This is a genomic window from Paractinoplanes globisporus DSM 43857 (genome assembly GCF_000379645.1).
Lineage (GTDB): Bacteria > Actinomycetota > Actinomycetes > Mycobacteriales > Micromonosporaceae > Actinoplanes > Actinoplanes globisporus.
Window position 1 is genome coordinate 112,962 of record NZ_KB903311.1, and the last position, 46,451, is coordinate 159,412.

The 46,451-nt window shown below is 70.3% G+C and carries 46 protein-coding genes; 11 read left to right on the forward strand and 35 right to left on the reverse strand.

Going from position 1 to position 46,451, the window contains the following annotated elements; all coding sequences use genetic code 11:
• Positions 1-24 precede the first annotated feature (24 nt).
• Entirely contained in the window at positions 25-399 is a 375-nt protein-coding gene (locus A3CQ_RS54030) for a nuclear transport factor 2 family protein (RefSeq protein ID WP_020513948.1), read from the forward strand.
• Positions 400-455: 56 nt separating this feature from the next.
• Here A3CQ_RS54030 and A3CQ_RS0126355 read toward each other — a convergent pair whose 3' ends face one another.
• The 13 genes from A3CQ_RS0126355 to A3CQ_RS0126415 all read right to left on the reverse strand — a co-directional run bounded on the left by A3CQ_RS0126355 (position 456) and on the right by A3CQ_RS0126415 (position 13,928).
• Positions 456-1,136, reverse strand: a complete 681-nt coding sequence (locus A3CQ_RS0126355; protein WP_157296323.1) for a hypothetical protein — start codon at positions 1,134-1,136, stop codon at positions 456-458.
• 56 nt (positions 1,137-1,192) lie between these two features.
• Positions 1,193-1,339 carry a hypothetical protein gene (locus A3CQ_RS61035; RefSeq protein WP_020513950.1) on the reverse strand — a complete coding sequence of 49 codons (147 nt, stop codon included), beginning with the start codon at positions 1,337-1,339 and terminating at the stop codon, positions 1,193-1,195.
• 149 nt (positions 1,340-1,488) lie between these two features.
• Positions 1,489-4,671, reverse strand: coding sequence for an AfsR/SARP family transcriptional regulator (locus tag A3CQ_RS54035; protein ID WP_169516308.1), 3,183 nt, complete (start codon positions 4,669-4,671; stop codon positions 1,489-1,491).
• Positions 4,672-4,782: 111 nt separating this feature from the next.
• Positions 4,783-5,637, reverse strand: coding sequence for a transglutaminase-like domain-containing protein (locus A3CQ_RS54040; protein ID WP_040432899.1), 855 nt, complete (start codon positions 5,635-5,637; stop codon positions 4,783-4,785).
• 110 nt (positions 5,638-5,747) lie between these two features.
• Positions 5,748-6,488, reverse strand: a complete 741-nt coding sequence (locus A3CQ_RS0126375) for an SDR family NAD(P)-dependent oxidoreductase (protein ID WP_020513953.1) — start codon at positions 6,486-6,488, stop codon at positions 5,748-5,750.
• Positions 6,485-7,147, reverse strand: coding sequence for a type 1 glutamine amidotransferase domain-containing protein (locus A3CQ_RS0126380; protein WP_040432875.1), 663 nt, complete (start codon positions 7,145-7,147; stop codon positions 6,485-6,487). The genes A3CQ_RS0126375 and A3CQ_RS0126380 overlap by 4 nt, the downstream gene beginning before the upstream one ends.
• Before the next feature lie 8 nt (positions 7,148-7,155).
• The gene (locus tag A3CQ_RS0126385) at positions 7,156-8,202 is read right to left on the reverse strand and encodes a phosphotriesterase family protein (RefSeq protein WP_020513955.1); all 1,047 of its coding nucleotides are present in this window, start codon (positions 8,200-8,202) and stop codon (positions 7,156-7,158) included.
• Between the two features lie 131 nt (positions 8,203-8,333).
• Positions 8,334-8,762 (reverse strand): DJ-1/PfpI family protein, encoded by a 429-nt coding sequence (locus A3CQ_RS57700; protein ID WP_084699220.1) that lies wholly within the window; start codon positions 8,760-8,762, stop codon positions 8,334-8,336.
• 6 nt (positions 8,763-8,768) lie between these two features.
• The gene (locus A3CQ_RS57705; RefSeq protein ID WP_020513957.1) at positions 8,769-9,890 is read right to left on the reverse strand and encodes an ROK family protein; all 1,122 of its coding nucleotides are present in this window, start codon (positions 9,888-9,890) and stop codon (positions 8,769-8,771) included.
• Positions 9,891-9,894: 4 nt separating this feature from the next.
• Positions 9,895-10,743 carry a cupin domain-containing protein gene (locus A3CQ_RS0126400; protein WP_026206225.1) on the reverse strand — a complete coding sequence of 283 codons (849 nt, stop codon included), beginning with the start codon at positions 10,741-10,743 and terminating at the stop codon, positions 9,895-9,897.
• Between the two features lie 55 nt (positions 10,744-10,798).
• Positions 10,799-11,620: a carbohydrate ABC transporter permease gene (locus tag A3CQ_RS0126405; RefSeq protein WP_020513959.1), complete on the reverse strand. Its 822-nt coding sequence runs from the start codon at positions 11,618-11,620 to the stop codon at positions 10,799-10,801.
• On the reverse strand, positions 11,617-12,573 hold the full coding sequence (locus A3CQ_RS0126410) for a carbohydrate ABC transporter permease (RefSeq protein WP_211216687.1): 957 nt from the start codon (positions 12,571-12,573) through the stop codon (positions 11,617-11,619). The genes A3CQ_RS0126405 and A3CQ_RS0126410 overlap by 4 nt, the downstream gene beginning before the upstream one ends.
• Positions 12,574-12,575: 2 nt before the next feature.
• Positions 12,576-13,928 carry an extracellular solute-binding protein gene (locus A3CQ_RS0126415; protein ID WP_020513961.1) on the reverse strand — a complete coding sequence of 451 codons (1,353 nt, stop codon included), beginning with the start codon at positions 13,926-13,928 and terminating at the stop codon, positions 12,576-12,578.
• Between the two features lie 248 nt (positions 13,929-14,176).
• On the opposite strand from A3CQ_RS0126415, the gene A3CQ_RS0126420 reads away from it, so the two are divergent.
• A complete protein-coding gene (locus tag A3CQ_RS0126420; RefSeq protein WP_084699223.1) occupies positions 14,177-14,932 on the forward strand; it encodes a GntR family transcriptional regulator in 756 nt (251 codons plus the stop codon).
• On the opposite strand, the gene A3CQ_RS54055 is transcribed toward A3CQ_RS0126420, so the two are convergent.
• Positions 14,907-15,788, reverse strand: coding sequence for an alpha/beta hydrolase (locus A3CQ_RS54055; RefSeq protein ID WP_157296327.1), 882 nt, complete (start codon positions 15,786-15,788; stop codon positions 14,907-14,909). The genes A3CQ_RS0126420 and A3CQ_RS54055 overlap by 26 nt on opposite strands.
• Before the next feature lie 50 nt (positions 15,789-15,838).
• Between A3CQ_RS54055 and A3CQ_RS0126430 the strand changes: the two genes are divergently transcribed.
• Positions 15,839-16,699, forward strand: coding sequence for an oxidoreductase (locus A3CQ_RS0126430; RefSeq protein WP_020513964.1), 861 nt, complete (start codon positions 15,839-15,841; stop codon positions 16,697-16,699).
• Between the two features lie 13 nt (positions 16,700-16,712).
• Positions 16,713-17,462, forward strand: a complete 750-nt coding sequence (locus tag A3CQ_RS0126435; RefSeq protein WP_020513965.1) for a methyltransferase — start codon at positions 16,713-16,715, stop codon at positions 17,460-17,462.
• An 8-nt stretch (positions 17,463-17,470) separates the two neighbouring features.
• On the opposite strand, the gene A3CQ_RS54060 is transcribed toward A3CQ_RS0126435, so the two are convergent.
• A complete protein-coding gene (locus A3CQ_RS54060; protein WP_020513966.1) occupies positions 17,471-17,953 on the reverse strand; it encodes a hypothetical protein in 483 nt (160 codons plus the stop codon).
• A 178-nt stretch (positions 17,954-18,131) separates the two neighbouring features.
• On the opposite strand from A3CQ_RS54060, the gene A3CQ_RS0126445 reads away from it, so the two are divergent.
• The gene (locus tag A3CQ_RS0126445) at positions 18,132-18,623 is read left to right on the forward strand and encodes a hypothetical protein (protein WP_157296329.1); all 492 of its coding nucleotides are present in this window, start codon (positions 18,132-18,134) and stop codon (positions 18,621-18,623) included.
• A 59-nt stretch (positions 18,624-18,682) separates the two neighbouring features.
• Entirely contained in the window at positions 18,683-19,072 is a 390-nt protein-coding gene (locus A3CQ_RS0126450) for a DUF805 domain-containing protein (protein ID WP_020513968.1), read from the forward strand.
• 57 nt (positions 19,073-19,129) lie between these two features.
• Here A3CQ_RS0126450 and A3CQ_RS54065 read toward each other — a convergent pair whose 3' ends face one another.
• From A3CQ_RS54065 to A3CQ_RS0126500, 9 genes are all read right to left on the reverse strand, one after another.
• Complete coding sequence (locus A3CQ_RS54065) at positions 19,130-20,380, reverse strand: glycoside hydrolase family 6 protein (protein ID WP_342663696.1); 1,251 nt, start codon at positions 20,378-20,380, stop codon at positions 19,130-19,132.
• Between the two features lie 96 nt (positions 20,381-20,476).
• Complete coding sequence (locus tag A3CQ_RS0126460; protein WP_020513970.1) at positions 20,477-21,118, reverse strand: hypothetical protein; 642 nt, start codon at positions 21,116-21,118, stop codon at positions 20,477-20,479.
• A 59-nt stretch (positions 21,119-21,177) separates the two neighbouring features.
• A complete protein-coding gene (locus A3CQ_RS63925) occupies positions 21,178-21,297 on the reverse strand; it encodes an RICIN domain-containing protein (RefSeq protein WP_020513971.1) in 120 nt (39 codons plus the stop codon).
• 329 nt (positions 21,298-21,626) lie between these two features.
• Entirely contained in the window at positions 21,627-24,398 is a 2,772-nt protein-coding gene (locus A3CQ_RS0126475; protein ID WP_026206227.1) for a CHAT domain-containing protein, read from the reverse strand.
• Complete coding sequence (locus tag A3CQ_RS0126480) at positions 24,395-25,360, reverse strand: AAA family ATPase (RefSeq protein ID WP_020513973.1); 966 nt, start codon at positions 25,358-25,360, stop codon at positions 24,395-24,397. The genes A3CQ_RS0126475 and A3CQ_RS0126480 overlap by 4 nt, the downstream gene beginning before the upstream one ends.
• On the reverse strand, positions 25,353-27,344 hold the full coding sequence (locus A3CQ_RS0126485) for a vWA-MoxR associated conflict system protein (protein ID WP_020513974.1): 1,992 nt from the start codon (positions 27,342-27,344) through the stop codon (positions 25,353-25,355). The genes A3CQ_RS0126480 and A3CQ_RS0126485 overlap by 8 nt, the downstream gene beginning before the upstream one ends.
• A 5-nt stretch (positions 27,345-27,349) precedes the next feature.
• Complete coding sequence (locus A3CQ_RS57710; RefSeq protein WP_157296331.1) at positions 27,350-28,777, reverse strand: esterase/lipase family protein; 1,428 nt, start codon at positions 28,775-28,777, stop codon at positions 27,350-27,352.
• Positions 28,778-28,876: 99 nt separating this feature from the next.
• On the reverse strand, positions 28,877-29,731 hold the full coding sequence (locus A3CQ_RS0126495) for a hypothetical protein (protein ID WP_020513976.1): 855 nt from the start codon (positions 29,729-29,731) through the stop codon (positions 28,877-28,879).
• A gap of 2 nt (positions 29,732-29,733) precedes the next feature.
• On the reverse strand, positions 29,734-30,279 hold the full coding sequence (locus A3CQ_RS0126500; RefSeq protein ID WP_020513977.1) for a TetR/AcrR family transcriptional regulator: 546 nt from the start codon (positions 30,277-30,279) through the stop codon (positions 29,734-29,736).
• Between the two features lie 221 nt (positions 30,280-30,500).
• On the opposite strand from A3CQ_RS0126500, the gene A3CQ_RS0126510 reads away from it, so the two are divergent.
• A complete protein-coding gene (locus A3CQ_RS0126510; protein WP_026206228.1) occupies positions 30,501-31,070 on the forward strand; it encodes a hypothetical protein in 570 nt (189 codons plus the stop codon).
• A 116-nt stretch (positions 31,071-31,186) separates the two neighbouring features.
• Positions 31,187-31,888 (forward strand): endonuclease V, encoded by a 702-nt coding sequence (locus A3CQ_RS0126515; RefSeq protein ID WP_020513979.1) that lies wholly within the window; start codon positions 31,187-31,189, stop codon positions 31,886-31,888.
• Between the two features lie 2 nt (positions 31,889-31,890).
• On the opposite strand, the gene A3CQ_RS0126520 is transcribed toward A3CQ_RS0126515, so the two are convergent.
• The 10 genes from A3CQ_RS0126520 to A3CQ_RS0126560 all read right to left on the reverse strand — a co-directional run bounded on the left by A3CQ_RS0126520 (position 31,891) and on the right by A3CQ_RS0126560 (position 41,518).
• On the reverse strand, positions 31,891-33,156 hold the full coding sequence (locus A3CQ_RS0126520; RefSeq protein ID WP_020513980.1) for a vanadium-dependent haloperoxidase: 1,266 nt from the start codon (positions 33,154-33,156) through the stop codon (positions 31,891-31,893).
• Between the two features lie 99 nt (positions 33,157-33,255).
• A complete protein-coding gene (locus tag A3CQ_RS0126525) occupies positions 33,256-34,920 on the reverse strand; it encodes a sulfatase-like hydrolase/transferase (RefSeq protein WP_245577336.1) in 1,665 nt (554 codons plus the stop codon).
• Positions 34,921-34,948: 28 nt separating this feature from the next.
• Positions 34,949-35,080, reverse strand: a complete 132-nt coding sequence (locus A3CQ_RS63730) for a hypothetical protein (protein WP_157296333.1) — start codon at positions 35,078-35,080, stop codon at positions 34,949-34,951.
• Between the two features lie 43 nt (positions 35,081-35,123).
• Complete coding sequence (locus A3CQ_RS62215) at positions 35,124-35,258, reverse strand: MBL fold metallo-hydrolase (RefSeq protein WP_020513982.1); 135 nt, start codon at positions 35,256-35,258, stop codon at positions 35,124-35,126.
• 109 nt (positions 35,259-35,367) lie between these two features.
• Positions 35,368-36,825: an aldehyde dehydrogenase family protein gene (locus A3CQ_RS0126535; protein WP_020513983.1), complete on the reverse strand. Its 1,458-nt coding sequence runs from the start codon at positions 36,823-36,825 to the stop codon at positions 35,368-35,370.
• Positions 36,826-36,834: 9 nt separating this feature from the next.
• Positions 36,835-37,827 carry a branched-chain amino acid ABC transporter permease gene (locus tag A3CQ_RS0126540; protein WP_026206230.1) on the reverse strand — a complete coding sequence of 331 codons (993 nt, stop codon included), beginning with the start codon at positions 37,825-37,827 and terminating at the stop codon, positions 36,835-36,837.
• Between the two features lie 64 nt (positions 37,828-37,891).
• Positions 37,892-38,779 carry a branched-chain amino acid ABC transporter permease gene (locus A3CQ_RS0126545; protein WP_020513985.1) on the reverse strand — a complete coding sequence of 296 codons (888 nt, stop codon included), beginning with the start codon at positions 38,777-38,779 and terminating at the stop codon, positions 37,892-37,894.
• Positions 38,776-39,492, reverse strand: a complete 717-nt coding sequence (locus A3CQ_RS0126550) for an ABC transporter ATP-binding protein (protein WP_020513986.1) — start codon at positions 39,490-39,492, stop codon at positions 38,776-38,778. Before A3CQ_RS0126550 ends, A3CQ_RS0126545 begins: the two co-directional genes overlap by 4 nt.
• Complete coding sequence (locus A3CQ_RS0126555; RefSeq protein WP_020513987.1) at positions 39,489-40,214, reverse strand: ABC transporter ATP-binding protein; 726 nt, start codon at positions 40,212-40,214, stop codon at positions 39,489-39,491. Before A3CQ_RS0126555 ends, A3CQ_RS0126550 begins: the two co-directional genes overlap by 4 nt.
• Positions 40,211-41,518, reverse strand: a complete 1,308-nt coding sequence (locus A3CQ_RS0126560) for an ABC transporter substrate-binding protein (protein ID WP_020513988.1) — start codon at positions 41,516-41,518, stop codon at positions 40,211-40,213. The genes A3CQ_RS0126555 and A3CQ_RS0126560 overlap by 4 nt, the downstream gene beginning before the upstream one ends.
• A gap of 105 nt (positions 41,519-41,623) precedes the next feature.
• On the opposite strand from A3CQ_RS0126560, the gene A3CQ_RS0126565 reads away from it, so the two are divergent.
• The 3 genes from A3CQ_RS0126565 to A3CQ_RS54075 all read left to right on the forward strand — a co-directional run bounded on the left by A3CQ_RS0126565 (position 41,624) and on the right by A3CQ_RS54075 (position 44,863).
• Entirely contained in the window at positions 41,624-42,418 is a 795-nt protein-coding gene (locus A3CQ_RS0126565; protein WP_026206231.1) for an IclR family transcriptional regulator, read from the forward strand.
• Between the two features lie 68 nt (positions 42,419-42,486).
• On the forward strand, positions 42,487-43,950 hold the full coding sequence (locus tag A3CQ_RS0126570; RefSeq protein ID WP_020513990.1) for a benzaldehyde dehydrogenase: 1,464 nt from the start codon (positions 42,487-42,489) through the stop codon (positions 43,948-43,950).
• Positions 43,951-44,275: 325 nt separating this feature from the next.
• Complete coding sequence (locus A3CQ_RS54075; RefSeq protein WP_157296336.1) at positions 44,276-44,863, forward strand: phosphotransferase; 588 nt, start codon at positions 44,276-44,278, stop codon at positions 44,861-44,863.
• A gap of 570 nt (positions 44,864-45,433) precedes the next feature.
• Here the strand turns inward: A3CQ_RS54075 and A3CQ_RS0126580 are convergent.
• Positions 45,434-46,336 carry an IS3 family transposase gene (locus tag A3CQ_RS0126580; protein WP_020513992.1) on the reverse strand — a complete coding sequence of 301 codons (903 nt, stop codon included), beginning with the start codon at positions 46,334-46,336 and terminating at the stop codon, positions 45,434-45,436.
• Between the last annotated feature and the right edge of the window lie 115 nt (positions 46,337-46,451).

Below are 46,451 nucleotides of genomic sequence, written 5' to 3' on the forward strand. Positions count from 1 at the left end.
CTGCTGGATCAAGGGAGGAAAGCCATGACGGTCCAAGACGATGTTCGGGCGGTGTCGGCCGCCTGGGACGCGGCCCTGGTTCGCAACGACGCGCCTCTCATCGCCACCTTCATGACCGACGACTGGGTTTATGTCGGCCCGACCGGCGCCACGCCGAAGGCCGACGTCATCGACTGGATAGCGACCGGCCGGCTGGTGCATCACACGATGGTCGTGGCCGGCGGCGAACGGGTTTCGCTCGCATCGAACGCCGTCTTGCTTACTGCCCGCAAGACAAGCTCGGGCACCTGGGACGGCACACCGTACGAGTCCGACGAGTGGATCACTGAGGTGTACGTCCGGATGGGCGAGGCCTGGCAATGCGCATTCAGCCAGAAGACCACTGCTGCCGACTACTGAGGCAGCGACGCCGATCCTCCCGGCCGTACCGGCTGATCGAGTGCGGCCGGCCGGCGTCAGCAAAGGTGAACCTCATCCACCCTTACCCACTCGTGTGTCGCGCCCTTGGCGATGAGATACCGATTCTGACCGTTCGCGTCGGTGGCGAGCGCCACCGCGCGCCACCCCTTCTCGTCGTTTCCCGCCAGGCGGACGTGTCGAACCGCGAACAAGGGCAAGGCGACCACCAGAACACGACCGCGCTCGGCCTGAGCCGGGGCGCGTTCGATTGCCACTTTGTCGTGCGCGCAGTCTGCCGCCCTGACGAATGCCTCAGCGACGTCAGCGCGTGCGCGGACTGTCTCGGTCGCCACCGCCGCGCGCCCACGGACGTCGGATCCCAGGAGATAGGCGATGCCAGCTATGGCGGCGGCTGTCACGATCGCCGCAGCCCAAAGCGAGACTTGTTGGTTCGCTGCGGTCGCGGAGCCCCACCATTCACGCACTGCCACCCAGGCCGCGATCACGCCGCCACCGAGACCAGCAGCCCACCATTTGCTGGCCGCGGTGGCGCCGGCCTCGATCAGGGCGACGGTGTCCGGCGGCCCTTTGAAGGCCGATGAGAATTTCCCGGCTTTTTCGAGGTCGCCTTCGTCCGGCAGTAGATTGAGGCCGCGAAGAAGGGCGACAGTCGGCTTGAGAGTGTCGTCATTCTCGGCGTCATCCGAGGATGGCACTAGTTCTCTGTCTTCCGGCATTTCGAGTTTGCCTGCCTTTCAGGTGTGCGGCGGGAGACAGCCGCAAGCCGCTCCGGTCAGAGCCAGATGACCGGCCAGACCCCGGTGGCCCACAGGACGTTGATGCGTTCGGCGTCTCGCCGCGCGCGCGAGGTCTGGTCACGACGGGGGTGGGCGGAGGTCCGGTGACGCGGCACGATGCGGAATGTGCGTGAGATGGTCATTTCGATCCTCCCGGATCTGCTTGTCCGATCCCCGAAGGTTGGCCGCCCAGGTTTGGCCGATCGTTGACGGTTTCTTGAATTCGCAGGCTGGGGCGTGTGGGCAGGGCCTACCGCCACCGAGATCCAGGGGCCTCGGCGAGCTTGAGGAGTCAGGCCTTGGCGGTCAGCCTGGCCAGATGCTCCCGCACGGTCGCGACCTCCGGAGAGCGCAAGGCGATGTACAGGTCGAGCGCGACCGTCCAGTGATGGCGGGCCAGCGTGGGTTCGTCCGCGAGCCGGACGCTCGCAATACCGCGATGGGCTCGCGCTTGCTCGTGGCGGTCCTCGATCCGCGTGGCGACGGCGAGTGCGGCCTGGTGCTCGCCGAGGGACTGCCCGGCCTGGTCGGCGGCGTACAGGGCCTCGCCGAGGCCGTTGAGGGCGAGTGCCTCGCCGGCGGGATGGTCGAGCTGCTGAAAGATCGCGATGGCGTCGCGGTGCATGTCGGCTGCGAGCTCGGGCCGGCCGGCCTTGGTGTGCACGACGCCGAGCGCGTGCAGCGCGTCCGCGACGCCGGGCTGCTCACCCGTGCGGCGGTAGAGGACGAGCGCCCGCTCCAGGTGCACGGCCGCCGACGGGAGCCGGCCCTGGCGCTCGTGGAGAATCCCGAGGTTGTACCCGGCCCGGATCTCCTCGATGCGCAGGCCCATCCGCCGGCACCGGTCCAGCGCCTGGTCGAGCTCGCCGGCGGCCTGATCGAGCCGGCCCAACCGCGTGTGCACGATGCCGAGGTCGGTCAGCGCCTGTGTCTCGTCGGCGGTGCGCCTGAGACGGCGGGCGAAATTCAGTGCCTCTTCGGCGTACGCGAGCGCCTCGTCGAACGGCCCGTGCCACGCGACGAGCATGGCCAGGTTGTGCAGCGTATGCATCTCGGCGATCGGCCATCCGCTCTGCCGGGCGGACGCGAGCGCGTCGCGGAGATGCTCGCGTGCCGGCCGGAACCGTCCCAGCCGCCCGTACAGTGTGCCGAGCGCGTTGAGGACGAACACCTCGGACGGAGAGCCGATTTCCTGCGAGATCGCGAGCGCCTGCCGCAGGTACGCCTCGGCCTCGTCGTGCCGGCCCATCCACTGGTACGTCCGGCCGAGGCCGTGCAGCGCATCCGACTCGCCGGCCCGGTCGGCGGCTTCCCGGCACAGCGACACGGACAGCCGGAACTCCCCGACAGCCCGTTCGGCGGAGCCGAGGATCCAGTGCAGATGGCCGAGCACGCACAGCAGGGCCGACTCCGCGGCTCTGTCGCCGAGCTTGTGTGCGGCGTCGCGGGCGGCCGTGCCGATCGACAGCGCGTCGACGTTGTGCCCGCCGGAGTCGAGGTAATCCGCCAGCGTATGGGCGAGCGCGACGGTGTGCCGGTGCCAGCCATGGCGGGCGGCGAAAGCACACACCGAGACGAGGTTGGCCCGCTCGGCATCCAGCCAGTCGCGGGCCGCGGCCGCGTCGGCCGGCGTACGCGCAAGGGCCTGCGCGGACTGCGTGGCGGCCGCCACATAGTGGTCGAGGAGCCGGGTCAGTGCCGTACGCCGGTCCACGTCATCGTCTTCCGCCGCCAGTTCGGCGGCGTACGCCCGCAGCAGGTCATGCATCGTGTACCGCGCCGCGCCGACGGGTTGGATCAGGTGCGCCCTCGCCAGGGTGTCCAGCAACCGTCGCGCGCCCGCAAGATCGGCGTCGGCAAGCGCGGCGACGGCCCGATCCTCCAGGTCCGCGGCGGGTTGCAGGCCGAACAACCGGAACGCCCGGGCGGCGTCCGCCGCCAGATGCCGATAGGACCACGAGAACACACTGCGGACCGAGGCGTGTGGGTCGCCGCCGTCGAGGACATCGAGCGGCCGCCGACCGGTCAGCTCCTGGACCAGGTCAGCCAGGGGGACGGCTGGGCGGCTGACAGCGTGCTCGGCGATGATTCGCAGCGCGAGGGGCAGCCGCGCGCACAGGCCGGCCAGCGTGTTGGTCGCGGCGGGATCGGCCTCGGCCCGATCACCGATGAGCGCCCGGAGCAGGGAGACCGCGTCCTCGTACGACAGGACGTCCAGGTCCAGCCGCCCGGCGCCATGCACTGCGACCAGCCCGGCCAGCGAATCGCGGCTGGTCACCATCACGAGGCAGGTGCTGGTGCCGGGCAGCAGTGGCCGTACCTGCTCGACACTGCTCGCGTTGTCGAGCACCAGGAGCACCCGGCGCCCGGAAAGCTCGGTGCGAAACATAGCCGCGCGAGCATCCGCGTCGAGCGGGACGTCCTGGCCGCGCACGCCGAGCGCGTACAGGAAACCGGCCAATGCGTCGGCCGGCGACACCGGCCGCTGAGGGTCGTAGCCGCGCAGGTTCATGTAGAGCTGCCCGTCCGGGAACATCGCCTTCACCCGGTGCGCCCAATGCACCGCCAGGCTGGTCTTGCCCACCCCGGCGGTACCGGAAAGGGCCGAGATCACGACGGCGTCGGCCGCACCGGACCGGGCGGCGTCGAGGCGGGCGAGCTCCTCGGTTCTGCCCACGAAGGCCGATACGTCGGCCGGCAACTGCATGGGCGTCCGGGTACTGGGCTCGGCGTCTGACGGCACGCCCAACTCGTTGGTGAGGATCCGGCGATACACCTCCTGCAGCGGTGGACTCGGATCGACGCCGAGCTCATCGGCGAGCAACCGTCTCGCCCGGTCGTAGTGGGTGAGGGCGGCGCCCTGACGGCCGCAGCGGTACAGCGCGACCATCAACTGCCCCGCCAGACGCTCATCGAGGGGATGACGATCCGCCGTCGCGGTCAGCTCGGCCAGCAGCTGGCCGTGACGGCCGAGGCGGAGAGCGACGTCGTTGCGGTCCAGCTGCGCCGCCAGCCGCCGGCCGTCGAGGTCGGCGCGGACCGTGGACAACCACAGCGACTCCAGGCCCGCGAAAGCGTCGCCATGCCACAGCGCCAGCGCCCCCTCCCACAACGCCAGCGCGGCCGCGTCGCTACCGGCTTCCCGCGCCTGCCTCACCAGCTCGTCAAACCGATGAAGATCCACCGTCGACCGATCGACGGCAAGCACGTATCCCCCGGGGCCACGAGCGATGCCGACGCCCGCCGGGGCCAAGGTCCGCCGGAGCCGGGACAGGTACGTGTGCACGGTGGAGCGTGCGCGCTGCGGCGGCCGGTCGTCCCACACCCGGCCGATCAAGTCGTCGATTCGCACCGGGCGGTTGGCATCGGTCAGCAGGGCGGCAAGCACGCACCGCTGCCGCGCGGGACCGGCGTCGACCGGCCGGCCGTCGAGGTCGATTGCCAGATCGCCAAGAACCCGAAACTCGACGTGCACCGTGACCACCCTCGGGCGAGCGTCCACACGGGCGCCGCCTCTCCTGGCATACCTGCTCCGACCGGCCGATTCAAGACACCCGAAGGTTCGATCAACGGTCTGGTCTGTTCGTCAGATGGTCTCGAATACCGGTTCATTCGTCTGACGGACGAAATTATGGACGTACGCCGGGACCCGGAACCGTTCGTCGTCGTACCGGGCGCGGCTTTCGGTGGCGGTGGCGGGGTCGGCGGTGAGCGTGGCGACCTGGTCGAACTCCTCGGCGAGTGTGTCGCTGATCGAGTCGCCGGGGCCTGGCATGCAGCCCCACATGTCCCAGGGCAGAAGCTCCATCTTGGCGAGCGCGGCGACGTCCCGTACGAGGTTGCCGGCGATCCACCACCATCCCGATTGGCCCTCGCCTTCGAGGCCGCACCGGGCCGGGTCGAGATCGCCCGTGCGGCAACGAATCCACGCGTCACCGGCTACGACGAACTGCTCCCGTGGCACAGCGCCGGGGTCGAAGGTGATGCCGAGCGCCTGGCACAGTTCGGGGCTCAGTTGGGAATCGGCGAGAGCCCAGCGTGATGCGGCCGCATTCCAGTATTCGACTACCCAGTGGTCGCCGTACCGGCCGGGGGTGAAATACCGGGCGAAGCCGCAGCGGGCCCGGGCCGGGATGCCGTGGGCACGCAGCGCGGCGACGGTGACGAGGGTGAAATGGCGGCAGCACCCGGCGAGCCGCCGGGCGGCGGGACGCGGCTCGGTGAGCGGTCGCGGATCGGCGGCGAGGATGCGGTCCAGGATCTGGCGGGTCGCGCGAAGGTGGCCGGTGGCCGACCGGGCAGACCCGGCTTCGTGGGTCAGGAGGCCGCGAACGGCGCCAGCCAGGTCGGGCAGTCGGGACGGCAGGGCGGCCAGGGCCGTCGCGCCCGGCCCGGCCGTGGTCAATGGCCCGGGTTCGGCATAGTACCCAAGCGTGGTCATCTGCGACTCCGATCCCATCGGTTCGCGGAGCCTACTGACATTTTGGTCCTGTTTTCACCATTTCCGAGAAGCCCGGCCGAGGCACGTTCCCCGGCCGGCAAGTCGGCCGCTCAGGCGGAGAGCAAGCCGCCGTCCACGACGATCGATTGACCGGTGATATAACCAGCGGCCGGGCCGAGAAGATAGACGATCAGACCAGCGACGTCGGCGGGGGCGCCCTGCCGGCCCGCCGGGATCCGGGACAGCAAGGCACCCAGCGCCGCCGAGGGATCGGGCTGCATCGCCCAGTACGGCTCGTTGAACGGTGTGTCGATCCATCCGGGACACACGCAGTTGACCCGGATCTGGCGCGGCGCCAGCTCCACGGCAAGCGCCCGGGTCATGCTGATCAGCGCGCCCTTGGACGCGGCGTACGCGAACGTCCCCCGGCTGCCCCGGAACGCCGCGGTCGAGCCGGTGAACACTATGCTGCCACCGGTCTCGGCGAGCGGGGCGGCCGCGGCCTGGGCGAACAGGAACGGCGCCCGCACGTTGACGGCCATCGTGCGGTCCCAGTCGGCCAGGGCGTATTCCTCCACGGCGCTGACGACGTGCAGCCCCGCCGTGACGACAACCCCATCGAGCCGGCCGTACGCCCCGACGGCCGCGGCCACCGCCTCGCGGGCAGCGTCCGGCCCGGCCAGGTCATGCCGGCCGATGACGACACGTCCCGGCAGGTCCTCGGCGGCGGCCGCGTCGGCCGCCGCCATGTTGACGTCGGCCAGGTACACGTCGACCGAGCGCTCCCGCAGCGCCCGCACGCAGGCCCGGCCGATCCCGGTCGCGCCACCCGCGACGAGGACACTGGTCATGCCCTCTCCCCCGGCAGCACGGCGTACGCGCGGTAGTTGGCCGAGCCGGCCGCCTGGGCACGGTTCTTCAGCAGCGCCGTCTGGTGGTACGCGGCCGAGCTCCGGGGAAAGCTTCGTCCGGGCTTCTCACGTTCGGGCATCCGTTCGAGCCCGCGGAGAATCTCACGGGCGAAGGCGGGAAGGTCGTTCGGCAGCTGCGAGGTGATGAGGTTGCCGTCGACGACGACCGGCTCGTTCCGCCAGTTCCCGCCCGCGTGGATCACGTCGTCCTTGATGACCGGGACGGACGTGACGTTCCGGCCGTTCACGATGCCGGCGGTGGCGAGCAACCAGCCGGCGTGACAGATGGCGGCGACCGGATCGCCCCGGCCGTCGATGCCCCGGACGAAGTCGACGATCGCCGGGTTGCGGCGCAGGTACTCGGGCGAGAAGCCGCCCGGAACGACCACCGCGTCGAAGTCGCCGGGATCGACGTCCTCGATGCCGGCCTCGGCGACCGCGGGGTAGCCGAGTTTGCTGGCGTACACCTCGCCGGCGGTAGGCCCGACGATCGTGACGGCCGCCCCGGCCTCGCGGAGCCGGAGCACCGGATACCAGAGCTCGAGTTCCTGGTACATGTTCTCGACGAGTACGGCCACTCGCGCGTTTTCGATTCTCATCTTCCGGCCTACTTCTCGGCGTCGATCGACAGGATGCGACGGGGGTTGTGGATCATGATGGCGTCGAGCTGCTCGTCGGTGACGCCCTTGCCTCGCAGGCGGGGAACCCAGCTGGTGAACATGTAGTTGAGGTCCACCTTCTCGTTCTCGAGCTTCGGATCGTCTGCCGTCTCGGTCGATCGCGGGTTGTAGAACCAGCGGTCGAACGACAGCACGATGCGATCCAGGTAGCCATCCGCGATGAGTTCGACCAGCGCGTCCGCCATCGCCTCGTCGAGTTCCTCGGCGCTCTCGACGCGCCACGGGATTCCGATGTGGTCGAGCTGGACGTTCGCCCCCATCTTCAGGATCTCCCGCATCATCTCGACCTGGGGCGGGACGAAGGCGTGGCCGATGATGACGCGGGAGAGGTCCATGCCCTCCTCGGCGAGGATCTCCAGCTGTTCGCGTCCCGGGTTGGTGACCTCGAAGTCCATCGGGTCGATGTGCGTGTTGATGCCGCAGCCGACCTGCATCGCCGCGTGCGCCGCCGCGCGGATGACCCGGTCCTCGACCTCGTGGACGTGACGCCCGTGCGCACCGACCGGGCTGGCCTTCGGCGTGACGCTCTCCTGGCCGGTCGCGATCTTGATGGCGCCGGCCCGGTACGGAGTCTGCTGCCAGGCGAAGACCATGCCCTCGGTCAGATCGCGGACGAAGAACTCGGTGAGCTCCTCGCGCGTCTGCCGCCGCCAGTAGTACGGAACTCCCATGCGCTCGGGAAAGAAGCCGGTGATGGCGACGACGTTGACTCCCGTTCGCCTGGCCACGTCGGCCATGAACTGCGGGTGCCGCCCCACCTCCGGCGGGGTCATGTCGATGAGAGTGCCGTAGCCGTTCGGTGTCATGCCGGACGTGACCTGATCGGCGACCCGGCCGACGGCGTTGTCGTAGTCGAGAACGGTCCGATGGTCGAGCTCGGCGCCCGGGTATCCGTAGAGGAGGTGCTCGTGGGTGAGAATCCGGCCGGACGATTCGGCCGGGACGTCCCCAAGGACAGTCCGAAAGACACGCATACTTTTCTTTCCTCCAAAGGTCAGGCCGCGAGATCGGCACGCAAGCGGCAGATGAAGCCAGGCCGCGAGATCGGCGCGCAAGCCGCGGATGAGGTCAGGCCGCGAGATCGGCGAGCAGACGGCAGATCAAGTCAGGCCGCGAGATCGGCACGCAGACGGCGGATGAAGTCGGGCAGTTCGTCGGCGTCGGCGGCGGTGCCGTCGGGGTCGACCGACCCGACGAGGTCGGCCACCGTCGCGACGGCGGTACCGATGGCGTAGAGCGGCCGCCCGGCCGCGCGCACCGCCTTGATGAGCTGGATCTGGTCGTCGCTGAGGGCCGGCCGGCCGGTCACCGTGCCCGGGACGATCAGCGCATCCAGGTGGTCGACGTCGACCCCCGCGGCGTCCGCGTCACCGACGACGGGATAGCCGAGATGGCTCTCGCAGCCCGCCTCCGACGACGCCACTATCCGGACGGTCGCGCCCTCCTCCCGGGAACGGAGGACCGGGTACCAGAACTCGAGTTCCTGATAGCCGGGGTAGGCGAGCACGGCGATCGAGCGGTCATGCAATGACATGGTTCATCACATTTCTCTTCCATTTGCTGGTCTGATATTCGAACCAAATGACGCGGCGAAGGACGCCGCTCCCCGCAGCGCGGCGTCCACGTCGTCGGGCACGTGGATCAGCGGGGTGCGGCACCAGAACGGCCGCGCGGCCTCCCACCGCAGCCGCACCATCCGGCCGAACGCGGCGTCCTCGGCCAGCAGCGCCCCGGCCAGCAGGATCCGGGCCGGGTCCACCGTCGCCACGATCGTGCGGAGCCCGGCCGCGAACGTGGCGGCCGCCCGCTCGAGAGCCGCGATGGCCGCCTCGTCACCGGCATCGGTGGCGTCTTGGAGATCGCCGGCATGCAACGGCCGCCCGCCGGACAGCCGCGCCGTGAGGAAAGGACTCCGGCCGGTGTCGCCCAGCTGCCGCGCGACCTCGGACAGCACCCGGCCCGAGACGAGCATCTCCAGGCAACCGGCGCCGCCGCAGGGGCAACTCGGGCCATCCGGCTGCACCGGAATGTGCCCGAAGTCGCCGGCCGCGCCCTCGCCGGCCAGCAGGCGCCCGCGGTCGAGCACGGCACCGCCGACACCGGTGCCCATGCTCATCACGGCCGTCAGCCCGTCCGGCCACCGGCCCGCCACGCCGATCGCCGTCGCCTGCAAGTCGTTGACGACGAAAATCGGCACGCCCGCCACATCGCCGACACCACCGGCCGCCGAGCCGACACCGCCGGCCGCCGAGCCGACACCGCCGACCACCTCGGCCGCCGAACCGACACCGCCGGCCACGCCGGCCGCCGAGCTGATACCACCGGCCACCTCGGCCGCCGAGCTGATACCACCGGCCACCTCGGCCGCCGAGCGGATGCCGCCGGCCACGTCGGTCGGCGAGTTGATGCCGAGGTTGAGGGCCGACACCACCAGGCCGCGCTGCACGATGCCGGCTATCCCGACCCCGATCGCGGCCGGCGGCCGTCCCACCGCCGCGGCGCACCGCCGCATGAGGTCCGCGACCACCTCGTACTGCTGCGGCAGCGCGGGCGGGCGGGCCGCGCGTTCACTGTGGACGATGCGGTCGCCGGCGACCATGGCGGCACGGATCCACGTGCCGCCCCAGTCGACGGCGCCGATCGCCGGTTCGTCGGATGTCACGCCGTCAGCCGACGCATCCCGGCAGGTAGTCCGTGGCCACACTGAACAGGCACGTCGCCGGGTCCGCGCTCATGTTGTAGAAGGAGTGCTTCACCCCGGCCGGGATCCGCACCCCGTCGAACGCGTCGAGCTCGACCCATTTCTTCGTACCCGGGAACTCGACGTGCAGGTTGCCGGACTCGACGAAGACGATCTTTTCGCCGTTGTGGACGTAGTCGCAGCTGCGCTGGCCGCCGAGGAACGACATCTTGCCCGCGGTGAGGTGCTCGGTGCTGGCCAGGATGCCGACCAGGATCTCGCGACCGCGTACGGTGCCCTCCATCCGCCACAGGATGTCGTGCTCGTGGATCATCCAGACCGTCTTGTCGCGGGTCAGGTCGCGGGCCATCGGCCAGTTGCCGAGCAGGTCGTCCTGGCCCTGCTTCGGCGGCCCGGCCAGCGGCGGCTGCGACCGGGCGTAGCTCCCGCCGGTGCCGGCCTTCGGCGCGGGCTGGAAGAACTCGAGCATCCGCAGCTGGGAGTTGCTGTAGTTCCACTGGAAGTGCCACGTGTCCTTGCGGAAGAACAGCGCCTCGCCGGGCTTGACGACGTAGACCTCGCCGGTGACCGGGTTCGACTGCACCATCGTGCCCTCGAGCACGTAGAACAGCTCGTCGGCGCCGAAGATCGTCGGGTTGGCCGGCGAATTCAACGCGGCCCCGTTGGGCGGCATGCCGACGATGTTGAGGTTCAGCTCGGCGTCGTCGGCGTAGAACCAGTCCGCGAGCCGGCCGGTCTGCTCGTCGCCCCACGTGCGGCGCTCGAGATCCCGGTACCTCAGCACGGCCGGCTCCACGCTTGTCTCCACGTTCATGATCGCCTTTCGGGTTGTACACATTGACTGAACTCGTTGCCAAGAAAGTGGGCGACTACTCCCGTACGGCCCCGGCCATGACGCCGCGGGCGAAGGAGCGCTGCAGCACCACGTAGACCAGGACCACCGGCAGCACGGTCATCAGCGCCGCGGCCGACAGGTACGCGTAGTTGGTGAGGTGCTGCCCCTGGAAGGTGGCCAGGGTCATCGGCGCCGTGACGTAGCCGCCGCCGGAGAGCAGCACCAGCGGGACGAGCAGGTCGTTCCAGGTCCAGACGAAGGTCAGGACGGCCAGCGCGAGAACCTGCGGCCGCGCCAGGGGCGCCAGCACCCGTACGAGGATGACGAAGGTGTTGGCCCCGTCGGTGCGGGCCGCGTCGACGAGCCCGTCCGGCGCGGTGAGGAAGAAGGACCGCATCCAGAACGACCCGAAGGCCAGGCTCAGCCCGGTCTCGACGAGCACGACGCCCCACAGGCTGTTGTCGAGGCCGAGGTTCCGGAAGTCCAGGAACAGCGGGATGATGAGCGACTCGTTCGGCAGCATCAGCCCGGAGAGCATGACGACGAAGAGCACGGCGCGCAGCGGGAACCGGAAGCTGGCGAACGCGTAGCCGGCCGGGACCGACAGCACCACCGTGAGCAGGGTCGCCACGACGCTGATCGTCAGGCTGGTGCGCAGCGCCTCGGGCAGCTGGGCCTGGCTCCACACCACCTGGAAGTTCGCGAAGTGCGGCGAGCCGAGGCTCACCTTGCCGCCCCGCTCGGCCGGCGAGCCGAGCGACATCAGCAGAACGCCGATCAGCGGCGCGAGCGCGGCCAGGCCGGCCACCACGAGGATGACGCGGGCGACCACGGACTGGGTGAGTGACGTTCTCATGAGCGCTTCCAGGGCCGGAGGATGATCAGGCTGAGGATCATGATCAGCGCGGTGAGCAGGACGCCCAGGGCCGAGGCCTTGCCCAGGTCGCCGACGAAGAAGGCCTGCCGGTAGACCATCCAGGAGGGAACCTGGGTCGTCGTGCCGGGTCCGCCCTGTGTGGTCGCGTAGATGAGGTCGAAGTTCCGCAGCGCCGCGGTGACGGCCAGCACCAGCACGACCACGATTTCATTGCGTACGCCGGGAAGGGTCACCGCGAGGAACTCGCGCACCGGTCCGGCCCCGTCGAGGCGCGCCGCTTCGTACAGCTCGGGCGAGATGCGCTGCACGGCCGCCAGGAGCAGCACCATGACGAGCCCGTACAGCATCCAGGTGCCCATGACGCCCACCGAGGGCAGCGCCCAGTCGAAGTCGCCGAGCCACGGCCGGGCCCAGCTGCCGAGCCCGACCGCGCGGAAGGCGCCGTTGACGGGACCGTCCGGCGACAACAGCCAGCGCCAGGTCACCCCCGTGACCACCGGCGCGATCACGTACGGCAGGAACAGGATCGTCCGCAGGACCACGAGCCCGCGGATCCGCATGCCGCCGATGATGCCGACCAGCACCAGCGCGATCGCGGTGGTGAGGAAGGCGTAGAAGGCGATCAGGACGAAGGCGTGCGTGAAGGCGCCCCGCACCTCGGCGCTCCTCAGCGCGTCCGTGTAGTTGGCGAGCCCGACGTACTTCTTGTCGGTGATGCCGTCCCAGGAGAAGAACGAGAGGTAGAAGCTGTGCGCGAACGGGACGAGCAGGAACACCGCGTAGACGGCGAACGCGGGCAGCAGGTAGGCGTAGCCGATGAACCGCGGCGTCAGACGCCCCCGGCGTCCACCCGGCCTCAGGCCCGCCGTCGCGGGACGGGCCTGAGAGCGGGCGGGCGCGGTCTCTTTGCGGGCCAGCACTGTGTCGACCACGGCTACTTCAGCGAGGAGACGTACGGGCCGTAGGCGTCTTCCAGGTGAGATTCGTAGGCGTCGACCGACATCGACCCGTTCGCCATCGACTCGAAGCCGCTCTTGATCGCGTCGTACAGGTCCGGGGCGGACCAGTCGACGTACGGCACCGGCGAACCCTCGTTGATGACCGACAAGCCGTTCTTGATGGCGTCCGCCGACGGGCCGGTCAGGTTGGCCTTGCCCAGCTGGGCGTCGAGGTCGGCGGGGGCGAACGACGGCATGTTCCCGGTGGCGAGGAACGCGTCGGCGGCCTTCTCGCTGGCGAGGAAGTCGATGTACTCGGCCGCGAGGTCATGGTGCTTGGAGTGCGCCGGGATCGTCCACGGCATGTCGCCGGCCGCGACCGCGTTCGGCCCGTCGCCCGAGACCGAGGGAAGGACGACCATCTTCATGTTCTTCGTCTGGTCCGGCGAGCCCGGCAGCGGCATCAGCCAGGAGCCGCCCAGGCCGAACAGGCCCTTGCCGGCCGCGAAGTTCCCGAGCACCTCGTCGGTCTTGTAGGCGGTGTAGTCGGGGGTGAAGTAGCCGTTGGCGGCCCAGGTCCGCATGGTCTGCACCGCCCAGGTCACCGTCGGCGACTTGAAGGTCGGGTTGTTGCGGTGTAGCACGAGGTCGTTGACGGCGTCGGGACCGCCCTTGGCGAGGATCAGCTCGGTGAGCAGCCACGCCGCCATCTCGCCGTTGGCCGAGCCGAACTGGAACGGCACTGTGCCCTTCTGCTTGGCGGTCGCGAGGTCCTGTTCGAGCTCGGCGAAGGTCTTCGGCGGAGCGCTGATCCCCAGCCGGCCCGCGATGTCCATGTTCATCAGCAGGCCGATCCAGGCGTTGGTCACCGAGATGCCCCACAAAGGACCCTGGCCCATCTGTACGCCGTCGGCGCTGAAGTGGCCGTTGAGCTCGAGCAGCTTCGACGACTGCCGGCTGCTCCACCCGTACTTCTGGGCGTAGCTGTCCAGGTTGGTGAGCAGCCCCGCCTTGGCGAAGGTGCCGAGGGCCTGATAGCCCTGGTTCGTCTGGGTCACGTCGGGCGGGTTGGGGCCGGACAGCTGCAACTTGGCCGTGGAGACCTGGTCGTCGAAGCTTTTGGTGACGAATTTGATCGTCACGCCCGGATGGGCGGCTTCGAACTGCTTGTTCAGATCCGCGTACGCGTTGAGCAGCGCCGCGCCCTCGCCGATGCCGTTCTGGACGACGAGCGTGACCTTCGACGAGTCGCCGCCGGAATCGCCGGACGAGCAGCCGCTCACCAGCAGGCCGACGGCGGCGCCGGCGGCGAGAAGCGTCCGGGTGGCGCCATATGTTCGGTTTCGCATGACAGCTCCTTCATTTCTGGGGCGTGGGGGGCTGCATCGTGGTGAGTCACAAGGAGCGGTCCCCGACTCCTGGGCGGAGAACGGCGCGCGACAACGGGACGCCGGGGGCGCCCGTCGAGGTGAGGTCGGATCGAGCAGAACTGGTCTAGATAGTGAACCAGTTAACGGCGCGAGGGTATGACTGTCAAGCATTTGATCGGTTAAGGTGCTGGCATGCGAACGGCGATTGACCTGCCCGGACGGCCATCGTGGTGAAAGCAGTCGATCTCCCGGTGAACGTGGCCCGCGTCGAGGGCCGCAATCCCGCCGTCGAGGCGTACCGGATCTTGCAAGACGCTCTGAACGGCGGAAAGTTCCCCGCCGGGGAGCGTTTGCCCGGCGAGCGCGCGCTCGCCACCCAGCTCGGGGTCAGCCGGGCCACGCTGCGCCAGGTGCTGAGTGCGCTCGCCGACGCCGGCCGCATCCAGCCCTCCCCCTATCGCGGGTGGTTCGTGGCCGAGCAGCAGATCGTGCACGAGCCCAACCGGTTGCGCGGCTTCACCGAGATCGCCCAGGAGCTCGGGCTCGAGGCCACCGCCCGCATCGTCCGCGTCGGTCTCCGGCTGCCGACGCTGGCCGAGGCGGAATCGCTCGGGATCGACACCGCCCAGCAGGTGGTCGACATCGTCCGGGTCCGGTACCTCGACGCCGTGCCGACCAGCGTCGAGTACTCGTCCGTCCCCGAGGCACGCGTCCCGGGCCTGGCCTCGATGGACCTGACCGACCAGTCGCTGTACACGGTCCTGCGCGAGCGGTACGACATCATCGGCATGCGGTGCGACTACGAGCTGCTGGCCGAGCCGGCCGATCGCACGGTCAGCGGGTTCCTGGGCATCCCGCAGGGCAGCCCGGTCCTGGTCGGCTACCAGATGACCTACGACCAGAACGAACGGTGCTTCGACATCGGCAAGCAGGTCTACCGGGGCAACGCGTACCGCTTCAAGGCTTCGCTGTTCCGGTTCTGATCCAGCCGGCGATGTCGTTCACCGCGGCCGCGCACAGTTCGGGCGCGAGCCCCGCCATGTTCAGGAAACCGTGTACCGCGCCCGGCCAGACCTTCACGGCGACCGGCACTCCGGCCGAGCGCAGCCGGTCGGCGTACGCCACTCCCTCGTCGTGCAGAACATCCACCCCGGCCAGCACCACATAGGTCGGCGGCAAGCCTTCCGGGTCCCCGAGCATGGGGGCGGCGTGCGGTCCGGCCGGCGCGTACTGACTCCAGAACCAGGCCGCGCGCGGGCGGCTCAGCGGCGCGATCGTGGCGTAGCGGCCGGCCGACGCCGAGGACAACGAGGGATCGAGCATGGGATAGACCAAAACCTGAGCCCGTACGGCGAGTGGGGTCCCGCGGAACCGGGCGCTCGCGGCGAGCGCCAGGGTGCCGCCCGCGCTCAGCCCGAGCAGCACCACGTCGCCCGGGTCCACGCCCGTGTTCTCCGTCAGCCAGGCGACGGCGGCGGTCACGTCCTCCAGCGGCGCCGGGTAGGGATGCTCGGGAGCCAGCCGGTAGCCGGCCGAGGCCGTCAGCCGGCCCGTCGCGTTGGCCAGCGTGCGAGCGAGGACGTCCACCTCGTCGATGCCGCCCCAGACCCAGCCGCCGCCGTGGACGACCACCAGCGCGCCCGTCGCCGTCCGGTCCATCGGCTCGTACAGCCGCAGCCGGGCCTCGGGCACCTCGACGACCTCGCGTACGGCCGGGGCGACGCCCGCCCGATCCAGCGAGGCCCTCCGGCGCTGGACGCGTGCGGCGGCGATGTCGGCGATGGGCGAGACGCCGTCGCCGTCCAGCAACGGGCGCAACGCCGCATCAACCCGAGTCATCGCCACAGCCTCCCGCTCTCCGTACGATCCGACCGACGAAGGGTAGCTATATGGCCAGGGTCGCGATCGTCACCGGCGCGTCGGCAGGGATCGGCGCGGCCACCAGCCGCCTGCTGCACGAGCGGGGTTTCCGCGTGTACGCGGTCGCCCGCCGGCTGGACCGGATGGCACCGCTCGCCACGCTCGGCATCCACACCGTCCGGGCCGACGTCACCAGCGAGGCCGACCTGGTGGCGCTGGTCGACCGGGTGATGACGGAGTCGGGCCGCATCGACGTGCTGGTGAACAACGCCGGATACGGATCGTTCGGCGCGGTCGAGGACGTGTCGCTGGACGAGGCCAGGCGGCAGTTCGAGGTCAACGTCTTCGGCGCGGCGCGGCTGTGTCAGCTCGTGCTGCCGCATCTGCGGGCGCAGGGCTCCGGGCGCATCATCAACGTCTCCTCGGTCGGCGCGCGGATGTACGAGCCGCTGGCCGGGTGGTACCACTCGACGAAGTACGCGCTGGAGGGCCTCAGCGACTGCCTGCGGGTCGAGCTCGAACCGCTGGGCATCGACGTGGTCATCATCCGGCCCGGCGGCATCGAGACCGAGTTCCCCGCGGCCGCCGGCGAACGGCTGCTCGCCATCTCCGGCGACGGCGCCTATGCCGACTACGCCCGGCGGTACGCGCTGACGCTGACGTCGGATGCCGGGGTCCTCTCGTCCCCCTCCGTCGCGGCGCGGACGATCGGCCGGGCCGCGACGGCTCGGCGGCCGCGTGCTCGCTACGCGGTCGGGCGCGGCGCGAAGGCGGCATTGGTCGCTCGCTGGCTCCTGCCCGACCGCGCCTACGACCGGCTGGTGATCGGACTGTTCACCGCTCTGGCCACCATCGCCGCCCGTCGCGCCAAACGCTCCGCGGGCGCGTGACTAGACTCCGCTGGTGCCGAATTGGTACCGCCTGCTGGTGCTCCTGGAGATCGCGCTCGCCGTGGTCACCTTCGTCGCGCTGCGCTTCATAACGGCGCCGTACGGTCGCCACCTCCGCGAGGGATGGGGCGTCACCGTCCCGGCCCGGGCCGGCTGGCTGGTCATGGAGAGCGTCTCGCCGCTGTTGTTCGCGATCCTCTTCTTGTCCGGCCCCAGGCGGGCCGACCTGGTGGCGCTGGTGCTGCTCGCCATGTGGCAGAGCCACTACCTGTACCGCGCCTTCATCTACCCGTTCCTGCTGCGCGGCGGAAGACGCATGCCGGTCGTGGTGGTCCTGCTCGCCATCGCGTTCAACGTCCTCAACGCCTCCGTCAACGCCTACTGGGTCGGCTGGATCGGGCGGTACCCGGTCAGTTGGCTGGCCGACCCGCGGTTCCTGGTCGGTGCGGCGCTCTTCGCCGGCGGCCTGACGCTGCACGTCTGGGCCGACCGCAAACTCCGACGGCTGCGGGCCTCCACGAGCAACGGCTATCAGATTCCGTACGGCGGCGCGTACCGCTGGGTGTCGTGCCCGAACTACCTCGGCGAGATAGTCGAATGGACCGGCTGGGCGATCGCCACCTGGTCGCCCGCCGGCCTCGCCTTCGCGCTCTACACCGCGGCCAATCTCGCGCCCCGGGCCATCGACCACCACGCCTGGTACCACCAGCAGTTCCCCGACTACCCGGCCGAGCGGCGCGCCCTGATCCCGTACGTCCTCTGACGATGTGATCAGGCCTGATCGTTCGGCCTCCCCCACAGCGCCGGCAACGCGGGTCCGAGAGCACCCAGCTCATTGCGGGCGATGTTGACGAAGGCGAGTACTTCCCGCTCCAGCGCGTTCCTGAGCGCGACCCAGTCCGGGCGGGCGATGCGCCGGTCGCCGGCGTTGATGGTCAGGTCGTAAAACGCTATGTCGATCTGACGGGCCTGACGGGCGACGCCGGTCTCGGCCACCATGTAGACCACGGCCAGGCAGCGCGTCCAGTCCGCCCAGTCCGGCTTGCCGCGGCGGCCCTGGTCGTCCAGGTCGGCGATCTGGTTGTAGACGTCGGCGTAGCTGCGGATCAGGTCGGCATAGGCTTCCATTCGCCGATCGCGGCTCCACCGGCCGGACTCGTGCCGGCGCGAGATGACTCCGCCGAGGACGCCACCGACCAGGGCCGCGAGCGTCCCGCCGATGACCGTGGCCAGTGAACTCCATTGAACTGACATGCCTGAACCGTGACCGACATCCGCGGCGACGGCTGTCGTCGACCCGACCGCGCACTTCAGCCTCGCTTCAGCACCGCGTCAGGGGTGGGCGCCACCCTGATCCTCATCGCTGTGTCGACAGGGGGGGACAAACATGCGTACCGGGATCTGGCGTGGTGTTTTCGCAATGTGTTTGGTCGTGGCGGGGCTGCTTGCCGCGGGTGGAATGGCGGCACCAGCCGCCGCGAGTGCCGTGGCGCCGCAGTCGCTGGTCGTCGGCTGTTTCTTCGTCGGGTCCACCACTCGCGTCTGCAACGTGAACGAGCCGATCGTCACCCAGTCCCAGGCGCAGTACAACATCCAGTTCAACCCGGGCGACAGGGTGACGGTCAGCGCCGGCGGCTGCGTGCAGACCGGGGGCCACGGCAAGACCTGGAAGCGGTACGTCGACCCGAGCTCGGACAACGGCCTCTACCACGGCACCATGTACCTGCCGGGCATCACCAACGGCCTCACGGAGATCCGGTTCCTGGTCGGCCAGACGTTCGTGCTCCCGGCCGGCGGCGGCTCGCTGCTGCTGGGGTACGAGGACGACAATTACTCCGACAACGGCTATTACTCGCACGACGACGGCACCGGCAATCAATGCAAGGGCGTCGGAAATGCGTTCGTCAGCCTGACCATCAACTGACCGGAACACCCCTAGGATCGACGGCAATCAACCCGTCGACATCTTCGGGAAGGTAACTCATGTCGTTCCAGGACGCCGTCCGGACCTGCCTCCAGCGGAAGTACGCGGATTTCCATGGCCGTGCACGCCGTTCGGAGTACTGGTTCTTCGTTTTGTTCTCGGCGATCGTCAGCATCGTCGGTGGCATTCTTGACGCGATTTTCGGTTTCCGGGGCTGGGCGTACGGCAGCACCGGACCCATCCAGAGCCTGCTTCAGCTGGCCCTGCTTCTTCCCACGCTGGCCGTGGGCGCGAGGCGCCTGCACGACACCGGCCGCTCCGGCTGGTGGCTGCTCATCGGCCTCGTCCCGATCGTCGGCTGGATCATCCTGCTCGTCTTCTTCCTGCAGGACAGCCAGGCGGCGAACCAGCACGGCCCGAACCCCAAGGCCGTCGGCTCGCCGTACTGACGGCCGATCGCGACCGGTGCACCACCCAGCCGTCGGGTGGTGCACCGGGTCGGCCGGTCAGTGCAGGGGCGGGTTCGCCAAGCTGACGAGTTCCACGGCCTGCTGCGGGAACCAGGCTCCGGCGGCCGGGTCGGCGGTGTTGCCGCGGGCCGGGTCGAGGCCCGTGCCGGTGCCACGGTCACACTGGCCGTCGGACTGGCCGGGAGTCTTGACCCACAGGAAGGCGTCGGCCAGCGGGTCGCCGGTCCTCGTGGTCGGGCGCAGACCCAGACCCCGGTCCGGCGGGTTGCACCAGGTCTGCGGGTCGGGCCAGGTGACGCCGGCGGGCGCCGCCCACGGGCCCTGGCCGTTGCGGCTGGTGTCCACCACGAAATGGGCCAGCCGGTGCGGCGAGACGTTGCCGACGTTGGCGTCGTACCACGCGTCGCTGAGCGCCCAGGTGCTGAAGTCGCCCGGGCTCGCCGGGTAGTACTGGCTGGCGCATCGTTCGAAGTGGCCGCGGTTGTCGGCCGATCCCTGGGTGCCGTAGTAGATGCACTTCGAGATCCAGTTGCCGTACTTCAGCTGGCGCTCGGTGGTCTCGTAGTTGGACACATTGACGAAGAAACCATCGGCCTTCCGTACGCCGGCCTTGACCAGGCGATCGGCGATGTCACCGGAGCCGAGCCAGGCGCTGTGCGTGCCGTCGAGATAGACGCTCGTATGCGGCAGGGCGGCCAGCTTGTCCACCGCGTAGTTGAGCATCGCGAACCGGTCGGAGGCGGCGGTGGCCGGATCCGCTTCGGCCGGCTGGCACCACTCCTGGCTGCCGTTGATGCTGGTGTACCAGGGGATGATCCCCAGTCCGTCCGGTTCGAGCATGACGGCCGCCGGCTGACCGCCGATGCCGGCGGCGAACGCGTCGATCCACGCCTCGTACTCGGCGACCGAGGTGGCGCCGCCCGCGGAGTACTGCGAGCAGTCACGGAACGGGATGTTGTAGGCGACGAAGACCGGCATCGTCCTCTTCGACGCCGCCCGCCGCGCCTCGGCCTTGATGGACTTTGTCAGCGAGCGGCCGGAGCCGCCGGTGACCCAGACGGCCTGCGGGGTCTCGATCATCGTGCTGATCTTGCGAGCCAGTCCACGCTGGCCGGCCGCGTTGAGCTGGGCGATCTGTTTGACGGCCCCGGGATCGGGCCGCGGTGTGTAGAACCGGGTGCCGTCCGGGATCGCGGCGGCCGCGGGTGAGGGCCCGAAGGCCAGGGTCAAGGCGACGGCGGCGGCGAGCCCGGTGCCCGCTCGCCGTAAGTGAAGGGATAAGGCCACGTCGGACTCCTGATCGAATGGACGTTGGGAGCGTTCCCATCCTGGATCGAGCCTCGGGGGCCCGCCCCTCCAAGTCAATCGGTCGATGGCGCTGACTTACGCGCCGGCCCCGCCGGAGCCGGCCAGCTCCAGCACGTACGTGTCGCCGTCGCGGCGGAAGCCCAGCCGGCCGTAGTAGGGCGCCCGCATGCCCGGCGGCGTGATCACCGTATGGCAGCCGCGATCGATGAAGTACCGGCTGTGCCGGAAGACGAACTCGCCCGGGGTGAAATCGCGGTACCGCTCGGTGACGTAGTCGAGCTCCACCTGCGCGACCCCGGCGCCGGCCACGTGGAACACCACCACGCCGACCACCTCGTCGCCGTTGACCACCAGGAACGCGGCGCCGTCCGGGCGACCGAGATCCCGCGTGGAGAAGCCGGGGTTGAACCGCGCGATGTCGCCTTCATGCGTCCGCAGGATGTGCGCGAGCAACGCGTCGTCGGTGCGGACCTCCACGACCTGGTAGGCCCGGTCGTCGTGCCGGGTCGCCAGCATCCGCGTCAGATACCAGATGTTGATTCCGGCCAGGACGACGTTGAGCCCGACCATGGGCCAGACACCGACGGCCCAGTTGTACCCGATGAGCACGAAACAGCCGAGCAGGTTGAGAGCCCGCAGCCGCAGCAGCCGATTCTGCAGCAGGGACCAGACGAGCAGCGCCGAACCGGCCCAGCCGATGATGTCGAGAGCATCCACCCGGGTCAGCCTAGAGCCGGCCGCGCCGACCTCACGTCAGCGCGGCCGGCTCTCACCGGTCAGGCCAGGGCGAACTTCTGAGCGCCGGAGCCGTTGCAGTCCCAGATCTGCAAGCGGGTGCCGTTGGCCGTGGCGCCGGAGGGTGCGTCGATGCAGCGCCCCGTGGTGGGGTTGGACATCGAGTGTAGGCATCCCGCACCGCCACTGGAGCTGTTTCCGTCAGACCGGCGCCCGTCCAGCGGCCATCGCCGCACCGATCATCTCAATCGCCGCAATGGTCAGCTCCCTCCGGGCGAGCGTTGTTCTTGACGACGGTGACCGCCTCGGAGGCTCGGCCGATGGCGGCCAACGGCCTCGGTCCGCTGGGACGTATGGCTCCACGACGGCGTTGCGGATGAGGAGGATGTACCGGAAGACCTTGTCCGCCGGCGCCTTCACCAGCATCTTCCGAATGCACCCAGGGTGACTGAAGGTCCGTTCTTCCGTTTGCGGAGCCATTCAAACCTGTTTAGGTTCCCGTTCGAACTGGGTTGGACGCAGTACGTGGCGGCGGATTGTCCAATTGGCCGAGGGTGAATCTGGGGTCGCCGTAGAAGACGAACGACGCCCAGCTCGGATCCTGCGGGTACCGTTTGGCCACCGACCGGCGGGCCAGGCGCATCGCCTCCCCCAGCGGCAGGCCCTCGAGCGCGTGCGAATAGAAGGCGACCGCGAAGTGGGCGGCGATCGCGTCGGGCACCGGCCAGGAGTTGCCGATGCAGGCCAGCGCTCCTCCGTAGAGGAAGGCGCTCGCCAGTCCCTCGCGAGGATCCCCCTGGAACGCACCCTCCCCCGCCGGCGGCGCGTCCTCGTCGAGCCGTGCGGCCTCGCTGACGTTCAGGAAGACCAGCGGCGCACCCGAGACCAGGCGCTGAATCCTCTCGGCCGAGCAGGACTCGCCGCCGTCGAGCGACAGTCCACTCTGGTCGGGCAGGTATCCGACGTAATGGATGATGTCGTAGTCGCCGGCGATCAGCACCCGGTCGAAGTTGTCCCCGTCGGCCGGCCGGGCCGACCCGGTCAGCAGGATGTCGACGTCCACCTCGTCGTGCCAGGCTGTGGCGAGCCGATCGGCGACGGGCCGGATCTCCCGCTCGACGGCCGGCAGGTGGCTCTCCTCGCCGGCCGAACCCACCAGGGCGACCCGCCGGCGGCGGACGGCCGGCTCGGCCGCCAAGCTGCGACGGGGACCGGAGCGCCCGATCGGCATCCGGGCCAGCGGCCGCTGCAGCGCCACGAAGTCGTCGCCGACCATCAGCTCCCAGGCCAGCGCCCGGTCATTGGTGATCACGACGAGCGGCGCGGTGGGGTGCCGCTCGATCACCTCCCGCATCGCCGTGGGAATGACCAGCCGGTACAGGATGCGGCCCATGTCGCGCAGCCGGACCATCTGGTCCTCGTCGGACGTCGGTTCCGCCTCGCTGCGCAGCATCCGGTAGCCGTGCCGCCCGGCCCGCTCGACCTCGCTGACCAGCCGCTCGTGATTGTGCCGGACGATCCTCGAGGTGGCCTGCACATTGATGCCCACGTACTGGTCACTGGTGGGCGTCAGCAGGATCAGCGTGTACTCGTATTGGTCGTCCTTCATCGGGCTACGCAGCACCGTCAGCTGGAGCTGGCTGGGCGAGGACAGCATTTGCGCTTGTATGGGATCCAAAACCGACAAGTACGGGGACTCGTCAGGCCTTGGTGAGCCGGCCGATCGGGTTCTCCGCTCTGCCGAGATGGTGTAGCCGGAGCTGGACAGCGCGCTGACCGAGGCCGCTGCCAGGTCGCGCAGGCCGGCGGGGAGGCCGGCGGTGGCGTCCGGGTCCTCGATGAGGGCGCGGACCGCGTTCGTCCCGGCCTGCTGCTCGAGCCGGTCGCGCAGGGCCTGGAACACGCGGAAGGCATCGTACGCCAGCAGATCCCCGTGCAGCTCGGCGCGGGCATCGGGGTCGAACTGGAAGATCGTGGCGGTGCCGTTCGGCACGGCGTTCAGCAGGCCGCCGGCGAGCACCTCGGCGAGGTCGGCGGCCGAGCTCCGCGGCATCAGGTCGACCTGGATGATGCGCATCGTCTCGTACGTGTGCGCCTCGCTCGCCGACAGGAGGACAGCGAGCCGCCAGGCGGACCGCCCGGCCAGCCGCCGGAATCCCGCGACGGCGTCGGCGCCGGTCGCGCCGCGCGCCGGTGGGTGACCTGGCTGGTCCCGCGACAGCAGCACGCCTAGACAGCCGTCCGGGTGGGCACTCGCGACCATCTGGCTCCACGCCTGGAAATCGCCGGCCGCGAGGGTCAGCACCGGCAGCGGAACGGTCTTGCCGTCGTGGCCGGCCCGCGGCCGGCGCGGGGCTCGCGCCGTCAGCGCGATGTTGGGCCGGGCCGCCGCGCGGGTGTGGATCCGCACCGTGTCCGGCGGCAGGGCCGTGCGCGTCCACCAGCGCGGCGGGAGCGGGTTGAGCAGGGCGATCGATGAGCGGTGCGCCCAGGTCCACACCGTCTGCCACCACTCGTCGGAGCGCCACCGCTCGTCGCGGGCGTCGGTGGCGAGCAGCACGACATCGTCACGGCTCATCCGCAGCCAGGGAACCTCGATCGGCCGGCGGCCCTCGGCCGGGACCAGCGCCGGCCCGGCCTGTCCCGCGACGAGGCGCCAGCGCTCGACGGTCGTGAAGACGTTGGCACGCCGCAGCACATCGGCGAACTCCCGCAGCGGGCCGTTCCAGGCGGTCATCGAGGCGGCGTCGTCGACGACCAGGTGCGCGGCGAAGCGGGGCTCGGGTATCGAGCGCATCACCGGTTGGAGCAGGCCGCCCGCCTCGACCGTCGCCCGGACGGTTCGCTCGGCGTCCAGGACGGCCCGCCGGCCGGTGCGCCGGGCCCGCCGGAACGGGCGCAGCGACCGGGTGAGCGCGAGCGCGCTCGGCAGGGGCGCCGGAGCGTCGATCCGCACCGGGTATGCCGGCCGTCCCTCGCGCGGCTTCTCGCCGGCCCCCAGCTCCAGGTGAATGCCGACCGTCTCGGTGTCTTCCGGCGGACCGTCGTCTTCCTCGACCGGCTCCGGCGTCGGCCCCGGGCGGGGCTCGCCCGGACCCACGGCGGCGGGCGGCCCGGCCGCCGCCGGGGCCGGCGGGGGCGCCACCTCGCGGGCGACGACCGTCGCCATCCAGAGCGCGTCGCGGAGGACCTCGACATCGAGGTCCTCCGGTGCGACGCCCGCGGCCAGCAGGCCCCGGACGAGCGCGGTCAGGTCAGTCAACTCTCCCGCAGCTCTCTCTGCAGGAGCCCGATGATCTGCTCGCGCTCCTTGCCGTCGGTCGGCGCGTCCTCACGGGTCATCATCAGGACGGTGTTGAGGAGCTGGTCGATCGCGAGCGCCGCCGGTCGGTCCGGCGACCCGATCTTGGTCGCGAAGTCGGTGATGAGCGCCGCCGCCTGGCCGGCCAGGTCGTCGCCGAGGTGTGCGGCGACGATGTCCTTGAGCCGCTCGGCGTCGGGGATCTCGACCTTCTCCCGGATGCATCGCCGCAGGAAGGCCGGCGGGAACTCCCGCTCGCCATTGCTCGTGATCACGATGATCGGGAACACGGAACAGGCGACGCGCCCCTGCTCGATCTCCACGGTCGCGCTCTCGTCGGCCGGCCGGATGCTCATCGGCGAGGTGTCGTGCCGGGCCAGCTCCTCGATCTCGAACTCGCCGCGTTCGAGCACGTTGAGCAGGTCGCCGGGGAGGTCGATGTCGCTCTTGTCGAGCTCGTCGATGAGCAGCACCCGCTGCCCGGGCGAGCTGAGCGCGGTGCCGAGCGGGCCCAGGCGCAGGAACTTCTGCAGGGCATCCTCCCTGGTGCGCTGGACGTGCTGCAGCCGGCCCAGCGCGTCGTACCGGTAGAGGCCCTCCTCGAGGGTGCTGCGCGAGGTGACGTTCCACCGGAGGACGTCGTCCAGCGCGAGCTCGCGCGCGATCGCCTCGGCCACGGTGGACTTGCCGACGCCGGCCGGGCCGGTCAGCAACAGGGGTCGGCGCAGGGTAATCGCGAGGTTGATCGCGTTCACGAGCCTCGGATAGGCCTTGTAGACAACCGCCGGTTTCGTCTTCGCCTCGGGGATCGGGAACGTCCGCCATCGCGGTGGCGGGGGCAGGCGGTACCCGGTCTTCGGCTCACCGTCCCCGGTGAAGACCCGCCACGTGGTCGCCGCGCCGTCCGCGTCCTGCTCAGCCATAGTTCTCCCAAGTCCGGGCCAGCTCCAGCCACTCCATGTCCTCCCAGACCATGCGGAGCCGGCGTAGCTGCTCGTCGTCCGGCGTGCCCGACGCGCTCCAGCGGGCCTCGGCGACATGGCCCTTGAGCGCGGGCCAGTGCCGGTCGACCAGCTCCTTCAGCGCCGGCGACGCGTCGAGCCGCGAGGCGGGCCAGAGCACGATCGGCGAGCCGTACACCGAGTCGATCAGCGCCTCCGTCGACGACTGGTCCGGAACCGACTCGAACACCACCACCTCCGGCCGGCTCGCCAGCTCGTCGATGAGGTCGTCGCAGGTCTCCCCAGCGCCGATCCACCGCAGCGGGCACGGTTGCTCGGCGATCAACCGGTTGTAGTCCCCGATGACCTGGTCCCAGTCCGTCGCCGGGTCGAGGCGTCCACCGTGGCGCACCGAGACCGGGAACCGGGAGCCCAGTTCGGCCCTCCGGCGCGGCACGGGGAGCTCGGCGGTTCCGGGGTCGATCAGGATCAGCTCGTCCGGCACCACCACGTCGACGAGGTCGAACCTGGCCGGCAGGTTCCGGCGTACCAGCTCCGCGATCGCCGCCCGGGCGCCGTCCGCGGTCCGCGGCCGGATCTCGACCTCGGCGCGCTCACCGACCGGCACGGCCCCCTCGAAGGTCTGCGCCGACGCCGAGCCCGGGAACTCGTTCTCGGGGGTCCGCGGGGCGCGCAGGTCGACGACCAGCCGGCGGACCGGCGCGTTCTCCCGGGCCATGCCGAGGATCCGATTGACCTGGTGCGCCTGCAGGTTCCGGGCGTCGGCCCAATCGTACAGCGCGCGGTCCTCGGGGTTCGCGCCGCACGCGTACGCGAGGCGAGCCACAAATCGCACCATCGCTTCCCCGGGAGTCACGGGGTAGGTCCGGCCGCGTCGCGTGGCGGCGTCGTGGAACAGGTCGAACTGCCGTGTCAGGGGCGGGACGTCGAACCGCCGGGTCGCCGTGCGCAGGGCCGAGCGGAGCGCGTCCTCCGTGAAAGCCGTCTTCTTGATCAACGCATGGGCGAGGGACTCGGCGGAGAGGGCGAGTACCAAGGTGTCCAGGACGCCTGCCAGGAATTCTCTGTCCTCGGCGGCCAGTTCGGCCGAGCCGGCCACGAGATCACGATGGCCGACCAGGGCCTGCGCGGTCCAGGCGGCGGGCGGGGCCACGCCCAGCGCCGCGAACTGTTCCTCGGCCCAGCCGCGGGCCCGGGAGCGCGCGTCGACCTCCCGCCCGTCCGCTTCGCGCAGGCGCGCGTGCCAGATCGACGGGAAGAACCGCCCGGCGTCGGACGGCCGGAGCTCGCGGTGGAACGCGTGCTGATCGAGCCCGTCGTCGTACAGGCGCGCGTTGATCGCCGCGACGAGCTGGGCCGGGGTGATCCGGTCGGTGCGCTGGTCCCAGCGGTGCTCGGCGTCCACCGGGCCGGGTCCGTCGGTCAGGGCCGCCATCATCGCGGCGACGAACGCGCCCGCCATGGCGGGCTCCGACCGCGCGGACACGATCACGGTGGCGGTCTGTATCTCCCGCTCGGCCGGTGCCGACTGCTTGCGGATCTCGTCCGCCTCGTCGACCAGCTCGCCCATGCCGTCGCCGGACCAGCAGCAGTCCAGGATGCACACGACGTGCCGCGCCGGGCTGGCCAGCAGCCAGGTCGCCAGCTCGCGGGTCATCAGGGCGTCGCCGTCGGCCAGCTGGAGCCGATGGCTGCCCTGAGCCGGCAGGCCGTGACCGGTCCAGTAGACGATCACCAGGTCGTCGGGACCCGCGCGCAGCAGGCCGTCCTTGAGGATCGCCCGGACGGCGGCGCGGTCCCAGCCGCTCGCGTCCCGGTCGATCGCCTGCCCGACGTCGGCGTCCGGGAAGTTCTCGCGGACGTACGCGGCAAGCGACTCGATGTCGCTCAGCGGGGTGTCACCGCCGACGACGCCGATCGGGATGAATAAGGTCCGGCCGCCCATGCGCCTCAGTCGTCCTCGAACACCACGAGCGAATCGGCGAGATCGTCTATGACGCGGGCTCGCGCACTTGCCCGTTCCACCAGCAGACGGTACAGACCAGGGGGTAGCCCGTCGACCGTCGCGCGGTGGATGGCGCCGGCCTGTCTGGCGCGATAGTGGAACCGCGAAGCGCCGCGAGCGGTCTCGAGGGAGTCCACAGTGACCTGGACGTCGAGATTGGGGAGGTCGCCGTTCTCGTCGGGGAGCGGGGTGATCTCGACCTCGAACGGCTTTCCGGCCCTGGCTTCCCAGGGCGCCCGACTGGACACCCGCGCCGGCGGGGCCAGCAGCCGCCCGGCGTGCCGCAGCGCCACCCGCAGCTCCTCGCGCAGGCGGTTCCCGTTCGGCAGCGACGAGTGCTTCCCGCCGGCGAGCTTCGCGGCGCCGGTCTCGGCCCACTCCGGCGGAACTGCCGAGTCGTCCGGCACCACGCTGTCGCCGCCCCGGACAACCCCGCCGATCTCCTCGACACCCTTCAAGCCCCTCTTGTCCACCACGGCGGACAGCAGCGTGGGCTGCTCGGCGCCACGGAACGCGATCAGCTTGCACGCCGGCCGGGCCCTCGCCGTCACGGCCGCCGCCAGATCGTCATGCAGGGAGAGTCCACGCCGGATCCGGTCGGCCACGTCGGACGGCGCGTCCTCGCACAGTGAGACGACCCGCGCGAGAACGTCGTCGTCAGCCAGGTTTCTCGGCGCGGCCCCGTCGAGCTCGACACATCGGTACGTCGGCAGCAGCTCGTAGAGCGCGGGAAGGGTACGGGCCAGCTCCGTCAGGTCGACGCCGATCTTGCGCGGCATCCGTACCCCGTTCGCGACCGCATCCAGCGCCAGGACCGATCCCTTGTACGGAGTGCCTATGGTCACGATCGTACGGACGAAGCGGGCGCCGTCGGCCTTTTCGACGCACCACCGCGCCACGAGGCCGCCCATCGAGTGACAGACCAGGATCGCCCGCGCGTCCTTGCGGCCGGATTGCTTCTGGTATGCGGTGAGCTTCTCATCGAGGAACTTCGCGAGGAGCGGCCCGTTGACCCGGCTGGACAGCCGCCAGTCGTACGCGAACTCCTGAAGTTGCTTCTCGGCCAGCTGGAGGTCCTTGCGGAGGTTCTTCTTGAGACTGTCGTAGAAGTCCGTTCCCAGCAGGCCCGGTATCACCGTGAAACCGGTGATCAGGCCGGACGCCCGAACGCCGTCGCGCGGGTCGTCCGGATCCGTGCCGGCCGGGATCGCCAGCCCTTTCTTGACGACTCGCCCGAACGTCGCCACGTTCGTCAGCAACCGGCGCAGCCCGGTTCCCCACACCTCGGCGCCGTCTTTGGTGAGGCTGCTGCCGAGGATGCCCGGCACCACCACCACCAGGTCCGTCACGTCCGCACCGCGGTAGTCGGGCATCGGCACCTCCACGACCGGTAGACGGTCCACATGCTAGCGGCGCCGGACAATCCGCTCATCGCCCGTTGATCCGATCGGGTCCGGCTCCGGTGACGGCTGTCAGCCACGGGGCCAGGCGAAGGCCGCGACCACCAGGATCGTGCCGGCGACACCGAAGATAAGACCTACCCAGGTGGCGAGGGTGCTGTTCTGGCGTACGCGGTAGAACTCGCCGATCGTGGCCACCCGGGCCGCGGCGTCGCGCAACTCCTTCAGGCGGGCCGCCCGGGCGGCCTGGGCCAAGGTGATGGTCCGGGTCTCGTCGGGAGCCGGGGAGCCGGCCGAGGCGTTCGCGAGCGCCACCAGCGTGACCTCCTCGATGATCATCGACTGGCGGAGGCTGGTGAGGCACTTGACCCCGGCCGGCAGGTAGAGGTCCTGCTGTGCCTCGACGACCCCGCGCCACTTGTGCAGGGCGCCGTATTCGGCGTTCTGCACGTCGGCGAAGGAAACCGAGGTCGGGCGGATCACGCGGAGGACCAGGGCGAGCGTCACGCCGAGACAGACGATGCCGGCGGCTCCGAACCACAGTGCCTTCCCCGGTGGGCGGTGCGTCCAGATGTCGGCCAGCGGGGACGTACCGACCAGTGCGCCGAGCGATGCGCCGATCACGGCCGCCAGCCACTTGGCGGAGTCGCGAAGGCGGTCGTCGGCCTCGCTCCAATAGTCATGGACGCCCTGCAGCGGAGCGCCCGCACCGGAATCCTCGCCGAGGCTCGGCGACCAGGTGGGCCAGATCCTCGGCTCGGGAGCCCAGCCCTCGCGCTCCGCGTCCCAGCCCTCGCCGTTGACCTGCACCTCGCGCCGGATGACGCCGGGCGTGTCGGGGCGGACGGTCACGCGCCACCGGGCGGACCGGCCGCGGCCGCGCCCGTCCACGGTGAGCAGTTCGTACTCGCCCTCTGTCCATGACATTGTCACGATGATTTCAGGAGACCGGCCCTCGCGGCCAGGGAAACCACCGCCGCAGCCCGGTCGGCATCCGCCTCGCCGATCGGGTCGCCGGTGATGTACATGCGGGCGTAGTAGGGAGCGCCGAGCTGGCGGATCACCTCGGCCGCGTCCGTGCCGGCCGGGATTTCGCCGCGAGCCACGGCGCGTTCCACGATCGGCGCCGCGTTGGCGACCCGGCCGGCGAAGAAGTCGGTGAGGGCGGCCCGGGCCGCCGGGTCGTGGACGGCCTCGCGCACCACCACGTCGAAGATGGCGCGGCTCTGCGGGTGCAGCAGCACGGCGACCGCGCTGCGGGCCAGCGCGCGCAGGTCGCCCTCGAGCGAGCCGGTGTCGGCGATCGGGATGCGGCCGCCGGCGGCCTCGGCGAACAGCTCGACCACGAGCTGGCCGACGCTCCCCCACCGGCGGTAGACGGTCGTCTTCGCGACACCGGCGCGCTTCGCGATCCGGTCGATCGTGGTGCCGCCGTAGCCGACCTCGAGGAGCTCTTCCTGCAGGGCAGCGGCCACCGCGGCCCGCGTACGGGCCGTGCGTCCGCCGGGTCGCGCGGAACCGACACCATCCGAGACCAAAGGAAACTCCAGTTGCGTTAAGGGCTTGCGCCGACCTATCCTCATCCTAACGCAACTCCCGTACCATTAAGGAAGGCTCTCATGTCGTTCATCCTGGGCACGATCCTGTTCGCCGCCCTCGTCGGCGTGCTCGACGCCAAGCTCATCCGGTGGCCGCGATGATCACCGGCCACTTCGGGCTCGCGGCGGCGGTCAAGTCCGCCGAGAAGCCGGTGCCGCTGTGGGCGCTCATGCTCGCGACGGTCTGGCTCGACATCCTCTTCACACCGCTGTTCCTGGCCGGGGTCGAGACCATCGACGACGCGCCGGGCACGAACGGCGGCTACGGCGACGGCATCATCCACGCCGACTACACGCACTCGCTGGTCGGCGCGCTGATCATCGCCGCGGTGACCGGCTGGCTCTGCGCCCGCTGGTGGAACCGCCGGGCCGGCGTGGTCATCGGCGCGGTCGTCTTCTCGCACTGGCTGCTCGACCTGCTCGTGCATCGGGCCGACATGCCGATCCTCCCGGGCAACCTGGGCGGCCTGCCCCGCCTCGGCCTCGGGCTCTGGCAGTACCACGCGCTCACCGCGGTCATCGAGGCCCTGCTGCTGCTCGGCGGCGCGGCCCTCTACTGGCGAGCCTCGCGCACGACCGGTGCGACCGCCGGCCGCAGCGCCCTGCTCACCGCGCTGATCGTGGTCAGCGGCGGGGTGACGCTCGGGCTCGACCTGGCCGGGCTCTGATTTCGCGGGATTCTCGCGGGAACGGGGCTGGCAACATCCGCCAAAGTCGTTCATGGTGGGATGCCCTAGCTTTTCAGGCGCAAGGCCAAAGGCAAGGCGAGAGCGTACGGCGAGCAATGACGCACAAATGGACGGTCGTCCCGCACGAGGCACCGGCCGATGTCGAGCAGGCGGAGCGGATCCAGGCCGAGCTGCGCGAGCGGCTGGTGTTCCCGGCGGGCCGGATAGAGACACCCCGGACGGTGACCGGGCTGGACATCTCGTACGCGGTGGGCAGCCGCCGGGCCGTGGCCGCCGCGGTGACCGTCGACGTCGTCACCCGCCACGTGCTGGAGACGGCGACGGCCGAGGGCAACGTCAGCTTCCCGTACGTGCCGGGGCTGCTCGCCTTCCGGGAGATCCCGCTGCTGCTGGAGGCCCTCGGCCGGCTCGAGGGCCGGCCCGAGCTGCTGATCTGCGACGGGCACGGCATCGCCCATCCGCGCCGGTTCGGGCTGGCCAGCCACCTCGGCGTGCTGCTCGACCTGCCGGCGTTCGGCGTGGCGAAGACCGAGTTCATCGGCAGCCACACCGAGCCCGGCCCGCGCCGCGGCGAGTGGTCTCCGATCGTGGTGGACGGCGAGGTGCTGGGCCGCGCCGTCCGCACCCAGACCGAGGTCAACCCGGTCTTCGTCTCGGCCGGTCACCGCATCGGCCTGCCCGACACCTCCGACCTGACGGTGGCGCTGAGCTCGCACTTCCGCGTCCCGGAGCCGACCCGCCAGGCCGACATCATCTCCCGCCAGGTGCTGAGAGACACCTGGCGGGGGATGCTCTGACGTCAGTGCCGCCGGCGGAACTCGTGCGAAAGGACGTACGCGGCGACGCCGTTGCCGATCTTCACACCCTGCACGTCGGCCGTACGGAAGTGGACGCCGCCCCAGATGCGGGCCTCGACCACCTCGTCGAGGGCCGACGAGAAGCTGCCGAACGAGCGGGTCGTGCCGGAGTCGGCGCTGTACGCGCTGAACGAGAGGTCGTCCCGGCCGAAGAAGGCCCGCATCGCCGCCATGACCGTCGCGGTCGAGCAGGTGTGCCCGGACGTGTAGTCGGGGAACGGCGGCGTCACCAGCAGCGGCATCCAGGTGGGGTCGCCGGTGGTCGCGGGGTTCCCGTCGAGGTCGGCCTCCTGGACGGCGGTGACCGGGCGCCAGAAGCTCCAGTACTTCTTCTCGTTGAAGCACGCGATCAGTGAGTCGGCGTTCGCCACGTCGGCCATCGCGAACATCCGCGCCGTCTGCAGCGTGGTCAGGTGCTGCGTCTGCGCCAGCTGCCGCGTGATCTCCCACTCGGTGAGCCGCCGGTCGTGCCACCACTTGGCGGCCTCGGTCTGGTCCTGGGTGCGGACCGTGCTGTTCACCGCGCCGATCGCCTTGACCTCGTTGAGGTCCTTCGCGTACTGCTTGCCGGTCAGCGCGGGCGGCCCGGCCGTGCGGAACATGTCGTTGCGCGGGATCACGAACGAGCGCATCGAGCCGACCCAGGCGCCGTCCGCCGCGTTCGTGGGCGGAGTGGGCCGCCATCGGCCCGGCGCGGTGCCGACCGTCCAGGTGTCGGGGCCGAAGGCGCCGTCGTTCACCCGCGCGGCGATCATCGTGTCGGCGGTCTTCGTGCCGACCCCGATGCCGCCGGTCTTGGACCGGCCGTCGGGAATCGCGGCGAGCGAGGTGGCGTACATGGCGTCGAGGCTCGCCGTCTGGTCGGGAAAGAGCGAGACCAGCACGCGATGCGCCGCGGTGGCCACGGCCGCGTCGGCGGAGTCACCCCGGTGGGTCCTCGGCGCGATCAGGTACGGCTGGTACGGCGTGCCCGCGATGGCGTTGACCGCGTCGTAGACCGCACCCTGCACCATCGCGAAGCTGCGCGGCGCGACGTACGGCCCCTGGCGGGCGACCTCGTAGATGGCGGTCTGCGCGTTGCTGTTCCAGACGACGACGGCGTTCGGCCCGGCCGTCGAGTCCCCCGAAGCGGAGGCGGCCGGCGCGAACGCCGTGGTCAGGGCCAGCGCGATGACGGCCGCACCGGCGGACAGTCTGATCCTGTTCATGAAAGGCATCCCCCCGTAGAAGCTTCGACAGGCATCGAAGCAGCCGGAGGGTGGCAAAGGCAACCCGGTCTATCCGATGAGGACAGAGGGAGATAACGGTCAGCGCGGCGCGGGAAGGGCGACCGCGTTCTGGCTCCCGTACGCGGCGAAGAACTTGTTGCGGAACTGGTCCATCCGCCAGACCGGGGTCGACGCGCCGGGCCGGAGCCCGTCCGTCCAGTTCCAGTCCGCGATGCGCTCGAACACCGACTTGTCCTTCGCGATGATCGTGATCGGGATGTCGTGGCTGGCGCCGTTGCCGCTGACGATCGACATCGGCTGGTGATCGCCGAACATGATCAGCACCAGGTTCTTGTCGCCGTACTTCTGCGCCCACGAGATCAGGCTGTCCACCGAGTACCCGATCGAGGTCGCGTACTGCGCCTGGGTCCGGGCCGACGAGCCCCACAACGACGTACGCGTCTCGGCGCCCTTGGCCATCGGGCCGTAGATGCTGCCGTCGCCGATCGAGTCCCAGTCGACCATCTTCGGGATCGGGGTCCACGGCTCGTGGCTGGAGGTCAGCGTGATCTCGGCCATCAGCGGGCGGGTCTTCTTGCCGTACACGTTCTTCTGGAACGCCGACAGCGTGTACTGGTCGGGCATGCTGGACCAGCCGAACTTCGGGCCGCGGTAACCGAGGTTCCGCGAGTCGTACACGGAGTCGTACCCGTAGAAGGAAGCCTCCGGCCAGGCCGTGGTGTTGCCCGGCTCGATGCCTGCGGTCTGCCACCCCGCGTCGTGGAACGCGCTGGTCAGCGTGATCCGGTCGCTCGAGGTCAGCTGGCGGTACCGCTGCGGGCTGGTGATCCACAGGCCGGACTGGAACGACCCGTGCGCGAGCCAGCTGCCGCCGCCGTACGTCGACGAGGTCAGCCATCCGCTCTTGGCGGCGAACCCGGCCTCGTCGAGCTTCCGCTGGTCGGCCTTGAGGACCGGGTCGACGATCGCGTTCATGCCCGGGTCGGTCAGCACGGAGCGGCCGTAGCTCTCCACCACGCCGATCACGACGTCCTTGCCGTTCAGCCCGCTGACCAGGTCTTTCGGTGCCACGTTCCGATACGGGTCGTGGTCCGAGGCGTACGAGAACTGCTTCTGATCGCGAATTGCCGCCGGAACCTGCGTGACGGTGTGCTTGAGCAGGCCGGCCGCGGTGTCGGAGGCGACCGGCGCGTTCGGGAACCAGGTGATCCCGCTGATCGCGAGGGCGATCCACACGGCGCTGAGCCCGACCAGGGTACGGCGGGCCGGCCCCGGGTACCGCGCGGTCAGCTTGGTCAGGCGCATCACCGCGAGCGTGCACAGCGCCAGCACGATCAGCGACAGCAGGACCGCGCCGACGGCCGCCGTGATCGCCCGGCCCCGCCCGTCGGTCTCGGTCAGCGCGTTGTAGCCGTCCTGGAGCAGCGAGATGTCGAGCACCGGGTTGAACGGCCGCCCGAGCACGAGCCGGAAGCCCATGTTGACGACCTTGAGGATCACCACGAAGCCCAGGCCCAGCCCGAACAGCGCCGCGACCCACTTACGCCAGCGGGGTGCCAGAGCAAGCAGGACCGCTCCCCCGATGATCACTTCGATCGGCAGGCGCAGGAACGCGGCCTCGAAGAACGTGCCGCTCTTCGGCTTGGCGATCGCGTCCGGGACCACGAGCGCGACATAGACCAGCACGGCGGCCAGCACGGTGAGTACCGCACCGGCTACGCGGCGGGTTCGGCGGAGCAACAAGATATACGTCCTTCGCGAAGACAACCCCTCACCGCTCTACACGGATCCAGGCGCGCCCACGGTTCACCTTCCAGGGTGTGACAATCGGGAAATCCGGCTCGGGACGGTCGAGCGCCGCCGGCAACCGGTCCAGCACGCCCCGGTCACCGTCGAGGGTCACGCCCTCCGTCCGGCCGGTTGCGCGTGCGCGTGCAGGTGCAGGGTCAGGCCGGGTGGGCAGCGCGGCCCGTCTCGGCCGAGATCAGCGGGTCGAGCACGATGACGCCCCGGCCGCCCTCGATGAAGGTCACGTTGGACAGGTCGAGGCCCCGCGCCTGGTCGATCCCCGGGCACGACATCGAACAGGCAGTGGATCGCGGTGAGCGTGGACTGCCGCCAGAGGCTGGGGTTGACGGTGACCGGGGCCGGTCCGCTCGCGTCGCGGATCGGCGGCGGGTCGAGGGTACGTCAGAAGGGGAACTCGCGGGCGGTGTCGCGCATCGTGATCCACTGGAGCTCGGTGAAGTCCTCGCTCGCGAACTGCAGGCCGAAGCGGCCCCAGCCGGACTCCTTCAGGCCGCCGAACGGCATCTGCGGCTCGTCGTTCACGGTCTGGTCGTTGATGTGGACGATGCCGACGTCGAGGCGGCGGGCCAGGTCCAGCGCCGCGTACGTGTCGGCCGAGATGATGCCGGCGGTCAGGCCGAAGCGGGAGGCGTTGGCGCGGCGAATCGCCTCGTCCGGGCCGTCGACGGTCTCCAGCAGCGCCACCGGGCCGAAGGTCTCCTCGAAGGCGATCTCGGCCTCGGCCGGCACGCCGGTCAGGACCGTGGGCGGGTAGCAGGGCGGCGCCGCGGTCCCGCCGGTGAGCAGGTGGGCGCCCATCGAGACCGCCTCGGCGACCCGGCGCTCGACCAGGCTCAGGGCCCACTCGTTGATCAGGGGGCCGACCACGGTCGACGGGTCGCGGGGGTCGCCGACCGGCAGCTGGGACACCTTTTTCACGAAACGCGCGGTGAACTCGTCGGCCACGGCGCGGTCGACGAAGATGCGGCGGACGCACATGCAGATCTCGCCCTGGTGGACGAAGGCGCCGTACGCCGCCGCGTCCACGGCCAGCGAGAGGTCGGCGTCGGCCAGCACGATCAGGGCGTTGTGGCCGCTGAGCTGCAGGACGGGGCGCTTGAGGTGGCGGGCGGCCAGCTCGGCCAGGCGGCGGCCGGTGACCGTGGAGCCGGTGAAGCTGATCCGGCGGACCAGGGGGTGGGTCACCAGCTCCTCGGCGATCATGCCGGCGTCGCCGGGGGCATGGGTGATCACGTTGAGCGCGCCGGGCGGGAGGCCGGCCTCGTCGAAGACCGCTGCCCACAGGGTGCCGCCGGTGATCGGGGACTCCTCGCTGGGCTTGAGGACGACCGTGTTGCCCAGGGCGAGCGGGCCGACGATCGCGCGGCCGGCCAGGGTCAGGGCGGCGTTCCAGGGGGCGATCGCGGCGACCACGCCGACCGGGCGGCGCAGCGCCAGCGCGCGGGAACTGGGCAGGTCGGTGGGGAGGACCTGGCCGGTGGGTGCGTGCGCGAGGCCGGCCGCCTGACGCAGCATGGCCAGGCAGAAGTCGAACTGCAGGTTCGCGAAGTACGGGCCGCAGCCGGTCTCGGCGGCCAGCATGTCGATCACCGAGGGGCGGCGGCGGTCGAGGGCGTCGGCGGCGCGGAGGAAGACGAGCTGGCGGTCGGTGGGCGCCCGGGTGGACCAGGCCGGGAACGCCGCCTGGGCGGCCTCGATGGCCCGGCGGGTGTCCTCGCCGTCGCCGGAGGCGACCTCGGCCAGCACCTTGCGGGTCCAGGGGTCGTAGTCGGGGTGGCGGCGGCCGCTGATCGAGGCGACCCGGTTGCCGCCGATGTGGTGCAGGACGGTCTCGATCATGACGGAATGCTAACCGGCCGGGCGCAGCGTGTATCCGACCGGGAGCAGCCGGAACGGGAGGCGGTCGTCGGCGAGGCTCCACAGCCCGCGCGGCAGGAACAGGGCGAACGCGATGGCGACCGCGCCCAGGCCGATCAGGTACCAGGCGCCGTACTGGGCGAACCAGTCCTGCAGGAGGAAGAACAGGATCGCGCCGAGGATCGGGCCCTCGTAGGTACCGATGCCACCGACCAACACCATGAACAACATGTAGGCAGACCATTGCACCCCGAAAATGCTCTGCGGCTGGATGAACAGGGTGTTGGCGAGGGTGAGAGCGCCGGCCGCGCCGCAGCCGAAGCCGGCCAGGACGAAAAGCATGAACTTCAGAGGCATGATGCGTACGCCGAGGGACGCGGCCGCCTCCTCGTCGTCGCGGATGGCCTGGATCGCGGCCCCGCTCCGGCGACGCAGCAGCAGGAAGACGAGCGCCAGCAGCAGAAGCGTGAAACCCAAGGTCAACCAATAGGTGTACGCGCGACGCCAGTCCGGTGCGATGGTGTTCAGGCCGCGCAGGGAGACGCCGGTGCCCCCGCCGAGGTCCTCGTCGAGCGCGACGAGCAGGGCCAGCGCCTCGGCCACCACCCAGGTGCCGACCGCGAACTGGCCGCCGCGCAGGCGCAGCAGGAGCGGGGCGAGGGCCACCGCGAGGACGCCGGAGGCCAGGGCGGCCAGGACGACCGCGAGGTAGGCGGTCACGTCGTGCTGGGTGAGGAAGATCGTCGCGTACGCGCCGAAGCCGATGTACGCCTGCTGGCCGACCGAGACGAGCCCGCCGTAACCGGCCAGCACGTTCCACATGACGGCCATCATCAGCAGCGTGCACAGGGTGGTGAGCTGCTGGACGACGTCGGTGCGGAAGCCGAACGGGACGGCGAACAGCGCGATCCCGAACGCGACCATCGCCACCGACGAGATCTTGGTGGCCCGCCCCGACCGTCTGACGGTCCATTGGTCAGTCACGCTGAGCCTCCTTTGGCATGCCCTTCTGGCCCTGCGCCCGCTGCGCTCGCTCCGGTGCAGTCGGTCATGCCGGCCGTCCTTCCCGCCGGTACCCCAAAAGGGAACGGCCATGCGGGCTGGCCAGGACGATCAGGAAGACGAGGTGGCCGGCGAGGATCGAGTACTGGGGGTCGATCGTGGCGCCGATCGTCTGCGCGACCCCGAGCACCATGCCGCCCCAGAGCGTTCCCCACAGCGAGCCGAGCCCGCCGATCACCACCGCCTCGAAGGCGAAGATCAGCTGGGTCGGGCCGCTGGAGGCGTCGAAGATCGAGCGCACCCCGAGGAACACTCCGGCCAGGGTCGCCGTGGCCACGGCGATCGCGGTGGCCCGGGCGTACACGGAAGAAGCCGGCACCCCGACCAGCGTGGCGGTGTCGGCGTCCTGGGCCGTCGCCCGCATCTCCCGGCCGAAGGCCGTGCGGCGCAGCATCAGCTGCAGGCCGCCGAGCACCAGCACGGCGGTCGCGAGGATCAGCACCCCGAGGTACGACAACGAGATCTGGCCGGTGATGCGCCAGCTGCCGGTCGCGATGTCGCCGGCCGCGCCGCCGAGCGAGCGCACGTCCGGGTTGTACGCCTGCAGCAGCGCGTTCTGGATGACGATGGCCAGGCCGAACGTGGTCAGCAGCGGGGTGAGCGGGCCGCCGCGCAGGCTTCGCGCGAGCACGGTGCGGTGCAGCACGTAGCCGAGGATCAGCATGATCGGCAGGGCCGGGACCAGCGCCCAGAACGGGCCGATGCCGGTGTGCACGGTCAGCGACCAGACGAGGAACGCACCGAGCACGGCGATGTCCCCGTGGGCCAGGTTGATGATGCGCATGACGCCGAACATCAGCGACAGGCCACAGGCGAACAGCGCGTAGAGGCCGCCGAGCAGGACGCCCTGGATGACGGCGTTGACCCAGTTCATGCCGGCCTCGCCTGGTGGAAGCCGAAGTACGCGGTGACCACCTCGTCGCGGGTCAGGCCCTCGGTCTTCGCATCCAGCGCGATCCGGCCCTCGAGCAGGCAGATCACCCGGCCCGCGGTGGACAGGGCGCGGCCCAGATCCTGCTCGACCAGGATCACGGTCGTGCCGCTCTCGCGGAGCACGGTCATGCAGGCGTACACCTCCTCGACGGCCTTGGGGGAAAGGCCGAGCGAAACCTCGTCGATCAGAAGGAGCCGCGGATTGGTCATGAGGGCCCGGGCGATGGCGGTGGCCTGCTGCTGGCCGCCGGACAGGCGCGAGGCGAGGCGGCCACGCAGCGGTTGCAGCGCGGGGAACGCCTCGAGGACCGTGGTGAGATTCCATCGGCCGGAGCGGGCGCGGCGGCCCGCCACCAGGAGGTTCTCCTCGACCGTGAACTCGGGGAAGAGACGGCGGCCCTCGGGGACGTAGGCGATCCCACGGCGCACCCGCCGGTGCGCGGGCACGCCGGTGAGGTAGCTCCCGTCGTACGAGATGAGGCCGCCGGAAAGCGGATGGGCGCCCGCGACCGTGCGCAGCAACGTGGTCTTCCCGGCGCCGTTGGCGCCGATCAGCGCGAGGATCTCGCCCTCCGTCACCCCGAACGTGACACCCCGGACGGCTTGCAGCAGTCCGTGGCGGGCCTCGACATTTTCCACCCGCAGCAGCGTCACGAGGCCGCCTTTCCCAGGTACGCGTCGATCACGACCGCATCGCCGAGCACTTCGCCGGGTGAGCCGTCGGCAATGACCCGACCGGTATCCATGCAGACCAATCGGTCCACGACCTGGACCAGCACGTGGACAATATGCTCGATCCACACGATCGCCGTGTTGCCCACCTTGATCTGGCGGACGGCGGCGACCAGCTCGGCCGCCTCGGCGTCGGTCAGGCCCGCGCCGATCTCGTCGAGCAGCACCACCCGCGGGCCGGTCGCCAGGCAGCGGGCCAGCTCGAGGCGCTTGCGGTGCAGCAGGCCCAGGCTCTCGGCGCGCCGGTTGGCCAGCTCGGTAAGGCCGCAGTCGTCGAGAACCTCGACCGCCTTCGTGTAGAGCGCCGTTCCCCGCAGGCCGGCGCCGTAGCTCGCGGCGACCACCACGTTCTCGAGAACGGTCATACCACCGAACGGGCGCGGAACCTGGAAGGCCCGCCCCACGCCCATCCGGCAGCGCTGGTCGGGACGCGTCCGCGTGACGTCGCGCCCGCCGAAGCTCACCGTCCCGGCCGACGGGCGGACCGCGCCGGCCAGGACGTTGAGCAGGGTGGTCTTGCCGGCGCCGTTCGGGCCCACGATGCCGACCGCCTCCCCTTCGGAGACCGCGAAGTCGACGCCGGTGAGCACCTGCAGGTCGCCGTAGCGCATCGACAGGCCGCGGCCCTCGAGAACCGGGGTCACGCCTTGTATTCCTGGAGCTTGGCCGCCGTCGGGACGTTCGGGTCGGACGAGTTCTCGACCAGCACGAAGTCCACCTTGTACTTGGGGTCGGCCGACTTGATCCACTGGCCGCCGAGGATCGGGGTGGCGACGACGTTCGCGTTCGGGCCCTTGCCCCATTCGAGCTTGCCGATCGGGGTGTCGACGCTGAGCGTCTTCATGGCGTTGGCGACGCCCGGCTTGTCCTTGGGGTTCCCGCTCGCCTTGAGCACGGCGGCGGCCACATCGAACAATGCCAGGCTCGGGCCGAGCTGCTGGTTCCACTGCTTGCCGGTGCCCTGGTAGCCGTCGCCGAGCCCCTTGCTGTCGACCCCGGTGAGACTGGACTTGTAGGGATAGGTCGGGGTCCAGTAGGCGCCGCCGGCCAGGCCGATCCCGATGTCGCCGAGGGCCTCCACCTGCGACGGGAAGAGACCCGTCTTGGCGATCTGGGCGATCTTCGGCACGTACCCCTGCTGGGCGGCCTGCCGCCAGAACGTCGCGAAGTCGGGCGGGATCGGGAAGGCGTTGAAGATCTCGCAGTTCTCGGCCTTGAACTTGGCGATCTGCGCCGAGAAGTCGTTGGTGCCGTCGGTGTACGCGCCCGGGTCCACGATCGTGTAGCCGGACTGCTTGAGCAGCGGGCCGAGCGCGGCGCGGATCGCGTTGCCGTCGGAGTCGTTGGGCCACATCACGCCGACCTTCTTGTTGGTCGGCACCTGCGGCCACTCGTGCGTGTACATGTTGTGGAACTGCTCGACACCAAAGCAGAAGTGATACGTGAACTTGTACGCGGCCTTGTCGGTCTCCTTGGCACCGCGGCCGAAGTACCACGCCTCCCACGGGACCACAGTGGACACGCACGGGACGCCGGCCGCCTCGCAGGCGTCGCTGACCGGGTTGACCGTTTCCGGCGTGCTCGTGGTGAGCATCAGATCAACCTGATCACTATTGATCAGATCGTTTGCCACCTGGGCCGATCGCTGCGGGTTGGACTGGCTGTCGCGGTCGAGGATCTGGATGTCGTACTGGGTGCCGCCGATCGCGAGACCGCTCGCGAGCGCCTTCTTGGCCAGTTCGAGGACGTACGCGTCGGGCTCGCCGAATCCCGCCGCCGCGCCGGTCCGCGGGCTGACGAAGCCGATCTTGAGCGCCGACTTGGCCTGATTTTTCGAGTTATCGTCGCTGCTCCCGAGCCCGCCGCAGGCGCCGAGGATCGGAAGGGTGAGACCGAGGCCGGCCGCGCGGAGCAGATCGCGCCGGGTTGTTCCAGTCGTGCTTTCCATGAACGCCTCCTGGGCGAGGACTGGTGCCGAGGAAGTTAGGAGTGGGCCAGGTCACACGTCAATCGCGTGTTCTAATATCCGGAACGCTCGTCGAAAGGATGCGACTTGGAGACACCTTCGTTGTCGCAATCCTTGGAGCGCGGCCTGCGCATCCTCAGCGAGTTCGCCGCCAACGGGCCGGTCCTCGGCATCGCCGACCTGTCCCGGGCGGTCTCACTCAACCGGAGCACCACCCACCGGTACGTGGCGACGCTGACCAGTCTCGGCTTCCTGCAACAGGATCCGGACACCCGGAAGTACTCGCTCGGCCCGCGCGTGGTCGACCTCGGCTTCGCCGCGATCAGCTCGATGGAGATCACCGGGGTCGCGGCCGGGCATCTGCAGGCGCTCTCCGACGAGACCGGGTGCGCGGCGAGCATGGCGGTCCTCGACGGCGCCGACATCGTGTACGTCGAGCGCCGACGATCGCGGCGCGCCACCGGGGTGGCGGTCGACCTCAACCTGCACGTCGGCTCGCGGCTGCCCGCGTACTGCACGTCGATGGGCAAGGTCCTGCTCGCCTACCGCGACCCGGTGGCCCTGCGGCCGCTGCTCGACCGCATGGACCTCGCCCGCCGCGGTCCCAGGACGATCACCGTACGGGAGCAGCTCGTCGCGGCCCTGGCCAAGGTGCGGCAGGCCGGCCTCGCGGTCAACGACGAGGAACTCGCGCCCGGGCTGCGCTCGATCGCCGCGCCGATCCGCGACCGCTCCGGGCACGTGGTCGCCGCGATCAACGTGGCCGTGCACCTGACCACCTGGACGACCTCGGTCGAGTCCGTGGTCAGCCGCCTGGGCGGGCCGCTGCGGCGTACGGCCGCCGACATCTCGCACCAATTGGGCTACCGTTCGAACATGTGAAACAGTCCGTTGTTTCACTTCTGTTTCGGGCCTAGATTCGGCGCACCCGTCTTGATGGAGGCCTGGACATGGCTCTGCTCGATCAGTCCCGCTGGAACGACCAGATCTTCGAGGGCGGCTCGTGGCGCCCGGGAAGCGGCGCGACCACCGCCGTGATCGAGCCGGCCACCGGCGACACGCTCGGGCAGGTCACCCTGGCCACCGCCGACGACGTGGCCCGCGCCGCGAAGACCGCCGCCGAGGCCCAGGTTTCCTGGGCCGCCATGCCGCATCCGGCGCGCGCCGCGGTCCTCCGCAAGGCGGCGGCTCTCTGGGCCGAGCACGCCGAGGAGATCAGCTGGTGGAACGTGCGCGAGGTCGGCGCGATCCCCGGGCTGGCCGGCTTCGCCCTGCACGTCGCCGAGCAGGAGTGCTGGGAGGCGGCGGCGCTGCCCAGCCAGCCGTACGGCCAATTGATCCCCTCCGAGGAGCCGCGGCTGTCGATGGTCCGCCGCTACCCGGTCGGCGTGGTCGGGGTGATCTCGCCGTTCAACGTGCCGATCATCCTGGGCATCCGCTCGGTCGCCCCCGCGCTCGCCCTCGGCAACGCGGTGCTGCTCAAGCCCGACCCGCGCACCGCGGTCACCGGCGGCCTCGTGCTCGCCCGCATCTTCCAGGAGGCCGGGCTGCCCGACGGCCTGCTGCAGGTGCTGATCGGCGGGGCCGACGTCGGCGAGGCCATGCTGACCGACCCGCGGGTGCCGGTCATCTCGTTCACCGGCTCGACCGAGGCCGGCCGCCGCGTCGGCGCGCTCGCCGGCAGCCACCTCAAGCGCTGCCACCTCGAGCTGGGCGGCAACTCGGCGCTGCTGATCCTCGACGACGCCGACGTGGACGCCGCGGTCAACCTGGCCGCCTGGGGCAGCTTCTTCCACCAGGGCCAGATCTGCATGACCACCGGCCGCCACCTGGTGCACGAGCGCATCTACGACGACTTCGTCGAGCGCCTGGCCGACAAGGCGGGCAAGCTGCCGGTCGGCGATCCGGCCCGCGAGCAGGTCGCGCTCGGCCCGGTCATCGACGCCGGCCAGCGCGACAAGATCCACGACCTGGTGACGGCATCGGCCGGCGACGGCGTGCGCCTGGCCGCCGGCGGCTCCTTCGACCGCCTCTTCTACCAGCCGACCGTGCTCGCCGGCGTGACCACCTCGACGCCCGCCTTCAACAAGGAGATCTTCGGCCCGGTCGCGCCGGTCGCCCGCTTCGGCAGCATCGAGGAGGCGATCGCCCTGGCCACCACCACCGAGTACGGCCTGTCCCTGGGCATCGTCACCCGCGACGCGATGCGCGGCGTCGAACTGGCCGACAAGATCCCCACCGGCATCGTGCACATCAACGACCAGACCGTGAACGACGAGGCGAACGCCCCCTTCGGCGGCACCGGCGCCTCCGGCACCGGCTCCCGCTTCGGCGGCGCCCAGGCCAACATCGACGCCTTCACCGACACCCGCTGGCTCACCGTCCGCAGCCAGCCCGCGTCGTTCCCGTTCTGACCCGCCGTTCCCGCTGCCCTCGGTGCCGGGGGCAGCGGGAGCTCCACCCACTCGCGGTCCGGTCACCTCCGGCGGCGGGCGGCGGCAGGAGCCATCAAGCGCGCCGGCCGCCCGGTTCGCGCTCGCCCCGGCCGGCGTCGCCAGTCCCCCATGCTCGCTCGGCGCGTCGGTCGCCCAGCGAGACATGTCGACGCCGGCGGGCGGTGTATGAACGTTGGGTATGGCTTCTTCGGCGGAGCGGGCGCGGTGGGCGCAGCTTCAGGCGTCCCGTCCGGCGCGCGTGGGAAACACCATGCGGCGGCCGCGGCATGAGCGTTCGGCGTATGTGGACGGGCTTCTGCGGCATCTTGCGGAGGTGGGCTTCGGCGGGGTGCCGCGGCCGCTCGGCTATGACGAGCGCGGGCGGCAGATTCTGAGTTACATCGAGGGCGACGTTCCCCGCGACGAAGGGCCCTTCCTGGTGTCGGACGAGCGGATTCGCAGTGCCGCCGCGCTCATGCGGGCCTATCACGACGCCACCGCCGGGTGGGCGGCGCCGGAGGGGCACGAGGTCGTCTGCCACGGCGATCTGGGGCCGCACAACACGGTGTTCCGTGGGGAGACGGCGGTCGCGATCATCGACTTCGAGGACGACGTGCGGCCGGGGCGGCGGGTGGACGACTTCGCTCAGGCGGTGTGGGGGTTCGCCGACCTCACCGACGCCGGGGTGCCGATGAGCGAGCAGGTCCGCAAGACACGACTGATCTGTGCCGCCTACGGCGACGTCACGCCGGCCGACGTGGTGGAGTCGCTGACGGCGCGTTTCGCCCGCGCCCGCGACCAGAACCACGCCGACGGGCTGCCGGGGGCCGTCCGCGTGTTCGAGGACCTGCTGTCCTGGATGTCCCGCCACGGCCCCGAGATCGCCGCCTGAGATCACGGCCCTGCTCTGCGCACCAAGACGCCCCGCTCTGCGCACCAAGACGCGCTGCTCTGCTTGAGCTTCCCCCCCGGGGCGTGGACACAGGGTTATGCCGCGGTTGGCTGGGTGAGGGTAGTTGTAGAAGGCGATCCAGGCGGCTGCCTTACGCAGGATCAGCTTCTCCTGTTGCAGTCCGGCGACCTGCGCCCGCAACCGGGCGATCTCCGCGTCCTTGTCCGCCGGCATGCCGGGATCTGCCTGTCGGCGTCGGGCCGGCGGCAGTGTTTGTTCACGTCGTTGACCGGCCGCCGCGTCCCGCTTGAGCTCGGGTGTGAACTTCGATGGACGTCCCAACCGGGGACACCCGTTCCTCTGGACATCAACGCCCAGTTTCAAGGTGTCCGTACCTCCGGAGGGAAGATCACGGTCGCGGCGCAGGGTGGCTGCGCGCGCCCCCCTTTGCTCTGCTCACCTATGCGCACCGGAAACGAGCGGGCGTTCGTTTTTCGTGCGCATAGGTAAGCAGAGCAAAGGGGGCGCCACCATCGGTCCGAGCTTCCCCCCCGGGGTGTGGACACCGGGTTATGCCGCGGTCGGCTGGGTGAGGGTAGCTGGTTGAAGGGCTCGTTCGTAGTTGGCGGGGCTGTGGTGGTCGAGGGCGGAGTGTCGGCGGCGGTGGTTGTAGAAGGCGATCCAGCGGAACACGTCGCGGCGGGCGTCGGCTTCGGACGTCCAGGTTTGGTGGTTGATCTGGAGTTCGCGTTTGAGGGTGGCGAAGAACGCTTCGGCCAGGGCGTTGTCGTAGCTGGTGCCGACCCGGCCCGTCGAGCGGCGGATCTGGTGCCGCTGGCAGGCTTGGGCGAATGCGTTGCTGGTGTACTGGGTGCCGCGGTCGGAGTGGAAGATCACCCCGGTGACCTGGCCGCTGCGGGCGGTCACGGCGGCGTCGAGGGCGTCGGTGATCAGGCTGGTGCGCAGATGGGTATTGATGGACCAGCCGATCAGGCGTCGGGAGGCGATGTCGATGACGGTGGCCAGGTACAGCCAGCCGCCGGCCACCGGCAGGTAGGTGATGTCGCCGCACCAGCGTTGATCCAGCCTGGTGGCGGTGAAGTCCCGGCGGATCAGGTCCGGCACGTCCGGCGCGTTGCTGCCGGGGATGGTGGTGCGCACCGTGCGGCGCTGATGGATCCCGATGATCGCGCGGCGGCGCATGACCCGCTCGACGCGTTTGTGGTTGACCAGCACGCCCTGCTCACGCAGTTCGCTGGTGACCCGCGGTGACCCGTAGGCGCCGCCGGACTGCTCGTGGGCCTGCCGGATCCGTACGGCGAGCTGGTCTTCGGCTGCCGCGCGGGCCTGCCGGGCGGGCTCCGTGTTCAGCCACCGGTAGTAACCGGAAGCCGAGACAGCCAGGATCTGACACAACCGCTTCACGCCGGGTTCGGCGCGGTGGGCGCAGATGAACCGCAAGCGGCTGGTCACCGATCCATCTCGTTGGCGAAATACGCGGCTGCCTTACGCAGGACCAGCTTCTCCTGCTGCAGTTCGGCGACCTGCGCCCGCAACCGGGCGATCTCCGCGTCCTTGTCCGCCGGCG

Excerpts from the sequence above, each read along its gene's own strand:
- A3CQ_RS0126515 (WP_020513979.1), top strand. The coding sequence starts at position 31,187 with ATGACGCACAAATGGACGGTCGTCCCGCACGAGGCACCGGCCGATGTC.
- A3CQ_RS0126415 (WP_020513961.1), bottom strand. The coding sequence starts at position 13,928 with ATGCGAAACCGAACATATGGCGCCACCCGGACGCTTCTCGCCGCCGGC.
- A3CQ_RS57710 (WP_157296331.1), bottom strand. The coding sequence starts at position 28,777 with ATGCCCGACTACCGCGGTGCGGACGTGACGGACCTGGTGGTGGTGGTG.
- A3CQ_RS0126380 (WP_040432875.1), bottom strand. The coding sequence starts at position 7,147 with ATGAGAATCGAAAACGCGCGAGTGGCCGTACTCGTCGAGAACATGTAC.
- A3CQ_RS0126520 (WP_020513980.1), bottom strand. The coding sequence starts at position 33,156 with ATGAACAGGATCAGACTGTCCGCCGGTGCGGCCGTCATCGCGCTGGCC.
- A3CQ_RS0126405 (WP_020513959.1), bottom strand. The coding sequence starts at position 11,620 with ATGAGAACGTCACTCACCCAGTCCGTGGTCGCCCGCGTCATCCTCGTG.
- A3CQ_RS0126560 (WP_020513988.1), bottom strand. The coding sequence starts at position 41,518 with ATGGAAAGCACGACTGGAACAACCCGGCGCGATCTGCTCCGCGCGGCC.
- A3CQ_RS0126545 (WP_020513985.1), bottom strand. The coding sequence starts at position 38,779 with ATGAACTGGGTCAACGCCGTCATCCAGGGCGTCCTGCTCGGCGGCCTC.
- A3CQ_RS0126510 (WP_026206228.1), top strand. The coding sequence starts at position 30,501 with ATGATCACCGGCCACTTCGGGCTCGCGGCGGCGGTCAAGTCCGCCGAG.
- A3CQ_RS61035 (WP_020513950.1), bottom strand. The coding sequence starts at position 1,339 with ATGACCATCTCACGCACATTCCGCATCGTGCCGCGTCACCGGACCTCC.
- A3CQ_RS0126570 (WP_020513990.1), top strand. The coding sequence starts at position 42,487 with ATGGCTCTGCTCGATCAGTCCCGCTGGAACGACCAGATCTTCGAGGGC.
- A3CQ_RS0126400 (WP_026206225.1), bottom strand. The coding sequence starts at position 10,743 with ATGAACGTGGAGACAAGCGTGGAGCCGGCCGTGCTGAGGTACCGGGAT.
- A3CQ_RS57700 (WP_084699220.1), bottom strand. The coding sequence starts at position 8,762 with ATGTCATTGCATGACCGCTCGATCGCCGTGCTCGCCTACCCCGGCTAT.
- A3CQ_RS0126495 (WP_020513976.1), bottom strand. The coding sequence starts at position 29,731 with ATGTCATGGACAGAGGGCGAGTACGAACTGCTCACCGTGGACGGGCGC.
- A3CQ_RS54055 (WP_157296327.1), bottom strand. The coding sequence starts at position 15,788 with ATGACTCGGGTTGATGCGGCGTTGCGCCCGTTGCTGGACGGCGACGGC.
- A3CQ_RS0126535 (WP_020513983.1), bottom strand. The coding sequence starts at position 36,825 with ATGATCGAGACCGTCCTGCACCACATCGGCGGCAACCGGGTCGCCTCG.
- A3CQ_RS0126385 (WP_020513955.1), bottom strand. The coding sequence starts at position 8,202 with ATGCGTGTCTTTCGGACTGTCCTTGGGGACGTCCCGGCCGAATCGTCC.
- A3CQ_RS0126430 (WP_020513964.1), top strand. The coding sequence starts at position 15,839 with ATGGCCAGGGTCGCGATCGTCACCGGCGCGTCGGCAGGGATCGGCGCG.
- A3CQ_RS54030 (WP_020513948.1), top strand. The coding sequence starts at position 25 with ATGACGGTCCAAGACGATGTTCGGGCGGTGTCGGCCGCCTGGGACGCG.
- A3CQ_RS0126480 (WP_020513973.1), bottom strand. The coding sequence starts at position 25,360 with ATGGCTGAGCAGGACGCGGACGGCGCGGCGACCACGTGGCGGGTCTTC.
- A3CQ_RS62215 (WP_020513982.1), bottom strand. The coding sequence starts at position 35,258 with ATGTCGTGCCCGGGGATCGACCAGGCGCGGGGCCTCGACCTGTCCAAC.
- A3CQ_RS54040 (WP_040432899.1), bottom strand. The coding sequence starts at position 5,637 with ATGACCACGCTTGGGTACTATGCCGAACCCGGGCCATTGACCACGGCC.
- A3CQ_RS0126450 (WP_020513968.1), top strand. The coding sequence starts at position 18,683 with ATGTCGTTCCAGGACGCCGTCCGGACCTGCCTCCAGCGGAAGTACGCG.
- A3CQ_RS0126485 (WP_020513974.1), bottom strand. The coding sequence starts at position 27,344 with ATGGGCGGCCGGACCTTATTCATCCCGATCGGCGTCGTCGGCGGTGAC.
- A3CQ_RS63925 (WP_020513971.1), bottom strand. The coding sequence starts at position 21,297 with ATGTCCAACCCCACCACGGGGCGCTGCATCGACGCACCCTCCGGCGCC.
- A3CQ_RS0126375 (WP_020513953.1), bottom strand. The coding sequence starts at position 6,488 with ATGACCAGTGTCCTCGTCGCGGGTGGCGCGACCGGGATCGGCCGGGCC.
- A3CQ_RS54060 (WP_020513966.1), bottom strand. The coding sequence starts at position 17,953 with ATGTCAGTTCAATGGAGTTCACTGGCCACGGTCATCGGCGGGACGCTC.
- A3CQ_RS0126355 (WP_157296323.1), bottom strand. The coding sequence starts at position 1,136 with ATGCCGGAAGACAGAGAACTAGTGCCATCCTCGGATGACGCCGAGAAT.